The sequence below is a fragment of the Streptomyces sp. R-74717 genome (genome assembly GCF_047305335.1).
Lineage (GTDB): Bacteria > Actinomycetota > Actinomycetes > Streptomycetales > Streptomycetaceae > Streptomyces > Streptomyces atratus.
This window is the reverse complement of the sequence record NZ_CP102361.1, coordinates 7,560,172-7,616,825: the sequence shown is the minus strand read 5'-3', so window position 1 is coordinate 7,616,825 and position 56,654 is coordinate 7,560,172. Positions and strand designations below refer to the sequence as shown.

Genomic DNA, 56,654 nt, shown 5'->3' with positions numbered 1-56,654 from the left:
GACGGGTCGGGGGGAGGGGTCCTGGGACGAGGCCCTCGCGGTCAGTCCAGGACTTGTGCGAGGTAGGCCCGGAGCAGGAGGCGGGTCTCGCCGACGATGGCCCGGTCGCCCGACGGGTCGGTGCGGAAGGCGAGTTGGAGGAGGGCGTCGGCGGCCTCGACACAGACCAGGACGGTCCGGCGCAGCTCCTCGTCGGGGGCGCGGCCGAGGTGCCCGGAGAGCAGCTCGGTGAGCCGGCCGGCGACCCGGTGGTTGGCGTCACCGGCCGGGTCGTCGTCGGGGGCCGGAGCGCCGAAGTCGACGAGTGCGAAGCCGGCCATGGAGCGCTTCATGGCCAGGTATTCGTCCAGGACGGCATCGATGGCGCTGCGCCAGTCGGCGGCCGGGATGGCGGCGAGGCGGGCGGTGATGCGTTCGGCGTAGCTGTCCAGGTTGCGCCGGGCGAGCGCATCGGTCAGCGCGCGCTTGTTGGAGAAGAACCGGTAGACGGAGCCGATGGGGACCTCGGCACGGACGGCGACGGCACGGGTGGACAGCTGCTCGTATCCGGTCTCGTCGAGGAGTTCGGCACAGGCGTCGAGTATCCGGGCGAGGCGTTCGGCGCTGCGCTGCTGCACGGGGGCGCGGCGGAGGTTCGTGTTCGCATGGGGCACGGGATCCATGATGCCGTGGGTCTCCTCTGCGGGTGGCAGGTCGGTGCCGGTGCGGCCGTCATGCGATGAGCAGGGACAGCCCACCGATGGTGTACGTGATCATCAGGACCAGCAGCGGGAGTTGCCCCGCCACGGCGCGGCCGGGCGGGAAGAGGCGCACGGACCTGTCGTGGGCTGCGATGACGCCGAGTACGTGGCCGAGGACGATCGCGGCGACCTGGAGCGTGGCGACGCCGCCCGGGCCGAGGGGCGGCTCGGGCGGGACGGGATTGTCAGTGCCGGATGCCACCATGACTGTGCGTGGTCCTTCGGTGACGAAGAGCGTGAAGTAGTGGGCGATGAGATAGCCGAGGGCGATCGGGACGAGTGAGTGCGCGAAGACGGTGAGGGGGCGGCGGAGTTGACCGGAGATCAGCCGGGTGGCGCCGGCGCAGAGGGCATAGAGGGTGGCGACGAGGGCGACGGCGCCCAGGAGCCCGAGCGTGGCCGCGGCGGTGCGGCCCAGGGGTGAGGTCTGGACGGTGACGATCCAGGAGGGGGCGTCGGAGAAGCCGTCGTAGGCGGTGGAGCCGAGCATGACGCAGACGGTGGCGACGAGTCCGGGGGTCTGCGGGGTGGCGTCGAGGCCGTTGAAAGGGGAGCGGAGTACGAGGCGGCGGTCGGCGGGTCGACGGCCGAGCGGGGAGAGCCGGGCGAGCAGCCCCGAGTAGACCTCGAAGGCGTCCGCGTGGTCGAACCATCCGGCGCCGTGGCGGGCGGCGCCTGCGAGGTGGACGGCGGCGTAGAGGGAGAGGAAGAGGAGGAGGGCGGTGGTCGATGCGGGGTCGGGGGCGACGAGTTCGAGCCAGGTGAAGGCCAGGAGCCCGACCGCGGCGGGCCGGAGACCGAGGCGTACGGGAAGGGGGCGGCCTGCGGCGGGATCACGGCCGAGCACGCGGCAGCCGAGGAGGTGGACGGTACGGAGTGGGTTGAGCAGTCGCCAGACGGGGCCGAGGAGGAGTGAGGCGGGGACGAGCCCGACCCAGAGGAGTACATAGACGGCGCCGGGGGCCGGGTTGCGGTCCGGGTCGTCCGGACCGAGGAGGAGGTGGAGCGTGACGAACAGGGCGGCGGCCAGCCCGAGTACGCGCACGGCGATACGGGTGGGGCGTGCGTCGGCGAGGCGCTGGACGGCGGCCGGGAGCGGGCGGCCCGCCCGGTCGCCGCGGAATCGGGAGGAGGACCAGAGCAGGCCGAGCGCGAGAAAGGAGACGAAGAGCGCGGCGAAGGCCCCGGCGAAGGCGTAGAAGGGGGACAGCGGAAGGTCGTGCTGGGCGCCGATGCCATGGGCGAGGACGCTCACCGTACGACGAGCTGGGTCAGGAGCAGGTCGGACTCATGTGTCTCGACTTCGAAGAGCCCGGTGCGGTCGGCGGTGAACGTGAGGGTGACGGTCTTTCCTGCGGGCAGCCGGGCCTCCTTGTCGTAGCCGTGGACGTGGAGGGTGTCGGCTTGGTCGCTGCGGACCCGGAGTTCGATGATCCGGCCCTTCTTGATCTCGGTGCGGCCGGGGGCGGGGCTGACCTTGCCGTGGGAGACGACGATCTCGAGTGCCGTGTCGGGCCGGGGCGTTTCCGGTTGGTGCGGCGCGGGGGCGGTGGGCTGTGCGGAGGCAGTGGTGAGGGAGGTGGTGGCCTGGATCGGGGTGGAGTTCACGGCCCAGGCGGTGTGGTCGTCGGCGTAGAGGCGGGCGGTGAGGCCGGTGCCGCCGCCGGAGCTGCGGACGAGGGAGTCGGGGAGGTGGTACCAGGAGCCGTAGACCCGGGCGAGGGGGTGGCCGTCGAGGAAGAGGCGGGCGTGGCCGCGCCCGAGGAGAGCGGCACCGCCCACGCTGTCCGGGGTGAACCGGAAGTTCCGCACGGAGAGACGGACGTTCCAGCCGTCCTCGGAGTCCCGCCGGACGGCGACCGTCACCTGAGGAGCGCCCTTGGCGTCGACCTGGCGCAGCCGGTGGCCGGAGCCGTCGTCGGCGGCGAGGAGCCGGCCGACGCTGCCCCCGGCCTGCTCATGGCTGGTGCCGGGTTTGTGGTGGGTGGTGGCCCGCCCCCCACAGGCGCTCGCACCGAACACGAGGGCGCCTGCGGTGAGCACGGTGACGGCTGCGACGCCCGGCCGGGCGGACCACCGTCGCCTGCGGAAATTCTTCACGATGCGTCTCCTTCCGGGGCGGGGGCCGGGGCGGCAGCTTCTGGGGCGGGGGCCGGGGCGGCAGGCGCGTGCACGCCCGCGTCCGGAGCAGGGCCCTCCCCCGACGTTCCCTGCTCGCCCGGAACTCCCCGTTCGCCGTGTCGGGCGGCGGCCACGACGGCCCACACCACCCAGATCACCCCGAGCAGTCCACGGACCCAGGCCGGGCTGAGCGGAATCCACGGGATCATGAACACGGCCTTGTCGACGGCGTCGAGCAGGGTGAGCGCACCCAGGACCACCGTGGTCCAGCCCAGCCAGGGCCGTTCGCCCCGCAGCACCAGCCCGATCCCGGTCCACCACACCCCGGTCAGCAACAGTGCCAGCGCGGGCACATGGGTGGAGGCCAACCCCGTCGTCGATCCGGCCACATCCAGCCCGAGGCCTATCGCGCCGAGCACCGTGACCGCGGTGGCGAGCCCGCTGCCGCGCAGTCTGCGCCACCACAGCACCCCGCCGACCAGCGCGAGCACCACCGCGATCGCCAGCGTCACCTGTACCTCGATGCGCTCGATGCCACGTGCTCCGTACCAGTCGCAGCCGGCCGGCAGCCGTCGTGCCTGCACGTTGTAGTCGGAGCAGACCAGCAGTTGGGCAAGTTTGACCGGTTCGCCGACGAGCCGGTCGGTGCGTCCCGACACGGCGCCGCGCTCCGAGCCGCAGGTGGGCAGGGTGCGCGGGGAGGACGGCCCGGTGTCCGACTGCCAGCAGTTGCCGTCGCCCTGGCCGTCCCAGAACACGTCGGTGCGGTTGGGCCGGGAGTTGCCCGCCTTGTCCGTGCCGAGGTGGTTGCCCGCGTACCGGTTGTGGTGGGAGGTGTCGGTCTGCTTGGACAGCGCGCTCTCACCACGGATGAAGGCGGGGACCGCGGTCAGGAAGAAGGCGGCGCGCTGGTGCCCGTAGATCCAGTTGTTCTCGTACAGGTTCCAGTTGCCGCCGGCGGTGATGATGCCGGAGCCCGGCGGCATGGAGATCTGCGGGCAGACGACCCCGTCCTCGTAGCCGCGGTCCACGGGCGGCTTGGCGCAGGTCCCGTCGGCGACATACGGGTAGTAGTCGGCGTTGTTGTCGTGGATCAGATTACGTTCGAAGCGGGCGTGGTTCTGCGGCAGTCCTGGGTGACCGGGGAAGGCGCTGTCCATCGAGGCGCCGCCCATGTTGTGGTCGAACTCGTTGTCGTGGACGTAGACGGAGTCGCCCGCGGTGCCGGAGTAGCCGACCATGTTGTGGTGGCTGCGGCAGCCGGTGATCTCGATCGAGTAACGCGGGACCTTGTAGCCGTACCCGTCGTTGATGTCGGACGCGCTGCCGGGGTAGATGCCGGAGTCGCCGTTTCCGTACGACTCGCAGTTCTTGTACAGCCCGTGGTCGCTCGCGAAGGTCAGAAAGCCGTACTCGTCGTTCCACCGGGTGAGGACGGAGTCGATGACGAATCCGTCCTGCGCGAGGACGTACAGGGAGTTGAACGTGGTGCGCTGGGCGGTGAAGTTCTTGAAGTAGATGCCGTCGGAGCCGTCCGCGCGGATCGCGTTGAGCTTCTGGTACTTGGCGTCGATGACGACGTCCGCGCGTTCGGCGCCCGTCCCCTCGATCTGGAGGTTCTTCTTGCCGAGGATCGCCACCAGGTTCTGGTTGTGCGGGCACTGCGTCTGCTGCGCGTAGGACAGGATCTGGTAGCCGAGCTTGGAGTTGGGCGCCTTCAGGCGAGTGCACTCCCCCACCGGTTTGGGCAGTGAGGGCTCCTCCTCGTACAGGCCGGGCAGGATCGCGATGTTCATGCCGGGCCTGCCGACCGCGTCGACGGCCTGCTGCAGATGGCGGTAGCCGGACTTCAGGCACCGGTCGAACAGCCGCAGGTTCCGGGCCCGCAGCCCGTCGGGGAAGCCGGATATGCGGCGCTCGAAGTCCGCCCGGTCGCTCTTGCAGACCAGCAGATCCGGTTCGCCTGTGCGGTACACGGGGACGCTGCCGGTTCCGTCGGGCAGGGTGACCGGACGTTCCTCGTGCGCCTGGGCGGCCGGAGCCGCGAGGAGGGCGGCGGCGAGCGCCGCCAGGACCACCAGAAGTCTTCGTGTCCACGACATGTGCGGGAGAGTAGAGCATTGTTCAACTTTTGGAACCCCCTGCGCACCACGAATGCCGTTGACTCGCCCCGATCCGATTCCTACGGTTGTCCATAGGATTCCTTCGGCACCGGGAGCGCACATGAGCGGCATCGAGCAGGCGAGGAAGACCGCGGAAGGGCTTGAGCATTCCGCCGGTTTCGGCAATCAACACAGCTCGGAGGCAGTGCCGGGAGCGCTGCCGCACGGCCGCAACTCGCCTCAGCGCGCGCCCCTCGGGCTCTACGCGGAGCAACTGAGCGGCTCGGCCTTCACCGAACCGCGGGTGCACAACCGCCGTTCCTGGCTCTACCGGATCCGCCCGTCGGCCGCTCATCCCCCGTTCGTCCGTATCGGCAACGGCACAGTGCACACGGCCCCGTTCACCGAATCCGTGCCCGACCCCAACCGGCTGCGCTGGGATCCACTCCCCGAGCCCGCGGCCGGGACGGACTTCCTGGCCGGTCTGTGGACCCTCGGCGGCAACGGCGACGCGACGCAGCGCACCGGCATGGCCGTGCACCTCTACCACGCCGACTCGTCCATGACCGACCGGGTGTTCAGCGACTCGGACGGCGAACTGCTGATCGTCCCGGAGCGGGGCGGCCTGCTGCTCCGTACCGAACTGGGCCTGCTGCGCGCCGAACCGGGGCACATCGCACTGATCCCGCGCGGTATCCGTTTTCGCGTGGAGCTGCTGGATGCCACCGCCCGCGGCTATGTCTGCGAGAACTACGGTCAGCCGTTCGCCCTTCCCGACCTCGGCCCGATCGGCGCCAACGGCCTGGCGAACGCCCGGGACTTCCTCGCCCCCGTCGCCGCGTACGAGGACGACGACCGCCCGGTGGAGGTGGTCAACAAGTTCTGCGGGAACCTCTGGTCCGCGACCTATGACCACTCGCCGCTCGATGCGGTCGCCTGGCACGGCAACCACACTCCGTACGTCTACGACCTGCACCGTTTCAATGTCATCGGCTCGATCAGCTACGACCACCCCGACCCGTCGATCTTCACGGTGCTGACCTCTGCGTCCGACACGCCCGGTCTGGCCGGCGTCGACTTCGTCGTCTTCGCGCCGCGCTGGCTGGTCGGCGAGGACACCTTCCGGCCGCCGTACTTCCACCGCAATGTGATGAGCGAGTACATGGGCCTGATCGAGGGCGCGTACGACGCGAAGACGGCCGGCAAGGGCGGCTTCGTCCCGGGCGGCGGCTCGCTGCACAACATGATGTCGGCGCACGGCCCGGACCGGGAGACCTTCGACCGGGCGAGCGAGGCGGAGCTGAAGCCGCAGAAGATCGACGACGGTCTCGCCTTCATGTTCGAGACCCGCTGGCCGGTGACGGCGACCGGGCAGGCGGCGACCGCCGACCATCTTCAGCGTGGCTACGACGACGTGTGGCAGGGTCTGAGCCGCAACTTCAGGCCGTAGGCAACGACGCCGCTTCTCGGCCCCCGCGTCGTCGCGTCCGCTGTGTCGCAGTACGGAGAGACCAGGTGACCCAGGTGCCTCAGATGCCCAAGATGCCCCAGGGGCATGCATTCGCCCCCGATTCGCTGGTCCTGAACCGCAAACTGCCGCTGTGGTACCAGGTCTCGCAGTCGTTGCGCGCCTCGATACTGGGCCGCACCAAGGACGCATCGGCGCGGCTGCCGACCGAGGAACAGCTCGCCGCGCACTACGGCGTCAGCGTCCTGACGATGCGCCAGGCACTCAAGGAACTGGAGACGGAAGGGCTGATCAGCAGGCACCGGCGGCGCGGCACGTTCATCGAGCCGCGCGCCCGCCGGGTGTCACCGGTCCGGCTGCTGGGCTCGATCGATGCGATCGTGGCCCAGCAGTCGGGCGAGCGGACCGTGGTCCTCGGCCATGGTCCGGTCGCCGTGCCGGGAGACCTCACCGAGTACTTCTGCGACTGTGCGGAGGTCGTCAGCTACCGCCGGCTGCGCCGCGACGGGGAGAGCGACGAGCCCACCAACTGGGCGGAGAACGCGGTGCATCCCGAGGTCGCGGCCCGGCTCGATGTGGCCGATCTCGAACGCTGGCCGATGACCAAGGTGCTGCGCGACCGGGTCGGTGTCCGGATCGCACGCATCACCGACACGGTCGAGGCGCGCCTCGCCGACCCGGCCACCGCCGGACTCCTCCAAGTGCCGCTGCTGAGCCCGATCCTGTTCTACACGGGCGTGACGTACGACGAGAGCGGCCGGGTGGTGGATGTGGCGCAGATCCGCTACCGGGGCGACCGGTTCTCCTTCTCGGTGACGGTGGAGGCGCACTGACGGCCCGCCCTCCGACGCCGTTACGATGCCGGAGGCGGCGTGGCGACGGGGAGGACGACACGGTGGCAGCACGGGCGGCGGCCGGAGCCGGCGGGGACGACGACATCCCGCTGCTCGACGACCTCATGCCATGGTCCGTACGGCCCCTGCGGACCGGGCGCCCCTGGGTGACCGCCCCGGATGCCGGTTCGCTCAAGGCCCGTTGGGAGCGGCTGGTCCGGGCGGAAGGCGCCGAACGCGAACGGCTGTTCCGGCCCACCCGTTCCCGTACCCCGCAGACCCCGGTGGCGGCACTTCCCGGACAGGCCACCTCCACCGGCCGGTTCGCCCGCGAGACCGGACCGTGCCCCGAGCCGGTACGGATCCTGCACGGCCCGTTCGACGAACAGTGGCTGCTCCCGGATCACCGGCTGATCGATGCCGCCCGCCCCGAGCTGTGGCGGGTCGCCGACGGGCACCAGCTCTTCGTCGTCGAGCACGGTTGCGTACCGCAGGACACCGGTGCCGCCCTCTCCGTGACGGCGCTGTTGCCGGACGGTCACTCCCCGGCCGGCCGGCCGGGCCGCATCCGGCCGCTGTACCGGCGCCCCGGCGGTCTCGAACCCAATCTGGCCCCCGGACTGCTCGCGCTGCTGCGGGCCCGCCACGGGGATGCGGTCACCGATCGGTCCGTGCTGGCGTGGACACTCGCGGCGGCCCGCCCTTCCCCGGCCGGGTGCGTGGTGCCGCTGCCCGCCGACACGGAGCGCTGGTCGGCGGGGGTGTCACTGGGGCAGGAGTTGCTGCGGTTGCAGCTGCGCGGCGCCCGGGGTGGGGAGCGCCCGCGGCTGCCCGGTGGGCGGCGCCCGTATGTGCGGGCCGCGGTTCCGCCCGTACCGACCGCCTTGGAGTACGACCCCGACGACGAGACGCTGACGCTGGACACGGGCCGTATCTCGCCCGTGCCGGCCGGGGCGTGGGAGTTCCGGGTGGGCGGGGTCCGGATGCTGGAGCTGTGGTTCGAGCGCCGTACGGCGGCGGCCGGAGCGCAGGACATGGACGGCCTGGAAGCGGTCAGGCCACGGGCCTGGCCCCAGGAGTGGACCTCGGAGTTGCTGGAACTGATCACCGTGCTCGCCCTGCTCGACGGACTCCGGCCACGGCAGGCGGGCCTGGCCGGCGGCCCACAGATCAGGGGCGACGACCTCCGCGCGGCGGGCGTCCTGCCGGTCCCGGCCACGGCCCGGCGGCCCGCATCGGTGCTCGACCATCAGGAGGAGGGCCCGGACGGGCAGTTCGCGCTGCTGTGACCGGGCGCCGTGGGCCCATTCGCTACCGGTCGAAGGAGTCCAGCACCCGGCGCAGCGCCCGGTCGAAGACCCCGTCCAGATCGATCGGCCCGGGGTCCTCGGCGAATCCCGCAGCCATCCGCGGATACTTCCCGGTCGCGATCCGGCTGATCAGATAGTCGGTGCGCGCGGCGTGCTCCTGCTCCTCGGACCAGGGCAGCGACCGGCTGCGCTCCGCCGTGGCGATCTCGTTGGCCACATAGGTGGTGACCACACCGTTGACCATGGCGATGAGTTCCATCTTCTCGCCGAACCGCGCGTCCACGCCGTCCAGGCAGCTGAGCGAGTACTCCAGATACCGCAGGGAGTTCGGGCTGAAGCCGTACACGGGTGACATGAGCCGGGGCATCCAGGTGTGGCGGTGCATCATCTCGCGGGCCTGATGGGCCAGTGCGATGAGATCGGCGCGCCAGTCGCCGGACGGTTCCGGGTACTCGTAATCGGCGCTGACCGCGTCGAGCATCAGCTCGTACAGGTCCTCCTTGCGCGGCACGTAGTTGTAGAGCGACATCGTGCCGCAGCCGAGCTCCGCCGCGACCTTCCGCATGGACACCGCGTCGAAACCCTCCGCATCGGCGATACGGACGGCGGCTGCCGCGATGTCGGCGCGGCTGAAAGCGGGCCTGGGGCCGCGGCCCGCACGCTCGGGGCGCGCCCAGATCACTTCGGGTACAGCGGGTCGCCCCACCATTGATCATCACCTCTCCCACCATCGTAGTTACGTACACCGTACGTAGTGCGGTACGGTAGGCCGCATGACAACTACGTACACTGTACTTAGTGAAGGTCTGGAGAAGCACTACGGCGACGTCCATGCGCTGCGGGGACTCGATCTCGCGGTCGCCGAAGGCACCGTCTGCGGAGTACTGGGGCCGAACGGCGCGGGCAAGACCACCGCCGTCCGGGTCCTCACCACGTTGACGGCCCCGGACGGCGGAAGCGCCCGGGTGGCGGGCCACGATGTGGTGCGCGAGGCGGGCGCGGTGCGCGCGGCGATCGGCGTCACCGGGCAGAACGCCTCGGTCGACGGCGAGCTGTCCGGCCGGCAGAATCTGCGGCTCTTCGCCAAGCTGCTCCGGTTCCGCGGCGAGGCCGCGCGCGCCCGCGCCGACGAACTCCTGGAACGCTTCGAGCTGATGGAGGCCGCCGACCGCCCGGCCCGCACCTACTCGGGCGGCATGCGCCGCCGCCTCGACCTCGCCGCCAGTCTGCTGACCCGCCCGCGGGTGCTCTTCCTCGACGAGCCGACCACCGGACTCGACCCGCACAGCCGCAACCAGATCTGGGCGGCGGTACGGGAACTGGCCGGCCGGGGCACGACCGTCCTGCTCACCACGCAGTATCTGGAGGAGGCCGATCAGCTGGCCGACGACATCGTGCTGATCGACCATGGCCGAGCCGCCCATCGCGGCACTCCCACCGAGCTGAAGGCCCGCATCGGCAGCTACGCCGAAGTGGTCGTCTCCCATGAATCGGCGCTGGTCCCGGCGGCAGGCGTCCTCGATCAGCTCACCGGCACCGAACCGGTACTCGACCACGAGCGCCGCACCGTGGGCGCCGTCGCGACCGACACCACGCTCACCCTCCCCCGCATCGTCCGCGAACTCGACACAGCGGGAGTACCGGTGATCGACGCGAGCCTGCGCCCGCCGACGCTCGACGAGGTCTTCCTCCGCCTGACCGACCGCGGCGACGGCCGCACCTCCCCGCCCCTGAAGGAGACGGCAGCATGAGCAGCACCGCACTGGCCCACGAGCAGACCGTCACGCCCGCCACAAGCGCCCCGATCGCCGATGCCCTGGCCATGCTGGGCCGCCATCTGCAGCGGATCAAAGCCGCGCCGGGCGTAATGATCCTGACCCAGACCATGCCGATCACGATGCTGCTGTTCTTCGGGTACGTGTTCGGCAGCGCCCTGGCCATGCCCGGCCAGGAGTACCGCGCGTTCCTGGTGCCGGGCCTGCTGGCGGCGACGGCGGCCAACGGCATCATGATCGGGATGTTCCATGCCTCGCAGGACTGCCACCGCGGGGTGATGGACCGGCTCCGTACGCTGCCGATGAGCCGGGCCGCCGTACCGTTCGGCCAGACCGCCGCCGATCTGCTGACCACGGTAATCGGCATGATTCCGCTGATCCTGGTCGGACTCGCGGTCGGCTGGCGGATCGAGGGCGGTCCGCTCGCCGCCCTGGGCGCCTTCGGACTGCTGCTGCTCCTCCGGTTCGCCACGTCCTGGCTGGGCTGCTGGCTGGGCCTGCTGATCCGCAACGAGGAGATCGCCGGTCAGCTGGGCAGCGCCACCTTCATCCTGCCGCTGTTGTCGAGTGCGTACATCCCGACCGACAATCTGCCGCACTGGCTGCGGACGATCGCGGAGTGGAACCCGATCAGCGCCATGGCCTCGGCCACCCGCGAACTGTTCGGCAACGCGTCCCCGGCCGCCGACGCGGCCTGGCCGGTCGCCCACCCGGTGGCCGGAACGCTCGCCTGGTCGGTGGTGCTCCTCGCGGTGTTCGTGCCACTGTCCGTACGGCGTTACGCGCGCGGCGGCGAGTGACCGCCACCGCGCGCCGCGCTCACCCGGGTAGCGTGGCGGGCCGGTCCAGGGTGCCGAGCAGGCTGATGAAGCTGGATTCCAGGAACGCGCGGAGCTCCGTCAGCGCGTCCGGATCGTCCAGCGGCCAGTTGGTCACGGCCTCCTCGGCGAACGCCATCCACGCCCGCGTGGCGATGGAGAGCCTGGGCGAGTCGGGCATCCCGAGCCGCCGCTGCCCCTCCTCCACCCGCCGGGCGAGGGTGCCCCTGGTCCCCTCCACAATGTCCTCCACCGCCGGGTGACTGCCGGCGGCACCGCGGACCAGGGCGAGATAGACCTTGCGGTGCTCCAGTACATACGTCACGAAACCGGTGATGAACGACCGCAGCCAGGGGACGGGCTCCAGCGAAGAGTCCGGCTCCGTGGCTGCGGCGAAGTTGTCGCACTCCTGCCGCACCACGACGCGGTAGAAGTCGCGCTTGGAGTCGAAGTAGTGGAACAGCAGCCCCCGCGAGATCCCGGCCCGGCGCGCCACCTCGTCGGTGGAGAGCTCGTCCAGTGACCGGTCGGCGAGCATGTCCAGCCCGATGGCAACCAGCTGGGCCCTTCGTTCGTCGGGACTGAGGCGCGCGGCTCGCTTTTCGGGCATGCGGACAGTCTAGAAGTACTTCGGAGCCGAATTATTTCGGCACCCGTTCCGCATCCCCGTTCCGGTCCGCGTACTGGGCCAGATGGTCCAGCATCGGCGGAATCACCGCGTCGGGCCCCTCGTCCGGCAGCCAGTGACCGGCCCCCTCGATCACCTCGAAGCGGTACGGTCCGTCCACCCGCTCCCCGGCCGACTCGGCCGCTTCGCGCCCGCGCTCATGCCGGTCGCGCAGGTCACACATGCACGCCGCCGGGGCCGATGGCCGTCGCGCCGACGCCCGGCGAACACACCGAAGCGCTGCTGCGAGCCCTGGGGATGGCGGGTGAGCAGACAGCAGCGCAGCGCCGGGACGGTGTGATCGCCTGCGCGGCCCCGAGCGGGGGGCCTGGGCGATGGACCCTGGCCGGGGAGCCCGGGCGGTGGACCGAAGCGCGGTCGCGACGGGCCGTCGAGTCAGTGGCGGCTGCCGAAGAGCGAGCGCCGCAGTCGCCGCAGCGGCGCGAAGAGCGAGACCCGCGCACTCTTGCTCCGGTGACTGTGGGCGGCATCGCGCGAGGTGAGCTCACGCATCAGCAGCGTCGCCTCCGCGGCCTCCCGCTGCGGGACGGCAGGGCCGCCGAGCACCGCGAGATGGCGGTCGAGGCGCGAACTCGTCGCACTGCTCCCGCATGTGATGGCAGGCACACGCGGCCTGCTGCGCACCGTTATCTGTTCCATGTCACTCCCCACCCGTACGAGGGCACCCGGCCCGGGCAGGTTAACCCTATCCCCCCGCGACGACACCCGTGTATCCCGGTCACAGGATTGAGCACACACATACGGAGGCTGACGACCAACCTCTGAATACGCCCGATTCCAGGGCGAGTTGGACAGAACGGAAGCGGTTCGGCCGCGATGAATCGACGGGGTGCCGGACGGAGACCCCCGCGGACGGGGTCTCCTACCCGTCAGACGGCTGAACGGGCCCGGCACATGTACTGGGTGGGGAGTCAGGCGGCCGAGTTGAGGCCGGGCAGGTAGCCGCCCGACTGTCCGGCTGCGGTGGGGTGGTACGACTCACCGATGTTGAGCCAGTTGAGGCTGTGCAGCCAGGCGCTTGCGGAGCAGATCTCGTGGCCGGTGAAGTTCCCCGTGACATCGGCGAAGGTGAAGCCGTGGTCGGCGGCGCGCTTGGCGGTCGCCGCGTTGAGGTAGTCGGCGGCACCGTTGATCGCGGTGCGCACCTTGTCGCTCAGGCCGACGACACAGCTGCCACCGATCTTGTAGAAGCGCGGGTAGCCGAGGACGACGACATGAGCGGACGGCGCCTTGGTCCGGATCGCCGAGTACACCGAGTCGAGATTGCCGGGCAGGGTGGTGTCGACATAGCTGCGGGCCGTGGCGATCCGGCTGAGACAGGTGGCCTCCGACTGGAGGACACAGGTGGTCATGACGTCGGAGAAACCCGCGTCATTGCCGCCGATGGAGATCGAGACGAGGTCGGTCGAGGCGCCGAGGGGGCCGAGCTGGTTGGCCTTGACATCACCCGTACGGGCGCCGGAGCAGGCGGTGAAGCCGAAGGACGAGGGCGAGTTGGCGGCGGCCCAGAGTGCGGGGTAGGCCTTGGTGCTGCGCTTGCAGTCACCGCTGGCACTGTCGTAACTGCCGGAACCGACACCCGAGGAGTACGAGTCGCCGAGGGCGACGTAGTCGACGGCCTGAACAGACTGTGCGGCGTTGGCGGTGGCCGCTCCGGTCAGAGCGAGTACGGCACCGAGCAGGAGCGAGGCCGAGAACGCCACGAGTCTGGACATCTTCATGGAACCTCCCTTGGACCGACCGGCAGGATCTCCGCCTGGTCTGCCGTGTCCGTGGTAGCAGTACCCACACCCCCACCGGAAGTGTCCATGCCAAGTTGGCCCGATGAGTTCTCCTGCGCGCCCCCCTGAGGTTGCGTCATGTCCGCGGTCCGCCCGCCGGAAGCGGGGAGGAAGGTGGCGAAACCTGGGTGCGCCGGGTGCCCCCTTGCCGGATCATGGGCGCCATGTCTGCCAACCCTGAGTCCGCTCTGCCGATCCGGCTCACCGTCGACGACAGCGATTCCCCGTCCGACGTCGTCGACGCGCTGTTTCTCGGCCGCTTCGCGACGGGCGAGCAGCCGTACTCGCACAGCTCCTCCCTCGACCGCGTCAAGGCCGGGGCCACCTTGCTGCCCCCGGCCGCCAAGGTGCTGCGCGCCGCCCGCGACGACGACCGCAGCGCCACGCTCGCCGAGGGCGACGGCTGGACGCTGCTCATCTCGCGCTGGAACCGCGGCGCCGATGTCACGGTCACCGCGACCAGCCCGGAGCTGGCGCAGAGAATCCTCGGCCAGGCGACGGACGGCGCCCAGGACGAACCGGAACCGCAGCCCGAGAATGTGACGATGGGCTTCTGGTACGTGTCCCCGCGCCGCGGCCCGTACCGCACCACCCGGCAGATCGCCGCCGGTACGTGGGACGAGGTCCGCAACAACTACACGGCACCGGTGGCCGATGCCATGGACCGGCTGATGAAGGTCACGCCCGACGACATCGCCGGCCGGCTGCTCCTGCTGCACGGCCCGCCCGGCACCGGCAAGACGTCCGCACTGCGCACGCTCGCGCGCTCGTGGCGGGACTGGTGCCAGGTCGACTGCGTGCTCGATCCGGAGCGGCTCTTCAACGATGTCGGCTATCTGATGGACATCGCGATCGGTGAGGACGACGGCACGGCGAAGGGCCGCTGGCGGCTGCTGCTCCTGGAGGACTGCGACGAGTTGATCCGCGGCGAGGCGAAGCACACGGCGGGCCAGGCACTGTCCCGGCTGCTGAACCTCACCGACGGGCTGCTGGGCCAGGGCCGCAATGTGCTGGTGGGCGTCACCACCAACGAGGACCTGGAGCGGCTCCACCCGGCCGTGGTCAGGCCCGGCCGCTGCCTCGCCAGGATCGAAGTGGGCTCACTGACCCGCAAGGAGGCGGCGGCCTGGCTGGGTACGGAGGAAGGGCTGGGCCGCGAGGGCGCCACGCTCGCCGAGCTGTACGCGCTGCGGCGCGGCAGCGGTCCCGCGTCGGTGCCGAAACAGGATTCCGGTGCGGACGCGGGCCTGTACCTATGAGCCCGGCAGGACCAAGCCTGTCCGGCGCTCGAGAACGCCCTTCGAGCCTGTCCGGCGCTTGAAGGGCAGGGTCCGGCGGCCCGGACGGCGCCGGACCCTGCCCCGCCCCGGCTCCCGACTCATCGCGCCGCGTACGCCGCCCGTACCGCGTCCTCGGCCAGGGACAGCGCCTCGGCCCGGGACAGGCCCAGTCGCCGGGCCTGCTCCGCGTATTCCTGCGCCGCAGCCGCCGCATGCCGGTCCGCCGCATCACCGGCAGCGGCGATGAACGTGCCATTGCGGCCGCGGGTCTCGATCACCCCGTCGGCCTCCAGCGCCCGGTACGCCTTGGCGACGGTGTTCGCGGCGAGGCCGAGCTCCTCGGCGAAGCCGCGTACGGTCGGAAGTCTGAAACCGACGGGCAGCGCGCCGGAGCGGGCCAGTTCGGAGATCTGTGTGCGCAGTTGCTCGTACGGGGCGGTACCGGAATCCGGATCAAGGGCGATCTTCAGGGTCACGCGCTGATTGTCCCCCACCGCCGGAAAATCAGCGGCGCCCGTGCGGGAGCACGCGTAGCGTCCGGCCCATGACTGTCCTCGTTCGCGACTTCCTGCCCGCCGACGCAGAGGCCTGGGTGCAGGTCCGGCGCGCCGCACTGCCCTACATGGTGACGACTCCCGAGCAGGTCGCCTTCGATCTGGCCTCCGCCCATCCCGACAAGCACTACCGGCTGCTGGTCGCCGAGGAGGACGGTGAGCTCATCGGGACCGCACAGGTCGGTCTCGTCCACGACAGCCCCGAACCCGGCCAGGCGTTCTGTAATCCGTACACACATCCGGACCGCACCGGGCACGGGGCAGGTGGGTTGCTGCTGAGCACGGCCGAGGAGTACCTCGCCCGGGAGGGCGCGCTCGCGCTCTACACCTGGGTGCTCGACACCCCGTCGAACCGCGCGTTCGCCGAGAAGCGCGGCTATGCGCCGAGCCGCTCGGCTCATTTCCTCCACCTCGATCTGGCGGGCGGCTCGCTGCCGCCCCGTCAGAAGCTTCCGGCGGACGTCGAGCTGCGTACCGCCGCGGACTTCGCGGACGATCCGCGCCCGCTCTTCGAGGCGGACGCCGAGACCACGGCCGACGAGCCGAGCGACACCCCGGCCGAACTGTCCGACTACGAGGACTGGCTGAATCGGACCTGGCGCCACCCCGGGCTCGACCACGAGTTGACTTCGGTCGTGGTGGTCGACGGGAAGGTGGTGGCGTTCAGCGCGGCGCAGACCGACGGCCTGACCCGCTACATGTCGGGAATGACCGGCACCCGCCGGGCGTACCGCAACCGGGGCCTGGCCAGGCTCGCGAAGAACGACTCGCTGCACCGGGCGCGCGCCGCCGGTTACACCGACGCGTACACCGGCAATGACGCGGACAACGGTCCGATGCTGGCGGTCAATCGATGGTTCGGCTACGAGATCTGTGCCACGGAGGTGCGGTATGTCCGCAAGCTCGGCTGAGACCGCGCTGGTCGTCGCCCTGGTGAAGGCCGGGCGGACCAAGATCCGCTACCCGGCGGATGTGATCCGCGACGACGGCACCCGGGTGACGGTGCGTGCGCCCTGGGCGGCGCCGGGGGTCCGTGACTTCGGCTTCGTACGGTTCGAGCCGGGCGATGTGTTCACCGAGCACTACTGGCGCGACCGCTGGTTCGCCGTGAAGGAGGTCCGTACCGGCGCGGGCGAACTCAAGGGCTGGTACTGCGACATCACCCGTCCCGCCGCGCTGCGGGACACGGAGCTTCTGGTCGAGGACCTGGATCTCGATCTGTGGGTGTCGGCGGACGGCTCGTCCGTACTCCGGCTGGACGAGGACGAGTTCGAGGAGAGCGGTCTCGCCGAACGCGATCCGGCGGCGGCCGATGCGGCCCGCCGGGCGCTGGACGAGCTGGAACACCTGGCCCGCGCGGAGGGCCTCGCGAAGCTGCTGGCCTGACCGGCGGAGGTACTCGTTCCGGGCTCCGGGCGGACCGCCGTACGGTCCACCCGGAGCCCCGTCCAGCGCGTCCGTCAGCCGTCGGCGCGATGGCCGCAGCGAATCAGGGGGTTCGGCATGCTGAACGGGACGTCCCCGAAGGAGGCCTCGACCTCCTTCATCGAGGAGGGCAGGTCGAAGGGCAGCACCCCCTCCGCCTCGGAGCGCCCGAACACGACGTCCAGCACCAGATCGTCGTACGCCCCGAAGCTGCCGGTCAGCAGGGCGGCGCCGGCCGAGAGTCCGGTGAGGACGGCGGGGCGGTCGAGGAAGACGTCGACGGCGGTGGGAACCGCCGCGCACAGCATCTCCAGCCGCTGGAGTTCCTCCGGCGGGAACTCCAGCGAGCCGGAGTGGAAGTGCCGCTCCAGCGGTGACTCCCGCTGCTCAAAGGGGGCCTGGAGCCGTACGACGGCGAGATCGGCCTCTTCCGGGCGGTCGACGACCCTGCCGTAACGGGCCGCCACGGCCGGGTCCACGTTCTCCACGTACACGGCGGGCGACGCCGGAATCCGGTTCAGCGTGTCCCGGCGGGGGGTGAGCCGGACCAGCGAGCGGCGCTGCACCCGCCGGCCCAGCTCGCGTGTCGCGGGGCTTCCGACGAGCGCCTCGGCGGCCTCGGGGTCCACATAGGGGTCCTCGAAGAGACCGAGACGGAACTTGTCCCGCAGGACGCGGCGGGCGGAGGCGTCGATACGGTCCTCGGTCACCGATCCGCCCAGGACCGCCTCGACCAGCAGGCCGGGCCGGGTCTCGCCGCCGAGCTGGTCGACTCCGGCGTCCAGCAGTGTCAGCAGCTGTTCGGTCAGGGAGAGGTGCTCCACTCCCCAGTTGCGCGGGGGCAGTTCCCCCAGCCCCGGGAGCTCCATGCCGGTGAGGACATTGAAGTCGCTGCACACGACACCGTCGAAGCCGAGGCGTTCGCGCAGCAGCCCGGTGATCGCCTCCCGGCTGAAGCTCGCGCCGACCTCCGGCAGTCCGCTGCCACTGGGTATCGAGTAGCAGGTCATCATCTGTGCGGTGCCGGCGTCGAGGGCCGCCTCGAAGGGCCGCAGGTGGTAGTCGAGGTTGCCGCCCGGGAACGCCTGCCACTTGCCGTGGGCGAAGTGCGAGTCCTCCCCGCCCGCCTGCGGGCCGTGCCCGGGGAAGTGTTTGGTCATGCAGGCGACCCCGGAGTCGAGTGAGTCGCCCTGCATACCGCGGACATAGGCGGTCAGCATCCGTCCGGCGCGGGCCGCGTCCTCGCCGAAGGTGCCGCTGATCCGGGCCCAGCGCGGTTCCGTGGCCAGATCGGCCATCGGGTGCAGGGCCAGCCGGATCCCGACGGCCCGCAGTTCACGGGCGACGGCTCGGGCGAACTCCTCGACCAGGGCGGGGTCGTCCGTCGCGGCGAGCCCGATCGGCTCGGGGCCCGGACTGAACCCGCCGCCGGTGTGGGCGGTGGCCGGGTTGGACACTACGCCGTGCCGGGGGTCGGAGGAGAGGGTGACGGGTATCCCGAGCCGGGTGGCCGCGGCGAGGTCCTGGACGTGGTTGTTCCAGCGGGCCATCTCCCCCGGTGAAGGCACCTGCATCATCGCGAAGTGGTTGATGTGGCGTTCGCCGATCAGCTCCGCACCGGAGCGGTACGGTCCGTGGTCGCCGGCGAGCATGCGCCCGTGGCACAGGAGACCGGCCTTCTCCTCCAGGGTCATCCGGGCCAGCAGATCGCCGACCCGTTCCTCCACCGGCAGCCTCGGGTCCTCGTACGGTTCCATGGTGCCGTTGTGGTTGAGGTCGCGGAACAGCGTTCCGTCGTGGTGGCGCGCGAGTCCGGGCATGAAGGGGTCTCCTGTCGGGCAGGGGCGGTCAGTCACGGACGAGCCTCGGGTGCCGGATCAGCGGGGTCAGTGCGGTGGCGAGCAGTGCGGCGACGGCACCACCGAGGAAGAGCGCGAAGTAGTTCTTGTCCGACGAGCCGCCGACCGGGTCGCTGCCCAGGGCGAGGAGCACGGGGGCGAGCACCGGGGCCAGGACCTGGGGCATCGCCTTGGCGATGTTGAACACCCCGAGGTAGCGGGCTGAGTCGCCGCCGTCCGGCATCACCCGTAGGACCAGGGCGAGGTCGACGGCGTAGAAGGCGCCCAGTCCGACCGCGGCCACGGCGGTGGCGAGATAGACGGGCCACACGGACGCGGAGAACATCTTGATCAACATGGCCGCGGTCATCAGCGTCCCGGAGGCGACGACCAGCACCCGATAGGCGCCCGTACGCGAGGCGACCTTGCCGAAGAAGGTGGCGGCGAGCACGTTTCCGGCCAGCGAGACCAGTCCGGTGGCCGACACCAGGGCGGCGGCCTGAGAGACGGACATGTCCAGCCGGGCCATCAGGAAGTACAGCCCGTAGGCGCCGATCAGCGCGTTGGCGAACTGGAGGAGGAAGCGCTGGCACCACACCACGGTGAAGGCGGGAGAGGTACGCGGGTCGAACAGCAGGCTGCCGAGAACGCTGCGCAGGTTCACCGCCTTCACGCCGCGGCCCGCGCCGCCGGGGATCGCGGGCTCGCGCAGCAGGTACCAGGCGAGTACGGCACCGAGGGCGCCGACCGTCGACGGGATCACGAACAGGGCGGTGGTGCTGCCGGGAATCAGTCCGACGAGGACGAGTCCGGGCACGACCCCGGCGAATCCTGCGGCGCCGAAGAGACCGGACATGGTGGCCTGTTGCCGGGGCGGCACCCGGTCCGCGATCACGGCGGACAGCGCGGCGAGCGCGGCGTTGTAGGCGGCCTGGGCGAGGAGCCAGCCGAGGACGAGCTGGGTGGTCGAGTGGGCGGTGGCCATCACGGCGGCGGCGGGCAGTCCCACCACGAGACCTCCGGCGATCCAGGGCCTGCGTCGGCCGAAGCGGCCCGTAGTGCGGTCCGAGAGGTGCCCGAAGACCGGGTTGAGCAGCAGGGCGGCGACGGAGCCCACCGCCATGACGGTGGCGAGTACCTGTTCCTTGCGGTCGGGAGCGATCTCCTGGACCTTGAGGCTGAGTGTGGCCACGAGGGGCGTCGCGAGCGCGAAGGTGATCAGCAGTTCGGTGGTGACCAGAGCGACGAGAAGACGACGGGGCGCGGTGGGCCGGATGTCCGCCGCGGGCGTACCCGTCGCGGGAGCCTTGGGCAGGGTTTCGGTCATGGTGTGTGTCCCTGGGGGCTGTTGCTCGATGGCGGGGCGTCAGAGCCCGGAAGGGGCGGCGGGGACGGGGGCGGGCACGGACTCCCGGGCGGGGGCGGCCTTGGCCCGGAACGAGGCGATCACCGCGGCGTCGACACCGCAGCCGTGCAGGAACTGTTCGGTGCCGCCGTGGCGGGTGCGGATGCCGTCCATGAAGGCGCGGATCGCCTCGGCGGGCGCCTCCAGCAGAGCGGGCGGGATCTGCCGGTCGCCGTGGGCCGTGTTGAGCGCGCCCAGGCCCGCGCTGGTGGCCAGGGCGGCGAAGACCCGGGGCAGGGCGTCGGCCGTACGCGCATAGTCGTCGGCGATCTCGTCCGCCGGGACGCCGGCCAGATCGAGCAGCAGGGCAATCAGCAGGCCGGTGCGGTCCTTGCCCGCTGAGCAGTGCACCAGGGTCGCGCCGGGGGCCGCGGCTGCCGTGACCGCGTCCGCGATCGCCCGGGGCGTGTCCTCGGCCAGGGTGAGGTAGAAGCGGCCGAGGTCGTCGGCGGTCCGCAGCGAGCGGGGATCGACCGCCGCCACTTCGGCGGTGGCGTCCAGCGGAGCCCACAGGACCCGGATGCCCGCCTCCTCGGCCGCGGCCCAGTCCGCGTCCGACCGCTCGGATTCGCCGCGCAGGTCCACGATCGTGCGGATGTCCCGTGCGCGCAGTTCCCGGACGGTGTCCTGATCTGCGGCGGGGAACGGCCGGGCGGAGCGGAAGAGGGCCCCGGGACATATCCGGTTACGGTGGGAATCGGCCGTCAGGGCGGGGTCGCGGAAGTTCAGCAGGGGCACGGGGACCTCACGGGTGATGCGGGGGTGGGTGGTGGTCTGGCGCGTCTCCGCCGTCGCCCGCGGGGGACGGCGGGAGGAGACATCTAGATGTGTAGATGTCTCAGGTGTGGCTGCCCGGCCCTGCGAGTGACCGGCACATGAACATCGATGAAATGACCGTGGCGCGACGGTCGGTGGGGACCGATCCCCGTCCCGGACGGCTCGCGGAGGTTCGTACTATCCAGGGGTGTCGAACCACCGAAGGACAAGTCCGCGCTACCTGCAGTTGGCCCGCCTCATCCAGGAACGCATTGACGCCGGAGAGTTTCCGGCCGGCTCCCGGCTGCCGAGCGAGCCCGAGATGTGTGCCGAGTTCGGCGTCAACCGCCTGACCGTCCGCGAGGCCGTCGCCGAGCTGGAGCGGGCCGCCGCCATCGAGATCCGCCGGGGCATCGGAACTTTCGTGCGCCCGCCCGTCGCCCGGGTGTCGATCGCGGTCGACCCCCGCAGCCAGCGCTTCGACATGGGCAGCACACACGCCTCACTGCCCGAGTCCACCGCCGGACAGGGCATGGACGTCCAGGAGACGATCACCGACGCCCTGCCCGCGGGTACCGCCACTGCCGACGAGGAGGCGGCCCGCCATCTGGGCCGGCCCACCGGCGTCCTCTCAAGGGTGCAGACCGTGTTCTCGATCGGCTCCGAGACCTGGGGCATCAGCAGCTACTGGATGCCCACCGCCCTGCTGCCCCGGGAACTCGCGGCTCCCGGACCGGTGGAGAACCTGGTCCGCGCCCTGGCCGACAGCGCCGGCATCACCCTGGAGTACGACTGGCGCGCCTTCAGCGCCGTCGGGGCCGACATCGGCGACGCCGACATCCTGGGCGTACCGGCCGGGAGCGCCCTGCTCGTCCGCGAAGGCGTCAGCTGCACCCCCGACGGCGAACCGGTGCTCTATGTCCGCCGGCGCATCCAGGGGGAGCGCGCCCGCTTTGTGCTGAATTTCCGTGAGTCCGGTCCGGCCCTACCGCCGAAACCGCACGACGGACACCCCTGAACATCGGAACGCAGTTCCCGTGATGACCAGTTGATCTACAGTGCTCAGGTCAGTTCCGCACCCGGTGACCTGAGAAGGAATCACGGATTATGCCCACTGAGACGTTCGAGTTTCAGGTGGAAGCGCGCCAGCTTCTGCAGATGATGATCCACTCGATCTACTCGAACAAGGACGTGTTCCTGCGCGAACTCGTCTCCAACGCCTCCGACGCGCTCGACAAGTTGCGGCTCGAAGCGCTCCGCGACGATTCGCTCGGCGCGGACGTGTCCGACCTCCACATCGACATCGAGACCGACAAGCAGGCCCGTACGCTGACCGTGCGGGACAACGGCATCGGGATGTCGCACGACGAAGTGGTCCAGCTCATCGGGACCATCGCGAACTCGGGCACAGCGAAGTTCCTGCGGGAGCTCAAGGAGGCCGAGGACAGCGCCGCGGCCGAAGGGCTGATCGGCCAGTTCGGTGTCGGGTTCTACGCCAGCTTCATGGTGGCCGACGAGGTCACGCTGCTCACCCGGCGCGCGGGCGAGAGCCAGGGCACCCGCTGGACGTCGACCGGCGAGGGCACGTACACGATCGAGACCGTCGACAGCGCCCCCCAGGGCACCTCGGTCACACTCCGGCTCAAGCCGGAGGACGCCGATGACCGGCTCTACGACTACACCTCTCCCTGGAAGATCAGGGAGATCGTCAAGCGGTATTCGGACTTCATCACCTGGCCCGTCAGGATGGCCCCGGAGTCCGCTGCCGACGATGCCGCGGACTCCGGGGCAGCGGCCGACGACGCCCCGCGCGAACCCGAGACCCTCAACTCGATGAAGGCCCTCTGGGCGCGCTCGCGCGAGGAGGTCACGGACGACGAGTACCACGAGCTGTACAAGCACATCAGCCACGACTGGATCGCCCCGCTCGAAACCATCCGGCTGCAGGCGGAGGGCACCTTCGAGTACCAGGCACTGCTCTTCATCCCGTCGCACGCGCCCCAGGACCTGTTCATGCAGGGGTACAAGCGCGGTATCCAGCTCTATGTGAAGCGCGTCTTCATCATGGACGACTGCGAAGCGCTGATGCCGCCGTACCTGCGCTTCGTCAAGGGCGTCGTCGACGCTTCTGACCTGTCGCTCAACGTGTCGCGCGAGATCCTCCAGCAGGACCGCCAGATCCAGTTGATGCACCGGCGCCTGGCGAAGAAGGTGCTGTCGACGGTCAAGGACATGATGTCCGCCGACCCGGAGCGCTACGCCACGTTCTGGCGGGAGTTCGGCCGTGTCCTGAAGGAGGGGCTGCTGAGCGACTTCGAGAACCGCGACGCCATCCTCGGTGTCGCCTCCTTCGCCACGACTCACGACAAGGACGAGCCGACCACTCTGCGGCAGTACGTGGAGCGGATGAAGGACGGTCAGGAGCACATCTACTACCTCACGGGCGAGTCCCGGCAGGCCATCGAGAACTCCCCGCACATGGAGGCGTTCCGGGCCAAGGGCGTCGAGGTGCTGCTGCTGACCGATCCCGTCGACGAGGTGTGGGTCGAGGCCGAGCCCGAGTTCGACGGCAAGAAGCTGCGGTCCGTCGCCAAGGGCGAGGTCGACCTCGGCACCGAGGCGGAGAAGAAGGAGGCCGCGACCGAGCGCGAGAACCGTCAGCAGGAGTACGCGGATCTGCTCGCCTGGATGACGGACCGGCTGAGCGAGACCGTCAAGGAGGTACGGCTCTCCTCGCGCCTCACCGTCTCGCCCGCCTGCATCGTCTCGGACACGCACGATGTGACGCCGGCCCTGGAGAACATGTACCGCGCCATGGGCCAGCCCGTCCCCCATGTGAAGCGCATCCTCGAACTCAACCCGGAGCACCCGCTGGTCAGCGGTCTCAACCGGGCACACGCCGAACGCGGCGAGGATGCCGGCACCGGCCTGGAGGAGACGGCCGAACTCCTCCACGACCTGGCGCTGCTGGCCGAGGGCGGCGAACTGGGCGACCCGTCGCGCTTCGTCAGACTGATGGCCGACCGCCTTGAGCGCACCCTGTGAGTGAAAGACGCAGGCCCTAGTCCCGGCGCCGCGCCCATACATCGGTGTGCGGCGCCGGGTCCTCCGGCGCCGGGTGGCCTTGCTGGATTCCGGCGACCAGCTCCACCTCGTACCCCGCCGCGTCCTCCAGATAGGCGGCGATGTGCCCGTCCCCGCCCGCGTGCGGGTACCGGTCCGGGAAGAGCGGCTGCCAGCCGTGCTCCGGGGCCCCGGCCACCAGTGCGTCGAGGGTGGCCCGGTCCCGGACGTGGAACGCCAGGTGGTTGAGCCCGGGGCGGCGGCGGTCGTGCGTCCCCCCGGTCAGGTCGGGTGACTGCTCGACGACCACATAGCTGTCGCCGCGCCGCCAGCTCCGCCCGTGTTCCCAGCGCTGGTACGGGACATGGCCCAGCTCGCCGAGCAGCCAGCCCCACCCCTGCTCGGCCGTCGGCAGATCGGGCACCCACAGTTCGATGTGGTGCACCCCGCCGGTGCGGGCCCCGCCCGCCGGCAGTGGGACGGCGCGGCGGATCGCGTGCGGCTGGTACGCCACGGTGTCGCCGTCCTCGTGCCAGTGGATCAGGAAGTGCTCCCCCGCGCGGTAGCCGTCGAGTCCCGCGCGGCAGTAGGCGACGATGTCGTCCGGCAGGGCGTCCAGCGGGAACCACGCCAGCTCGGAGCACTTGTCCGGTTCGCGGTTGTACGGCGGGCGGCCGGGGTCGTACTCCGCCTCGAAGAACCAGCCGGTCCTGGGACTGCCGCCGGGGCCCCGGTGCTGCATGACCAGGGCGACCCGCAGCTCGTCCGGGCCGAGTTCGACACCGATCTCCTCGGCGGCCTCGCGGATCATCGCCTCGCGGACGTCCTCACCGTCCTCGACATGTCCGGACGGGCCGTTGAACAGCCCGTCCGCGTAACCGGTATTGGCCCGGCGGGCGAGCAGGACGTCCGGGCCGCGGCGGAGGATCAGATGCACATCGACGACCTCGGTGTGCCGGTGCGGCGGTTCGGCGCGGGCCACCAGGGCGTAGCGTTCGTCGTCGACCTGCTTGCCCCACAGGGTCGGATCGTCGGAGAGCCGCTCGTGGTGGATGCGTTCGGTGAGCTCGCAGAGAAGTCCGGTCAGCCGCTCGGCGGAGAGGCCGACGCCACCCCAGACGCCTTCGATCAGGATCAGCCGGCCGCCGGGCCGCAGCAGGGTGAACCAGTGGCGCAGGGCTGCCACCGGATCGGGCAGCAGCCACACCACATGCCGGACCATGATCACATCGAACTGCTGCTTGCCGACCGGTGGTTGGGCCGCGTCTCCGAGAAACACCCCGGCACCCGTCCCGGCGAGCTTGGCCCGTGCCTGCTCCACCATGCGCGGCGACCGGTCGACGGCGGTGACCCGGTGCCCCTGCCCGGCGACGAGCAGCGCAAGGCTTCCGGTGCCGCATCCCAGGTCGAGCACCTCGGAGCGCTCACCGGGCAGCCAGCTCTCCAGCCGCTGCGCCCAGGCGTGCCGGACCGCCGGGTCGAGCAGCCCGTGGTCGGGCTCCTCGTCGAAGGAGTCGGCTGCGGAATCCCAGTCGATCGTCGTCATGGGCCGATCGTGCCATCCCGCACTGACGGAGTCGATCAGCCGGCCAGCCGCTTGCGGTAGTGGAAGCGGTCGTACGCGCCGTCCACACGGCGCTCCACCAGCTCGTACCCGTAGCGCGGGTAGAGCTTCCGGTTCTCCCACATCAGGGCGTTGGTGTAGAGCCGGATCTCAGGGAGGCCGAGGCTGCGGGCGTGCGCGTCCACGTGGGCGAGCAGCCGCCGGCCGACTCCCCGGCCGGCCACGTCCGGGTGGACGGCGACGGACTCCAGGAAGAGGTGGTCGTCGTGCGGTACGAGGACCAGGACGCCGACGACGTCCAAGGCCCCCGTAACGTGCACCCGGCCCGCGGCGACATCCGCCGCGTGGTCCGCCTCCATCGGTGCGGGTACGAGACCGATGCGTTCGATGTAGTGACGGTAGGCGGCGTCGGTGACGGCCCGCACGGCGGGGACGTCGGCCGGGGTGGCGAGGCGGATCTTCTCGGAAGCTTCGGCGGTCATGTACGCACCGTACGGCCGGCTGTTCCTAATCGCTGCTGAGCGGGTCCTCAAGGCGGTCATAACGATCGCCGTCACCGCGCTCAGTAAATCAGGTCGCGAGTCGCCCCGGCACCACGGCCTGCGGCCCGAACCTGGCCCGCAGCCGGTCCGCCACCGCCTCGATCCGGCGCGCCCGTTCGTCCACCGGGTCGAACGACAGCTGGTGCGCGGCCCGTTCGGCGTCCGTCAGCCCCTCCGCGCGCAGCGCGATCCCCCGCACCCGGGCCCGCTGCAGAGCGAACGAGTCATGGATCCGGTACGCGAGTTCGGTGAGCGCCGCGGAGTGGGCGGTGGGCTCCCGGAGCGTACGACTGCGGGTCAGCGTCGAGTATCCGGTCCGGTCGGCATAGCGCACGGAGACCGAGAGCCCCCGGCACACCTGCCCGTCCCCGCGCATCCTGGCCCCCAGCTCCTCGGTGAGCGACATGAGCGCGCGGCGCTGGCGTTCCCGGTCCAGCTCGTCGCGCGGGAAGGACCGTTCGGCGGCGATCGACCGGGCGGCGGCGCCCGGCACGACCGCCGTACGGTCGATGCCGCGCGCCCGCTCCCACAGTTCACGTCCGGTCCGTACGCCGGTGATCCGTTGCAGGGTGCCGAGCGGGGCAGCCGCGATCCGGCCGACGGAGTCGAGCCCGTACCCGCACAGGGTGCGGGCCGTCGCCGCCCCGACGCCGTCCAGCGCCGTGGCCGGCTTGGCCGCGAGGAACTCCGCTCCCCCGCCCCCGGGCACCACGAAGGTCATTCCGGGCGCGGCCTGCCGTGCCGCCATCCGGGCCAGCATCGGGTTCTCCGCGGCTCCGATCGCGCAGTCCACGCCGTGCAGGGCGAGCGCGCGGATCCGGATCACCGAGGCCAGCCCCTTCACATCCCGTCCGAAGTAGCGCAGCGCGCCGCGCACATCGGCGAGCGCCCCGTCGGGCGGGACCGCCTCGACCACCGGGGTGAACGCACCGAGAAGGGCGAGCAGTCCCTCGTAACCGGCGCTGTCCGGGGGGCCGCCGCCGACCTTGCGGAACCGCAGATACAGGATTCCCGGCGCATCGTGTGCAGTGCTCATCCCGCACTCCCCGGGCTCTGGTGCCACAACTTCCTTCCGGTGGCGACTCCTTCACCGGGCGGCTGGAGGTCGGACCAGGGGTTCATCTCGTACCCGGTGGCCATCTGGATGCGGCGGCCTTTGTCGGCGGGAGCGGGCTCGGGAGCCTCGGGGGCGCCCTCCTCGGACGAGGGTTCCTCCGCCAGCCGGGCCGCGACCGCGTCGAGTCCGCCGGTACGCCGCAGCTCGGCCAGTTCCGCCAGGTTCCAGGCGGCCGCGCCGACCACGCTCAGGCTCTGCGGTCCGCGCCGCTGCACCACTCCGCGTACCAGCAGCAGCCAGGAGTGGAAGACGGTGTGCGCGCATGCGGCATGGCTGTCGTCGAAGAAGGCCAGATCGACCAGGCCCGTACCGTCGTCCAGGGTGGTGAAGACGACCCGGCGGCCGGAGCGGACCGGCGGGGTCTGGGTGGCCGCCTTGGCGCCCGCGACCAGCACGGTCTGCCCGTGCCGCGCCTCGCGCAGCCGCTTGGCGGAGACCGCGCCGAGCTCCTTCAGGAACGCATGGTGATCACTCATCAGATGGCGGGAGACATCCATGCTCAGGACGCCGAGCTCGGCGCTGAGGCGTTCGGCCTCGTTGAGGTCGGGCAGCCCGATGGAGCCGGTCCGGTGCCCGCCGCCGAGCGGGAGCTGCGCACCGGCGCCGCCGGAACCCGCGCCCCGCTGGGCACGGTGCAGTTCGGACAGATGCAGCAGCAGATCACGCCGGTTGGCACCGAACGCGTCCAACGCGCCGACCTGGGCCAGCCGTTCAGCGGTCGGCTTTCCCGGCCTGGCCCGCTGCCAGAAGTCCAGCAGCGAGGCGTAGGGCTGCCCGGCCTCGATCCGGGCGACCTCGGCCTCACTGATGCCATGGACGTCCGAGAGCGCGAGCCGCACCCCCCAGACCGCCCTCCCCTTCTCACCACCAGACACCAGTTCGATTTGATGGGTGGCCGCCGACCGGTTCACATCCAGCCCCAGCACCGGCACCCCGCGCCGTCGCGCGTCCGCGAGCAGCAGCCGCTTCGGGTACATCCCCGGGTCATGGGTGAGCAGCCCGGCATAGAAGGCCGCCGGATGATGCGCCTTGAGCCACGCCGACTGGTACGTCGGTACGGCGAAGGCGACCGCGTGCGCCTTGCAGAAGCCGTAACTGCCGAACGCCTCGATGATCCCCCAGGCGCGGGCGATCACTTCGGCGCTGTACTTCTTCGCCGCCGCCTGCTGCGCGAACCACACCTTGATCCGGTCCTGCACCCCGGGGTCGGAGAGCCCGCGCCGCACCCGGTCGGCCTCGTCCCGGCCGCAGCCGGTCATGATGTCGACCATCTCGATGATCTGCTCATGGAAGACGACCACCCCGTACGTCTCGCGCAGCGGCCCCTCCAGGTCGGGGTGGGGGTAGCGGACGGGCGTCCGGCCGTGCCGGGCCTCGATGAACGGCCGCACCATGTCGGCGGCGACCGGCCCCGGCCTGAACAGCGAGATGTCGACCACCAGATCGTGGAAGGTGGCAGGCTGGAGCCTGCCGACCAGGTCGCGCTGGCCCGGCGACTCGATCTGGAAGCAGCCCAGCGTCTCGGCACTCCTGATCAGCCGGTACGTCTCCGGGTCGCCCTGCGGTACGGCGTCCAGGTCCACGTCCTGGCCCGAGGCCCTCTTGACCTCCGTGACCGCGTGCGCCATCGCCGACTGCATCCGTACGCCCAGCACATCGAGTTTGAGCAGCCCGAGATCCTCCACGTCCTCCTTGTCGAACTGCGCCATCGGGAAACCCTCCCCGCTGGTCGGCATGACAGGCACCCGGCGCAGCAGGGAGGCGTCCGAGAGGAGCACCCCGCACGGGTGCATGGCGATGCCGCGCGGCAGGGCGTCCAGCGCCTCCACCAGCTCCCAGAGCCGCCCGTACCGGTCCTTCTCCCGCGCCACTTCACGCAGTTCGGGCAGTTCCTCCATGGCCGCACGGGCGTCGCGGGCCCGGATGTGCGGGAAGGCCTTGGCGAGCCGGTCGGTCTCGGCCGGGTTCATGGAGAGCGCCGCGCCAACGTCCCGGATGGCGTGGCGCACCCGGTAGGTCTCGGGCATGGCGACGGTCGCGACCCGCTCGGTGCCGAAGCGGCCGATGATCGCGCGGTAGACGTCGAGCCGGCGGGCCGATTCGACGTCGATGTCGATGTCGGGCAGCACGAAGCGGCGCTTGGAGAGGAAGCGTTCCATCAGCAGCCCGTGTTCGACCGGGTCGGCGTGCGCGATCCCGAGGAGATGGTTGACCAGGGAGCCCGCGCCGGAGCCCCGGGCGGCAACCCGTACCTTCATCGCCCTTACATCATCAACGACTTGAGCGACCGTCAGGAAATAGGAGGCGAAACCGTGGTAGGCGATGATGTCCAGCTCCTGGTGCATCCGCTCCCAGTAGTCGCGCCTGCGGCCGTAGCCGCGCAGCACCATTCCGGCGGCGGCGCGGGAGGCCAGTACCCGCTGGGCGGTGCGCCGCCCCGCACCGACGAGATGCGGTTCGGGGAAGTGGACGGCGCCGAGGCCGAGGTCGCCCTCGGGGTCGACGACGCAGGCGTCGGCGGTGCGCCGGGTCTCTGCGAGCAGCCGCGCTCCGCCGTCCCGGCCGAGGCCGGCCGAGGAGGCGATCCGCTCGGCGGTCTCCGCCATCGCGCGGGCATCCTTCAGCCAGCGCTCATCGCTGTCGAGCGGGGCGCGGCGGGGGTCGACGGGGACCAGCCTGCGGGCCGCGTCGAGCACATCGGCGACCGGGCCCTGCCCGGGGTCGGCGTACCGGACGGCATTGGTCAGCACGGCCCGCACCCCCTGCTCGGCGGCGAAGCCGACGGTACGGGCGGCGAGCCGCAGCGATCCGGGTCCGGTGCCTTCGCGTCCGTGGTGGACGGCTTCGAGGCGCAGGTCGTCGCCGTAGATCTCCCGCCAGGGGGCGAGCAGTGCGGCGGCCCGGTCCGGGCGGCCGGCGGCCAGCGCCCTGCCGACGTCGGAGGCGGGGCCGAGCAGCACGGTGAGCCCTTCGGCAGGCAGCTCGGACCGGCCGACCAGAGGCTGTCCGGCACCGGCGGGCGCGGGGGCGTGGGCGGCGGTGACGAGACGGCACAACTCCGCCCAGCCCTGCGCACCGTCCCGGGCGAGGAAGGTGACCCGGGGTGCGGATTCATCGACAAAGGCACCGCCACGGACCGGGGTCCGCAGCCGATGCGTACGTCCGCCTTCCCTCGTATGCTCCGCCGCCGCAGGGTCCACCGCGAGCTCCACCCCGAAGAGCGGCCGCACCCCGGCCCTCTCGCAGGCCTTGGCGAAGCGGACCGTACCCGCGAGCGTGTCGCGATCGGTCAGCGCGAGAGCGTCCATCCCCCGCTCCGCGGCGCGCTCCGCCAGCCGCTCCGGGTGCGAGGCCCCGTACCGCAGGGAGAACCCGGAAACGGTATGCAGATGCGTGAACCCTGGCATCTGCACCTCCTGGACCGATCCGCACTCACCACCCCTCGCTCTCCACCATAGACCAAGTTTCGAACATTCGTACGATACCCGGGGTGCGGGACATGCACCCGGCCCCGGACCGGCGCTCCGGTCAGCCATTCGGCCCAGTCCCACCTGCACGAACGGCCGACGCCCCGGACCGTGGGGGCATGACTTTCGCTGACGAGGTGAAGAACGCCGTCACTCCACGGGCCGCGCTGCTTGTCATCGGTGTGCTCGGACTGCAGCTGCTGTTCATCGCGTCCTACGTCGGAGCGCTGCACAAGCCGAAACCGACGGACGTACCCTTCGGGGTCGTCGCGCCCCAGCAGATGTCCGCACAGCTGATCACCGAGCTGAAGAATCTCCCGGGCGGCCCGCTGGACCCCCGTGCGGTCGCCGACGCGGCCACGGCCCGCGAGCAGATCCTGAACCGCGAGATCGACGGCGCCCTGATCGTCAATCCCAGGAGCACGACCGACACCGTGCTGGTCGCCTCCGGCGGGGGTGCCGCGCTGGCCGACACCCTGACGAAGATCATCACGAAGGTCGATCTGACCCAGCAGCGCACGGTCCGGTCCGTGGACGTGGCCCCGGCCTCCGACCAGGACTTCGACGGGCTCTCATCCTTCTACCTGGTCGTGGGCTGGTGTGTGGGCGGCTACCTCTGCGCCTCGATCCTGGCGATCAGCGCCGGCTCCAAGCCCGCCAACCGACAGCGCGCGGTGATCCGGACCGGCGTCATGGCGCTGTACTCCATCGTGGGCGGGATCGGCGGCGCGATCATCATCGGCCCGATCCTCGGCGCCCTGCCCGGAAGCTTCTGGGGCCTGTCGGGGCTGGGGGCGCTGACCGTCTTCGCGGTCGGCATGCTCACCCTCGCCCTGCAGGCCCTCACCGGCATCGTCGGCATCGGCCTGGCCGTCCTGATCGTGGTGATCGCGGGCAACCCGAGCGCCGGCGGCGCCTTCCCACTGCCGATGCTCCCGGACTTCTGGCGAACGATCGGCCCCGCGCTGCCGCCCGGGGCGGGCACCTGGGTGGCACGCTCGATCGCGTACTTCAAGGGCAACGCGGTCACCGGACCACTGCTGGTGCTGTCCGCGTGGGCGGCGGCGGGCACACTCGTCACACTCCTGATGGCCATGCGCCGCACACCGGATGACGCCGCCGATGACACGGCGCCCGTGGGCTCTACGGCCGCCTGACCCAGCGGCGCGCCGGACGACAACTCGTCCGGATATCACCTGCACCACCACCGCCGGTGCACCAAAGCGCCTGCGCACAGCACTGTCACTGACATGCCATACGATGCGCACATCTGTTCACAACCCTTCCGTTTGAGGATGCCTACGTCATGTCTTTCGGTGCCACGTCCCGTTCCCTGCGCGGTATATCCGCCGTCGTAGCCCTGATCTCGGTCGGAGCGGTGGGATGCTCCGAAGCCCTCGACGATGCAAAGGCCGGTGCCAAGAAAGTGGTTCGCCAGCGATCGGTCTTCTCGCTCGCGACCGGCGACTGCTACAACCCGAACAACGAGGCGCCGAAGAGCGAGGAGCTCAGCGTCGAGGTCGTGCCGTGCAAGGAACCGCACAAGGGCCAGGTCGTCGGTGACTTCAAGATCGACGGGCAGTCGGCGTACCCCGGTGAGGACAAAACCGCACAGATCGCCGACAAACGATGCCCGGTCGAGGCGCAGAAGTTCACCCCCGACGCCTGGGCCCTGCCCAAGGGCGTCGACGTCTACTACTACTCCCCCACCAAGGAGAGCTGGGCGACGGGCGATCGGGCCGTGAGCTGCACGTACACCAAGGAAGCGGGCACGTTCTCCGGTTCGTTGAAGAGCAAGCCCCTGAACGCCGACCAGCTCGCGTACCTGAAGGGTTCGAACGCCGTCTACGAGGCCCTGTGGACGAACCAGCCCGAAGCAGAGCATGTCGAGGACGACTTCGCCGGTTACAAAAAGCAGGCCAAAGCCGTTGCCGCCGCGCTCGGCTCCCACCTCACGGCCCTGAAGAGCATTCAGCAGCCGGAGACCGTCAAGCTCCGTGCACGACTGGAGGAGACCGCCGGTGCGTGGGAAAAGGCCGCTTCGGCCGGTGACACCGACGCCTTCTACCTTGCCTACGACCGGGCTTTCTCCGGTATCAACCCAGGCAAGACGGTCGCCGCGCGCAAGGAGCTGAAGCTCGCCACCACCGTCCCGGCCGACGAAGCCGAGGTCTGGGCCGGCTGACCCGGTCGGATCATGTCGACCGGCCGGGCCCCTGCCGGACGGCGGGGACACCGCCGGATCCGGCACGTCGGCCTGCGTAGGGCCTTCGGTCCCGGCATCCTGGCTTCGGCCATGTGCCGGGACCGAAGAACAGCCCCGGAGTCTGAGTAGAGACCGCCTGGGTCCAGCTGTCCTCCGCGCCGCGCTCAGGAGGAGCAAGCCACCTGCGCCCAGACCGTTTTGGTGTACGCGTCGCGGACGGTGCAGCCCCAACGGTCCGCGTACGCCTCGACGAGCAGCAGACCACGGCCCGATGCCGCGTCGGCGGACGCGGGTACCGCTGCCGGGATGGGCGGCAGGCGCTCCGGGCGGGTGTCGGTCACCTCGATACGAACGGCGTGGGGCAGAAGGAGGAGCGTCAGCCGGAAGTCGCGCCCGGGGAGGCGCCCGTGGGTAATGGCGTTGGCGGCCAGCTCGGCGGTGACGAGGGCGACGGCCTGAGCAGTCTCGGAGTCGTACGGACTGCCGCACCACTCGGTGAGCTGCTGCACGGCGAGGGTACGCGCCAGCCTGGCGCCACGTGGGGTGCTGCTGAGGCGAAGGCTGAACTCGGGTGGTGGGCCGAGTGGTTCATGGGTGCTTTCCTGTTGCTTCACGACACCATCGTGGAACTCGGCAGAAGTCGCTGACCAGGTGCGATGACCGTACGGGGTATCGGTGGTACGGGCCGGGCGGAGTTGCGCCGTCCTGAGTTGTACGGGTCTTGTACGGGTGCCGTACGGGGCAGGGACCGTGTCCCTGGAAACGTCGATTGCGTTGAACCTTGCCCAGTCGTAGTGAAGTTGAGGAGCACTACGGGTGGCTGCGGGCGGGGCGTGAACGGTGGCGGAAAGGGCGTGAGGGCAATGCGGAATACACGGAACGGCCGCGCGACGAAGACGAAGGAAGACAGCGAGCTTCCGGGGGTATGGGTGGCCTACGGCAAGCTTCTCCAGCACCTGCGTAAGAGGGCCGAGTTGAACCAGCAGGCGCTCGGAGAAGCCATCGGCTACTCCCTGGAACAGGTCGCCTCGGTCGAGCAGGGGCGACGGCCCGCGAAGGAGGCGTTCACCGTCGCGGCAGACAGGGTGCTGGCTGCGGGCGGGTTGCTGGAAGTGCTACAGGCCGATGTGGACCGGGCGAAGCTCCCGCAGTTCTTCCGCAACTTCGCCCTCATCGAGGCGGAGGTGCTGAGCCGCTTCTCGTACGACCCGCTGCTGGTGCCGGGCCTTCTGCAGACGGAGGCGTACGCACGGGCCGTGTTCGGCGGCCACTGCCCGCCGTTCAGCGAGGAGATCATCGACCAGCACACGGAAGCGCGCCTGAGCAGGCAGAAACTTCTGACGCGGGATCCGCTGGCGGAGCTGTCGTTCATCATCGGGGAGGAGGCGTTGCGTAACCCGGTGGGCGGCGCCGAGGTCATGCGGGGACAGTGGCAACGCCTGCTGGAGGTGGGCTCGTTGCGGTCGGTGGAGGTTCAGGTGATGCCGGCTGGGCTGGGATTCCACCCGGGTCTGGACGGGCCGTTCGTCCTGGTGGAGACGAAGGAGCTACGCCGCCTCGGGTACATCGAGTCCCAGGAGGTCGGGTGCGTCGTCAGTGATCCGGCTGAGGTCAGCGCCTTCGGGTTGCGATATGGCAAGCTGCGATCGCAGGCCCTGAACGTCGAGGCGTCTGCGCGGCTCATCGAACAGCTGGTGGGAGAGACATGAGCGTGGAGCAGGTAACCGGGAACGTTAGCGAGCTGCGCTGGTTCAAGAGCAGCTACAGCGGATCGGGCGGCGGCGACTGCGTGGAAGTGGCCGCCGGCCCCGGTGCGGTGTATGTACGGGACTCGAAGGTCGCGGGCGACGGACCGGTGCTGCGGGTAGGCCGGAGCGAGTGGGCGGCGTTCGTGACGCTCGCGCGGGGGTAGCGCCGACGAGGCTTCCTGATCAGAAACGACGGGCCGGCCCGCATCACGTGAGGTGATGCGGACGAGCCCCTTTGTCATGCTCCGGGCGCTTCGCCGCCACCGTACGAGATCGCGCCCCCTGAACGCCCCCACGGTTTCCCAACACACCGTGCCGGTAAGTGCTCTGATGGTCCATCATCGAATCGGGCGGGAAAAGTCGGGCACGCGGTGCCCGCACCATACGGAGGAGGCGCGGAGTGCGTAATCGGGTGCGCGCAACGGACGGGCGGCATCTGGTGGTGGAGCGTCTGGGCGATCCCCGCGGCAGACCTGTCTTCCTGCTGCACGGAATGCCCGGCAGCAGGCTCGGTCCGGCTCCGCGCGGCATGGTGCTGTACCAGCGCAAGACACAGCTGATCGCCTATGACCGGCCGGGCTACGGCGACTCCGACCGGCTGCCGGGACGCTGTGTCGCCGATGTCGTTCAGGATGTACGGGCCATCGCGGACCACCTTGAGCTGGAGCGGTTCGCCGTGGTGGGCCGATCCGGTGGCGCCCCGCACGCCCTGGCCTGCGCCGCGCTGATGCCCGAGCGGGTCACCCGTACCGCCGCACTGGTCGGGCTGGCCCCCTGGGGCGCCGACGGCCTGGACTGGTTCGACGGGATGGCCGCCTCCAATGTGCTGGCGTACTCCACCGCGGCGGCCGATCCGGACGGGCTCGCGGAATCGTTCATCTCCCGGTCCGCGGTGATCAGGAAGAACCCGGTCAGGCTCATCGACGATCTGCGCCGGGAGCTGACCGACTCCGACCGGATGGTGGTCAACGACGCCGGGGTCCGCACCATGCTGCTGCGCAACTACCGTGAGGGGCTGCGCACTTCGGCATGGGGCTGGATCGACGACGCGATCGCGTTCAGCCGCCCGTGGGGGTTCGACCCCGCGGACATCCCGGGTCCGGTGATGCTGTGGCACGGCGAGAAGGACGTGTTCTCGCCGGTGGGCCACTCCCGCTGGCTGGCCGAGCGCATCCCGAACTCCACCGTCGTGGTGGAACCGGCGGCCGCGCACTTCGACGCGCTGCACGTCCTGCCCACGATCCTCAACTGGCTGCTGGAGCCGGCCGTCTGCTGAGGAACAGACCCGGGAGGGACAGGAAGAAGCAGGGGAGACAGGGAGCGTCCGGTGGCGGCCGGACGCTCCCCTGGCTCATACCGCCGTCGGTTCCAGTTCGCGCTCGAACCGGCGCTCGTCCCGGGCGATCCGGGTCATCGGGTGGTCGTCGCCGAGCTGCCGCGCCAGCTCGTCGACCGTCTCCGCCCTCAGCCGCAGCGCCTCGTCCTTGCGCCCCATCGCATCGAGCGTGACCGCCATGTTCGACATCATGGCCAGGGTCTCCGGGTGGTGCGCCCCGAGGACGTGCCTGAGCTGTCCTGCCACCTTCCGTTCGGTCTCCAGCACGATCTCGAGATCGCCCCGTTCGGCCGTCGCATTGGCCAGATTCATCACACAGAACAGGGTGTTGGGGTGCTCGTGCCCGTACACCTCCCGCATCGACGCGACCACCCGGGTCAGCACCTGCTCCGACTCCTCCACCGCGCCGGCCCCCAGCAGGTAGACGCCGAGGTTGTTCAGGGCGGCCAGGGTGTACGGGTGCTTCTCCCCCGGCACCTTCATGTACTGGTCGACGACCTCCTGCGCGGTGTCCCTGGCCTCGGACGCCTCGCCCGCCGCGAACAGGTCGGCCGCCAGATTGAGGTCACAGGCCAGCCACTCCGGGTTGGCGGAGGTGTACTTGGCCCGGTACCGGGCACGGGTGGCCACCGTGAGCCTGCGGGCGTCCTCCAGTCTGCCCGCCCGGCGCAGCGACACCGCCAGGCTCTTCGCCGCGCTCAGCGTGCCGGGGAAGGACCGGCCGAGTGTGGCCTTGTAGCTGTCGTACGTGCGGCTGAGGATGCCGACCGCGTCCTCGTACCGCCCGACGTCACGCAGGTCGCGGGCCAGGTTCATGGCCGAGGAGAGGCTGTACGGGTGTTCCGCGCCGAGCACCTCGACCCGCCGGTCGAAGACGTCCTGGTCGATCTCCCTGGCCTTGGCGTACTGCCCGATGGACCGCAGGGTGAACGCCAGGTTGTTGGCCGCTGCCAGGGTCCTCGGATGCGAGTCGTGGAAGATCTGGTTGAACCCGTCGGTGGCCTCGGTCGCCAGCTCGATCGCCATGGTGTACTCGCCGAGCGTGCCGAGGTCCGTCGCCAGACTGCTGGTGCTCATGTACGTGTGCGGATGCTCCGGCCCCAGGACCTCCCGCTGCGTCGCCAGGGTGATCTCGTCGAGCTCCCTCGCCTCCACGTAACGGCCGCGGGAGCGGTAGATGTTGGCGAGGTGGAAGCAGAGGTAGAGGTACTGGATGTCCCGCTCCCCCAGCGTCTCCTTCCAGATCGCGCGCAACTCCTCGCCGAGCGCGCCCGCGGTCCTGAAGTCACCTCGCTTCCAGAGATAGCGGACCCGGTCGATCAACAGCCTGCGGGCCTCGGGCTCCTTGCAGTTGCGGGCGTCGGAGGGGACGAGGTGCGGCCAGAGGGTGGCGAACTGCGGCCAGGTCGAGGGGTTGTCGATCGGCTCGTCCTCATCGGGCCGGGCACCCGCCAGAATGCGGTGGACGGCATGCCGGGCGTCGCGCTGCTCCTCCTCGCTGAGCTGTGCCCGGATGACGGCCTGGACGAGACGGTGCACCTGGATGGAGTTGGAGACCTGGTCGACCTTGGCGAGGGCGAACCGGCCGATCTCCCGGATGACCCGGCCCAGCACGAGCTTCTCCTGGAGCGAGGCGTCGTACGGCTTCAGTGCCTCGATCATCTCCTTGCTGTACAGGAGGTTCCCCGAGATCGGCTCGGGGGCGAAGAAGGCGCAGAGCTGGAGCAGCCGCACCGCGGCGGGCGAGCGCTCCTTGAGCCGTTCGATGGAGATGTTCCAGGTCGCTGCGACCGGCTGCGGGTAGCCGGCCGGCTGGTTGAGCGCCAGGACCTCGGGGGCCTGCTGCGCCAGCTGTTCCAGATAGGTGTCGATCGGGGTGGCGGTCTCCGCGATCCAGGCCGCCGCCTGTTCGACGGCGAGCGGCAGGTCACCGACTGCGGTGGCCACCTGGGCGGCGTCCTCGTCGCTCAGCCCCGGGGCTCGGCGCTGGAGGTGTTCGATGGACTCCTCGCGCAGGAAGACGTCGACGGGCAGTGCGTCGCCGTGCTGGGACCAGGCCTGGTTCCGGGAGGTGACCAGGATGTGTCCGGAACCGCCCTGCGGGAAGTAGCGCCTGAGCCGTTCGGGGTCGTCGGCGTTGTCGAAGACCAGCAGCCAGCGGTCCGAGGGCACGCCTCGCCGCAGCAGGTCCACGGCTTCCTGGGAGGCGGCCGCCATGTCGTCGCCGCCCTGGGCACCGAGCCGGACGGCGAGCTCGGCGAGCCCGGCCACCACGTCGTCGGTCTGCTCGGACGATATCCACCACACCAGGTCGTAGTCGGCCATGAAGCGGTGCACGTACTCCAGGGCGACCTGGGTCTTGCCGACGCCGCCGAGTCCGTACAGGGTCTGCGGCTGCGGCAGCACGACGGCCATGCCGCCGCCGAGCTGGTCGCGCATCCGCTCCAGGACCAGGGAGCGGCCGGTGAAGCCGGGGTTGCGCGGCGGCGCGTTCCAGATCCTGGGGACGGTACCGGGGAAGCGGGGCCCGGGCGACACACCGTCGGTGAGTTGTACGGGCCGGTCCAGGGCGCGCAACAGGGCGGCGGTGGCATGCACCTCGTCGAGCCGGAAGAGATCGACGGGGTTGCGGTCGATGTAGGGCGCGGACAGCCGTACGTCACCGACCCTGAGCGGCAGCAGATGGCGCCGGCCACCGCCGGGGTCCTCCGCCACGGCACGATCCCAGAGGTTCACCGCACGCTGCGACTTGAGGTAGGCGCTGGAGAGCAGCACCACGGTACGGGCCGCGTTCTCCGCGGCGGCGGCCGCCGGTTCCGGGGTCTCCCGCTCGGCGGACACATCGCGCGGTACGACGCGGAACCCGGCCCGGGTGAGCACGGATTCGATCCAGTCGGCCCACATCCGGTTCTCCGCCACATAGCTGAGGAAGAGATCGGCGGGCAGCGCGGGCCTGCGCCGGGTGAACGCGTCACGGATGCGCAGCCGTACCTCTTCGCCGACCGGCGGCATCGAGGTGATCTGCTGGTCGGTGATGACGGAGGTGAGCCGTTCGAAGGCGGAGAGGAGCGAGTTGGTGAGACCGGCCTCGTCGCCGAAGGTCGCGAGGGTCTCCTCGTAGGCGTAGTAGGGGCGGTACGGAATCTCCACCGCGCCCCAGTAGGCGGTGAGTTCGTCTCCGGACAGATCGCGCGGCAGCCGGTCGAACTTCAGCCGGGCCAGCGCCCGTCCGGCATCGGCCTTCTCCTTCTCGCCCTCGTCGATGCGCATCGGGACGGGGAAGATGGAGATGGGGCGGCCGGTGTAGCGCTCGGAGATCTGCCGGGCGACGGAGGCGGCGCCGTCTATGGACTGGTCGCTGAGGGTGAAGCAGTCGACGAGGACGTCGGGCAGGTGGACGGTGCAGATGTCGGCGATGTCGCTGAGGCCGGTCCGGCTGTCGATGAGGACGTAGTCGTAGTTGGCCTTCATGTCGTCGCGCAGGGCGTCGAAGAAGTGGCCGCCGCCGAGCCGGTCGTAGAAGTTGTCCCAGTCGAAGGTGGAGACGGTCGCGGAGTATTCGCGGTTCTGCCGCCCGGCGGAGACGAAGTCGAGGGTGCCGCCGTGCGGGAACTCCCAGCCGAGCGCCTCGGGTGTGAGGGATACGGCGTGCGGCTGGATACGGGCGTAGTCGCGGTGCCAGTCGTCGGCGCGCTGGACGGGGCTGGTCGCGGCCCACGCGTACTCGGTGATCAGATCGATGACGCCGGTGGTGGCACCGAGTGTCGACGGGTCGAGGAACGGGTGGAAGAACCGGTGGAGCCCCGGTGCCTCCAGGTCCCAGTCGACAGCCAGTACCCGTTTTCCGTTGGCGGCGAGTATCCAGGCGGTGTTGGCCAGAGCCATGGTGCGCCCGGTGCCGCCCTTGTACGAGTAGAAAGTGACGATGCGCCCGTCACGACTGGCCGTCATCCGTGTCCTCCGCATCCGTCGCAGGGTCGTGTGAATCGGGGGTGTAGTACGTCTGCGCCATCGGCCCCATCAACCGTGTCCGTTCGGTGTGCCCGCCGCCGGTGGCGGGTGGGTAGACCGCCGCATGTCTCAGGTACTGCTGGGCCGCCACCTCGACCACCTGCGGCAGGATCTGCCCGAAGGCCTCCATGCTGGGTACGCCCTTGGCGGCGGCGCGGCAGTAGGCCCGCCCCTGGCGCATCTTGGTCGGCATGGTCTGTTCGAGCTTCTCGGTCAGTTCGGCCTCGGCCGCCCTGCTCTCGTGGTCCTCGCGGTTCCACGGCACGACCATCGTCACCCAGGGGCGGTTCTCGGCGTCGAAGGCGGCGAGCCGTCGGCGCCGGTCCTCGTCCTGCAGGGCCCACCGGTCGACGAGCAGGATCTCCGGTCTGCTGGGCGGCTGTTTGCCCTCCGGGTGCCCGGACTCCTCGTCGAAGGAGGAGATGGTGGCCTGGTAGTTGAGGGAGCGCACCAGGTCCTCGGCGACATAGGCCAGGGGACGGGCGGCGGCCGGGTGGTAGGGGTTCCAGTCCTGCGGGTTGTCGCCGTAGTAGTCGGCGTTGCGTCCCTCGGGCAGGTCGTGCCGGGTGGGAGCGGCGATGGTCACCTGCATGGGGCGGGGACCGCCGACTCCGCTGTTCGGCGGGCCGAAGGCGCTGGGGGCCAGCCGGTAGTCGACGGGGCGGCCGGTGCCGATCCGTATGGTGTCCGCGACGTTGACGATGCGCTTGGCGAGTTCGTACACCGCGCGCTCGTACTCCTCGGTGAAGAGCTTGAGTTTGATCAGTCCGTAGAGTCCGTCGCTGACGTAACGGTCCCCGAAGTCGCGGTGGTTGAACTGTAATCTCTCGGCGGGCCCCGGGAGTTGGCTCGGCGGTACCGGCACCCAGAGCGCCGGGACGATCGCCTCGGCCGGCTGGTTGGAGCGGGCCCGGTAGTGAATGGCGCGCTGGGCGAAGGCGTACCACTCCTTGCCGCACATCTCACTGGCGAAGTAGCGCGGCGAGAACAGCGGAACGAACACCCGGCAGGTGGCGAGCACCTCGCCGAGCCGCTCCGACCAGCCCTCGCCGGAGCGTATCTCGCGGTCGATGAACCCGGCGGGCGCGCCCGCGGGCAGATCGGTCATGGCCATCACATGGCCGCAGAGATCCTGGAAGAGCCGCTCGACCCACATGTCGGGGTCCGTTCCACCGCCGTACCCCGGTGTATGTGCATAACTCAAGAAGAAGTACGGCCGATGGTCCGCCGCTCGCTGCTGCGTTGTTGCGTGCACACGACCCCCGTCCTGTGTGAGCACCCGCACCCGAGGATTGAAGTGAATGCGAGCGAATTCATCATTCCGGAGCGGACGTTGCTCCACCCCCATGGCGTTCGGTCATTCAACGCCAGTTTTCAGTCATACGTTCCCAGGTTGAGTCGATCATTCCTTGATCGAATTCGGTCTGCGTCTGTTCCTCCCAGTTGTCCTGTGCGTACCGACGACCCCGGCTAAACCGGAATGCGAGCCTCAGATCTCTTTTCGCATCTGATCAAGCAGCCGTTTTCCACTGATGGTCAGCTCGGCGGCACCCTCCAGCGTATCGAGGGCCTGCGGTACACCCTCCAGATAGCTCGGCTCGAAAGCCCCCAACGCCATCCGCTCATAGGTGTCGGCCAGCAGCCGGGAAAACGGAACTGGTTCTTCCTGCCAGGGCATCCGATGTTCCCAGGAGCCGTCCGCCGCGTAAAGATCCGTGACATCGCAAAGCGCCCGCAATTCGGCCCGCCGGAAGCCCCGCAGCAGCGCGAACGCCAACTCCTCCGCGCTGCCGTCCGGGGAGATCCCCAGAGCCCCGTATCCGTGCCGCCCGACGGCGGGCTCCGCCGGGGCCAGACGGGTCAGCGGTGTGAGGGTGGTGAGACGGCCCGCCATCTCCCCGGTACGACCGGGCGCCTTCGCCTCGATCAGCGTCCACGCCTCGCCGGTCCTGGCCTCCAGGTCGGCGGCGGCCCGGTCGTCGAGGGCGTCCGCGGCGGGCACGGAGAAGCATGTGCGGTACGGGTCGAGGTCGTCGAGCACGAGGCCGGGCGTCGAACCGGGCGTCGCGAGCCGGCGCAGCGGCCGCCAGCCGGGACCGGCCGCCTCCGGCCGTACGACCCGCAGTTCGGCCGCGTCACTCCCTTCCTGCCGGACCAGGAAGCCGTCCTCGGTTGCCCGCACCAGCGCCGTGCCGTGCTCCCCCGCATCCGCGATCCGCAACTCGCCGAGACCGGGCAGGAAGATCCTGCCGCCCGAGAAGGTCACCCGTACGGGCAGGTCGAGGCCGCCCCGTACGGCGGCGGCCGCGAGATACACCGGCATCCGACGCGCCACCTGCATGGCCCCCGGCCGCTCCTGGGCCAGCTCCATCGCGTACAGCAGCCAGCTGCGGGTGTAGGGGTGGGCCAGCACCTCGTCCAGACCGCGGGCCCCTTCCTCGGACGCGTCGATGGTGGCGGCCAGTTCCCAGACGGCCGCCCACCGCTCGCCGCCGCGCCGTCCGATGTCGGCGTTCAGCCGGGCGAGCAGGGTGCGGGTGAGGTCCTGCTGGGCGGCGAGCAGCTCGACGGGCTCGACCACCGCGGGTGCGACAAGGGCCGCTGCGCTGCGTGCCTCGATGCCACGCACCAGGGCCTCCAGATCGGCGCAGTACACGGACGGGTTGTCGAATGCGCCGGACGGCCCCGTGGAGCGGTACCGGTGGGTGTAGAGGCCGCCTCCGCACGAACGTACGACCGGGCATCGCCGGCAGGTCTCGCTGACGCCGGCCAGTCCGAGCTGGCGGGCCCGCACCCCGGGATGGGCCGCGACCTCGTCGAAGGTGTGGGTGAAGACATCGAATCCGGTGGCCGCCGCGCCCTCGTAGGCGCTCTTGAGCGAGTCGACCTGCTCCAGCTGGCCGTCGGTCTCGACGACGACGAGGTCGGTGGGGGCGAGCCCCAGGGACTCGGTGAGGCTGGGGCCGCCGCTCAGCGTGGACAGCACCGAGGAGAAGAGCCGTACCGGAACCGGGCGCCCCTGCTCCTGCCAGCGGTCGAAGACCGCGAGGAGCCAGTCGGCGTAGGCGGTGGGTGAGCCGTCCGGGCGGGGCGGCGGCTCGTCCCAGGTGGCGTGCGGAAGCAGGAAGTCGATGAGCGGCGGGTCGAGCTCGGTGAGAGCGTCGAGGACCGCGCGTGGGTCGTTCTCGATGTCGACGGTGCACAGGAGCCCGAGGTTGAGATGGCGGTAGCGCTCCTGCTGGAGCAGCTCGACGGCCTTGAGGACCAGGGGGTGGCTGCTGCGTCCGTCGGCGTAGCGGCGGTGCCGGTCATTGGCGGCCCGGTCGCCGTCCAGGGAGATGCCGACCTTGACGTCGAACTCGTCGAAGAGGTCGAGATAGCGCGGGCTGAGCTGGAGTCCGTTGGTATGGATACGGAGGTCGAGCTCCGCGATGCCTTCGAAGGCGGAGGTGAGCTCTTCGCAGACGCGCCGCAATCGGGCGGGGCCCGCCAGTAGAGGCTCCCCTCCGTGCAGGATCACTGACACGGAGGGCAGTGCATGTGTCTTGGCATGCTCGGCCAAGCGTTGAGCAGTCCGGAAGATGGCATCATCAGAGATTGTTTTCGGCCGGGTTCGCCAGCTCTGATCTGCATGTTCATAGACATAGCAATGGTCACAGGCAAGATCGCACCTGCTGTGAACCTTGAGAACGACTTCGCGGAAAGGGACCAGGGGTCCTGTCATTCCACCAGTCTAGCCAGCCCGAAGGGGTGCTCGGGGCATTGGTTCGGAGTGCCGAGGCGTCGGTTCAGAGTGCCGAGGCGTCGGTTTCAGAGTGCCGAGTTGAAGGTCGATGCCTGGGTGGGGCGACCGGCTGACGCGGCATGCACACGACCGAGCTTCCGGGCCGCAGCAGTGCCGCGGACATCGATCTCGGCGAGCGGCACACGGTTCCTCTTCGCAACAGCGAAGGAGAGGGAGGATTCAGAGGTCTTCACGGCCGTCCTTGAGGGGGTTTGTTCCGATGGAATGGTTCCAGACAGGAATGCAGCAACGGTATCTGCACCATTGCAGTGTCTGGCGGCACGACTTTACTCTCATGACCTCCGTTGGCAACCGAGGGCGCCCACTTGGAACAAAAGCGTCATGTGGGACCGTCCCGGATCGAACGGAACCACCGATTCCACCATTGAGGTGACGACATAACCGCAGACGGGAGTGAACATGACGGCGATTCCCGGACCGCTGCAGAGCATGGTGTTCAGGAACGCCGACCTGCCGGCGCTGTTCCATCACACGGACGCGATCGCCATCGCAAGCCAGCGGGAGGCCGTGAACACCACCCGCGTCCAACTGATTCTACTGGTCATCGGCGCGATGCCGGCCGCGGTGCCCTGGCACCTGGAGATAGCTGACACGTTTCAACTCGCCGATGCCGTCGGCGCGTTGGCCTATGCGGGTGTCCTGATCACGATGTACCTCACCGCCCAGCGCAAAGCAAAGTCGCAATGGCAACTCAACCGCTCGGCAGCAGAGTTCATCAAGTCGATGTGCTGGCGTTACTCGGTGCACGGCTCGCCTTTCGACACCACCACCCAGCACCCCGAGGCGGTGTTCGCGAATCGTCTCGAAGAAGGCCTTCAGGAGCTCCGGAAGGTGGGGTGGACCGACCCTCGCGACCTGACGGCGGATTCGGGCGGGCTGATAACGGACTCCATGCGCGAGTTGCGGAACAAGGCATTCACCGTGCGCAAGGAGACGTATGTACGGGACCGGCTGATCGAGCAGCGCAGTTGGTACCGCAGACGTCAGGAGGTGTCCCGACGGGGCACGCTCGTCTGGTCGACCACCATTGCCGTACTGGCGGGTCTCGCCCTGGTGTTCGCGCTGCTGCGGACGTTCTCCGTCACCCAGTCGTTCGCCCTGACGGGGGTGCTGTCGGCTGCCGCGGCAGCCTGTCTGGCGTGGAGCGAGATGCGCCGCCACCACCCGCTGATCTCGGCCCACTCACTGGTGGAGCAGGATCTGGAGGCGATGCAGGTGGCGATGGAGACCACACTGACCGAGCGTCAGTGGCCGCGGGCGGTTTTCGAGACCGAGCGCATCGTCTCCCCGCAGCACACCGACTGGCTTGCCAGGCATCAGATGTGATGGATATTCAGTCCCGGCGGACGCGCGGTCGTATACGAGGACGGCGGCGGGAAACGGTCAGGTGCGCTCCACGCCCTCGCGCCAGATCACGGTGACCGGGCGGCCCAGGCTGCGGGCGTACGTCACGATGTCGCCCGTGCCGCCGAAGCCCCGGGCCGGCCTTCCGTCCCACACGGCGAGCAGCCGGTCGCAGTGGTCGGCGATGTACGCGCCAGCCGCGTAGTACGCCTCGTCGGTGGAGTGCGGGTAGTCCAGCCGGACTTCCCGGACCGCCCGGTCCTTGAGGGCCCGGTAGCGGGCGAGTTCGGCTGCGTCGGCGAAGCAGGATTCGTAGTCGCCGCTGGGGATGACCACGGTCAGATCCGCACCGCGGGCCAGGGCGAGGTCTGCGAAGAGCTGATCCGCCCCCACGGCCAGGCTGGAGAGGGCCTCCAAGGAGCCCTCGAAGCCGCAGAGCGCCGCCTGTAACCCGGCCAGCACATGGGCATGGGCCTCCCGCGGAATGCTGCGATGGCCGGTCACTCCGATGCGTTTCACGGACCTGGAACCCCCTGAGGTGTCTGCCGGGGGTTCCCGGAGGGCATCCCTCCGGAAGGCACAGCATCCGCCCCCGTTTGCTCCTGCATGACCGACCTGCCCCACATCCTCTCAAAAGCCGCGGGGTGAACGGGAGCCCCCGCCCAGGATTCGGGCGAGGGCTCCGTCTCGGCCGACCGCCTGTTCGAAGGCCGGACCGGGGTGCCTGGCGTCAGTAGACGCTGACCCCGTACGCGCTGAGCGCCTCGGTGACCGGCTGGAAGAACGTCGTACCGCCAAAGGAGCAGTTGCCGCTGCCGCCCGAGGTGAGACCGATCGCCTTGGAGCCGGAGTAGAGCGGACCGCCTGAGTCGCCGGGCTCCGCACAGACGTTGGTCTGGATCATGCCGTAGACGATGTCTCCACCGCCGTAGTTGACCGTGGCGTTGAGGCCTGTGACGGTGCCGCTGTGGATGCCGGTGGTGGAGCCCCGGCGGGTGACCGACATGCCGACCGTGGCGTTGGCCGCACTGGTGATGTCGACGCTGCCGACGGTGCCCGGGTGGGCGAGCGAGGTGTTGTCGTAGCGCACCAGGCCGTAGTCGTTGGTCGGGAAGCTGGATCCGACCGTCGGGCCGATGCTGGTCGAGTTGGAGGAGCTGGTGTACCAGGGCGGGTTGCCGTCGGTGCAGTGACCGGCGGTCAGGAAGTAGTAGGTGCTGCCGCTGCGGACGTTGAAGCCGAGGGAGCAGCGCCAGCCGGGGGCGTAGATCGCGTCGCCGCCGGAGAGCAGCTTGCTGAGCTTTCCGGGGGTGCGCTCGATCCGCAGGGCGCCGGCGTTGGCTCCGGCGGACTGCTTGATCTGCTTGATCTCGGCCTGCGAGACCGTGCTGTCCGCGGTGACCACAAGGGTGTTGGTCGCCGGGTCGATGCTCCAGGCGGTCCCCGCCACATCGACGCCGAGCACCGCGTCGCTCGCGGCGGAGAGCTGCTTGGCGCTGAACGTTGTGGTGGTGTCGGCCTGGGCGGAGGGGACGGCGAGTGCGGCGACGGCGACAAGGCCTGCGGCGATGGCGACAGCCCTGCTGCGTCTCGCGGTACCGCTGAGGGGGGTGGTGCGCTTGATCCTCACTTTTCATTCCTCCCGAGGGGAAGTCGGGGGTCCGCCTGTGGGGTGGCCGGACCCGTGAGGCGCAGTCGTTCGCACGGCATGCCCATAGCGCGGAATGCCGTGTTCCTGACAAGCGCTGTCCGGGAGTATTCAAGGCGTCAACTTCTGGCGCAAGAGGGCCTTCTGGCCTGAACTTGGCGGGCCGCACAGGCGTCCCCGGCAGCACATGGGCTGCCGGGGACGTCGTCCCGAGGGGATATGGCGGTGCGTCAGCCGTCGACGCGGTTCCGCTCCCCCGCCTCGACGGCGATGGGAAGGGTGTTGCCGGGCGGCGGGAAGGGACAGATGAAGTGGTCCGCGAAGGCGCAGGGCGGCAGCAGCGCACGGTTGAGGTCGACCGTCACGCTGCCGTCCTCGGACGGGGCCGCGGGCCGCAGGAACCGGAAGCGATAGCTGCTGTTTCCGCTGGTGGCATCTGCGAAGACCGCCCAGAGCGAGCCATCGGGCTCGACCGCGACCTGCAGGGTGTGCTCCGTGCCGTCGGCCTCGAAGGCGATCTCGCCGGCGAGTCCGAGGCCGCGCTCGACTCCGTCGGCGTTCTCGACCCGGACCGTACGGGCGCTCTCGTACGGGCGGAAGGTGCCCGGCAGCGCCCAACGGGCGTCGTACGAGGTGGCCTCGATGCCCCCGAAGGCGCGCCGCGCCACGGAGTCCGGGTCGAAGTCCCGCACCGCCCAGAGCCCTTCGCGGCTCAGCACGACGAGCCGCCGCTCGCCGTGTGCGACGCGGGACTCGCCGATCGGGCCGCGGTCGGCGGTGAGGCGGACCCGGCCGGTGAAGGGCTTGCCGTCGACGGTCAGACCGTCAGCGGCGGCGGCGCTGAGCACCAGCTCCTCGCCGTCCTCCCGCCACTGTCCGGGCACCCCTGGAATGTGACCCTCCGGGTAATCGGAGAGCCAGTGGGTGCCGGTGAGGGAGAGCGGTCCGTACGGTGCGGCAACCGTGGCGGTGCGCTCCTCGTGCCAGTGCTTCCAGTCCTGTGCCGCCTGCCCGGAATCGTGCGGCTGCTGTGCGTCCGTGCTCATGCGATCAACCCTTCCATACCGGCTCGGAGAGCCCGAGATGCGACCGCAGTGTGGGACCCGTGTACTCGGAGCGGAATGCACCGCGCTCCTGGAGGAGCGGGACGACCCGGTCGACGAAGTCGTCCAGGCCGCCCGGGGTGAGATGCGGTACGAGAATGAATCCGTCGGCGGCATCGGCGTCGACGAACTCCGTCAGCTGCGCCGCGACCGTCTGCGGGCTGCCGATGAAGGACTGCCGGCCGGTCGTCTCGATGACGGTCTGCCGGATGGACAGCCCCTTCTCCTTCGACAGCGCACGCCGGCGCGCCGCGACGGCGAGGGGGTCGCCGTGCTTGACCCGGCCCTGGACCAGCGAGGACTCGGGGTCCGGGTCGATCTCGGGAAGCGGTCCGTCGGGGTCGTACGAGGAGAGGTCACGGCCCCAGATCTGTTCCAGGGCCAGGAGCGCGTTCTGCGGGGAGAATTGCTGGAGGCGGATCTCGGCCGCCCTCTCCTGGGCCTCGGCATCGCTGTCGCCGAGTACGAAGGTGACCCCGGGCATGATCTTCAGCTCGTCGGCTTCCCGGCCGTACTTGGCCAGCCGCGCCTTGACGTCGGCGTAGAAGGTACGGCCGGCCTCCAGGGTGCCGTGCCGGGTGAAGATGACATCGGCGGCGGACGCGGCGAACTCGCGGCCCTCCGGGGAGTCCCCGGCCTGGATGACGATCGGATGGCCCTGCGGGGAGCGCGGGACGGTGAATTCGCCCTCGATGCCGAAGTGCTGCCCCTGGTGCGTGAAGGGGCGCGGGGTGCCGTCGGGTGTCCAGGTGTCCCACAGTTCGCGGGCGGTGGCGACGAACTCGGCGGCCCGGGCGTACCGATCGGCCCGGTCGAGATAGCCGCCGCGCCGGAAGTTCTCTCCGGTGAAGGCGTCCGAGGAGGTGACGACGTTCCAGGCGGCCCGGCCGTCGCTGAGGTGGTCGAGAGTGGCGAGGCGGCGGGCCAGTTCGTACGGCTCGTTGAAGGTGGTGTTGACGGTGGCGGCGAGGCCCAGCCGGTCCGTGACGGACGCCAGCGCGGCCAGCACAGTGAGGGATTCGGGGCGGCCGACCACGTCCAGGTCGTGGATCCGCCCGTTGTGCTCGCGCAGCCGCAGCCCTTCGGCGAGGAAGAAGAAGTCGAACTTGCCGCGTTCCGCCGTGCGGGCGAGGTGTTCGAAGGAGGAGAAGTCGATCTGGCTCCTGGAACGGGGGTCCGCCCAGACGGTCGTGTTGTTCACACCCGGAAAGTGGGCGGCGAGATGCATCTGCCTCGATGCGGTGCTCATGCTCGTCCCCCTTCGAGGGCGTACCGGTTGGCGGGGCGGGCCAGCCCCAGGTGCTCGCGCAGGGTGCCGCCGGGGTGGAAGGTGCGGAATTGGCTGCGGTGCTGGAGCAGGGCCACGGTGCCGTTGACGATCCGTTCGAGGTCACGCCCGGGGGTGATGGGCGTGAGGTGGAAGCCGTCCGCCGCTCCCCCGCGGTGCCACTGGTTGATCAGTTCGGCGAGGTCGACGGGTCCGCCCCGGTAGTAGGAGCCACCGGCGGCGAGCGGGGGCCCGCTCTCCAGTCCCGGTTCCGGGGCGGTTTCGGCGTCGCCGAGGTCGACGGTGAACGCGACCAGGACCCGGAGGGTGTCGGGGTCGCGTCCGTACGCCGCGGCGCGCCGGCGCAGATCGGTGCGGATCGCGGCGGCCTGTTCGGGGGCGATGGCACGGACGAGGACGACATCGGCGTGGCGGGCCGCGGTCTCGCGGGCCGGGCCGCCCGCTGCGTCGACGACGGTGACCGGGTGTCCCTGCGGGGGCCGGGGCACGATGGCCGGGCCGCGGACCGTGAAGGAGGCGCCCTCGAAGTCGACGTGGTGCAGCTTGTCGCGGTCGATGAAGCGTCCCGTGGCGACGTCCCGGATCTCGGCGTCGTCCTCCCAGCTGTCCCAGAGCCGGGCGCTCACGTCGGCGGCTTCACCGGCCTCGCGCCACAGATCGTCGGCGGGCGCAGCCGGACGCCGGCCGAACAGCCTGGCCTCGGCCTCGGTCGTCGACACATCGATATTCCAGCCCGCCCGGCCGCGGCTCACCCAGTCCAGGGTGGCCACGGCGGACGACACATGGAACGGCTCCGTGTGGGTGGTGGTGACGGTCGGCACCAGACCGATCCGGTCGGTGGCGGGCGCGACCCGGGAGAGCACGGCGAGTGCGTCGAGGCCGGGCCTGGCGAACGAGTCGCCGAGGGTGACGAAGTCCAGGGCGCCGCGCTCGGCGAGCCGGGCGAGGCCGATGTAGTGCTCGGGGGCGTAGTGGGGCGGACCACCGATCTCGGCGGCCAGGTGAAGAGGTGCGGTCGAAGGCATGGGTGTTACCTCTCGGGGCTCAGTTCTTGGGCTTGGGCAGGCCGGGCGGGTTGATCTCGGACTTCGCGACAGCCTCGTCAAAGAGCCCCCAGCGCTTCAGCACCTTGGCGTACGAACCGTCCTGCACGACGTGGTCGATGGCGGCCGCATACGCCTCGACCAGACCGCTGCCCTTCTTCGTGGTGGCGGCGATCTTGCCCTGGAGCCCGTCGCCCGCACCCGACAGCGTGCCGACGATCTCGGACTGGCCGGCCGATGCGACGTGGTAGTTGGCGGACGGGCTGGGGCCGAGGTAGGCGTCGATACGGCCGGACTGGAGGGCCAGGTAGTAGTCGGTGTCCTTCTGGAAGTACTTGATGTCCACCGGCTTGCGCCCGGCCTTGACGTTCTGCTCGCTCCAGTCGACGAGGATCTTCTCCTGGTTGGTCCCGGACGAGACGGCGATCGTCCTCCCCGCCACGTCCTTCGGCTCCTTCACCTTCCAGCCGGAGCCCTTCCTGGCCTCGAAGGCGATGTTGTCGAGCCGGTAGGTCGCGAAGTCGTACTTCTCCTTGCGCTCCTCGGTGACGGTGACGTTCGAAAGCACTCCGTCGAACTTGGAACTGTCGAGACCGATGAAGAGGTTCTCCCAGGAGACCTGCTCGAACTGCGGCTTCAGACCGAGCGTGTCGGCGATCAGGGTCGCCATGTCGGTCTCCGAGCCGATCCGGGTCTTGTCGTCGGTCGCGTAGAAGCCCAGCGGTGGCGAGGCATCGGCGCTCGCGCCCAGCCGCAGCGTGCCCCGCTTGCGGACGGCCTCGGGCACCTTCGCCGCGATGGCATCGACCTTCGTGCCTCTGATCCGGTGCTGGTCGGGACCGATATTGATACCGGTGCCCTGCTGCCCCTTCGGCTTCACCTCACTGGTGGCGGCGTCACCGGCACCGCAGGCCGTGAGCAGTCCTGCGGCGGTGAGGGTGGCGAGTGCGGCGGAAAGGGTGCGGCGGACGGACACGTGCGTACTCCTTGAAAAGAACACTGGAGGGAACATGGGTGGGGTCACAGAACCTTGGAGAGGAAGGCGCGGGTGCGCTCGTGCTCCGGACGGTCGAGTACGTCGCCGGGGGCGCCCTGCTCGACGATCCGTCCCTCGTCCATGAAGACGACGGTGTCGGCGACCTCGCGGGCGAAACCGATCTCGTGCGTGACGACGATCATCGTGGTGCCCTGGAGCGCCAAGTCCTTGATGACGTCGAGGACTTCGCCGACCAGCTCGGGGTCGAGCGCCGAGGTCGGCTCGTCGAAGAGCAGCAGCTTCGGTTCGAGGGCCAGCGCGCGGGCGATGGCGACCCGCTGCTGCTGCCCGCCGGAGAGCTGCTTGGGGTACGCCCTCGCCTTGTCGGCGAGCCCGACCCGGGCGAGGAGCTTCTCCGCTGCGGCGACGGCGTCCTTCTTCGGGCGGCCGAGGGCGGCGACCGGGGCCTCGATGATGTTCTCCAGCACGGTGAGGTGCGGGAAGAGATTGAAGTTCTGGAAGACGAAGCCGATCCGGGTGCGCTGTCGCAGGACCTCGCGCTCACGGAGCTCGTACAGCTTGTTTCCGTCCCTGCGGTAGCCGACGAGGGTGCCGTCGACGCTGATCCAGCCGTTGTCGACCTTCTCCAGGTGGTTGATGGTGCGCAGGAGTGTGGACTTGCCGGAGCCGGAAGGGCCGAGGACGACGGCCACCTCTCCGGTACGCACGGACAGGTCGATGCCGCGCAGCACTTCGAGGCTGCCGAAGCGCTTGTGGACGGAGCGGATCTCGACCATGGCGTCCGTGGATCCGGTGGTGTCGGTGGTGGTGCTGCTCATCGCGCGGCCCCCTTGGCGTAGTGACGTTCGACGTAGTGCTGGAGGACGGAGAGCACGGTGGTCAGGAGGATGTACCAGACCGTCGCGACCATCAGCAGGGGCACGACCCTGCCGTTGCGTCCGTAGACGACCTGGACCTGGTAGAAGAGTTCGCCGATCGCCATCACGGAGACGATCGAGGTGCCCTTGAAGAGCGAGATGATCTCGTTGGCGGCGGTCGGCAGGATGGAGCGCATCGCCTGCGGGAGCACGATCCGCCGCAGCTGCCGGTGCCGGGGAATCCCGAGCGCGGCGGCGGCCTCCAACTGGCCGCCGTCCACCGCCAGTACACCGCCGCGGACGATCTCCGCCGCATAGGCGGCCTGGTGCAGCGCCAGTCCTAGGACGGCCGCGCTCATCGCGCCGACCAGGTGCATCGTGTCGAAGGAGAAGAAGCCGGGCCCGAACGGGATGCCGAACTGCAACTCCTTGTAGAGATAGGCGAGGTTGAACCAGAAGAGCAGCTGGACGATGAGCGGGATGGAGCGGAACGCCCAGATGTACGCGTAGGCGACCGCGCTGAGGAACGGGCTGGCCGACAGCCGCATGAAGGCGAGGACGATGCCCAGCGCGAAACCGAGGACCGTGCCGTAGAAGGTCAGCTGGAGGGTGACCCAGACGGCCTTGAGGACGGTCTCGGCGGTGAAGAACTGGACGAAGACGTCCCACTCCCAGCCGGGATTGGTGAGCAGGCCGTGCAGGAACTGGGCGAGTACGACGGTGGTCGCGGCGACGGCGACCCAGCGCCAGGGGTGGCGTACGGGGACGACGGTGAGCGCGTCGTGGTCGGCGGCGGTGGACGCGACGACATGTGGTCCTGTCGCCTTGCCGATGGGTGGATCGCTGATGAGCGACATGAGGGGTCCTCGAACTGCAGGTGTACGGGGGTGGGGTGGGGCTTTGCGCGGAGCCGGGGTCAGGCGCCGAGGGGGCCGTCGCTACAGGCGAGGTCCCGGAGGAAGGTGAGCGCCGTGCGCGCGGTGGCGTCGTTCTGCCGGAAGGCCGGGCCGCCGGTGCGCGGCCGGGTGAACGCTCCGCCGGCGCGCGCGGTGGTGAACGGGCCGAGCGCGAAGCGGCGCGGGTGCGGACGGCCGTCGCGGCCCAGGATCCGGCCGTTGTCGGGGTCGACCGAAAGCAGTCCGGTGTCGGTGGCGGCGGCCCCGTCCTCGTACAGCTCCTGGAGCAGTGGGCTGCGGGTGCGTTCCAGCGAGGGGTCCGGCAGCCGGGCCTCGACCAGGGCGCGGGCCTCGATCCGCTGCCCGGGCACGGTGGCGCTGCCGGCCCGGAAGACGCCATGGTGTTCATCGGCCTCGACGGTCATTCCGGCGCCGAGGAAGCGGACGACACCGGCCCGGGAGAGCGCGAGGAGCTGGTGCAGCCGGGGGCCCGGCGGGCCGGAGGCGAGATAGCTGAAGAAGCCGTGCCACCAGCCGCCGATGTCACCGAGCCGGATCAACTGCCCGTAGGCGGACAGCAGTCCGAGGAAGACGGCGAGGTCCGGGCTGTGGGCGGGGTCGTGGCGGCGTTCCAGGTCGGCGGCGATGTAGCCCCGCAGCCCCTCCTGCAGTGCGTCGTACGAGGGGTAGCGCACCCCGTCCAGGGGGTGGTCGAGCGCTTCCAGGTCGAGCCGGTCGGCGGGGTCGGGGACGGCGGCCGATACGAGGGCGTGCAGCTCGGGGCCGGCCGGGTCCGCGGCGGCGTACTTCGCCTCGAAATCGGGCCAGTCGCCCGTCGTGCGCTCGGGGTGGGCGGTGAAGAGCCGGTGGTAGTGGGCGTAGCCGAGCTCCTTGTCGACATGTGGCCACACATCGCGCCGGAAGTCGACCGGCTCGTCCGTCTTCAGCAGCGCCTCGGTCCGGTCGGGGCCGAGGAAGCACGGCAGCGGCGGCCGTTCGCCCTGCCAGGCGTAGCCGATCTTGGAGTGGTACGGGACACCCCGGCGCGATCCGATGTGGAGCACGGGTTCCCTGCCGGACGGCACGTACTCACCGTTCTCGTACCGTCCGCCGCGGCCCTCGGTGAGCAGCACCATCAGATCGACGAAGGCGAGTCCGAAGCCCCGGACTATGACCGGTTCGCCCGCGGGCAGGCCGGTCAGATCGGTGTCCGCGGTGAAGTCGGGCGGCAGGTGGACGAGTCCGTGCCGGTCCGCGAAGTCCGCCAACTCGACTTGCTCCGGCTCCGGTTCGGCGTCGAGGTGGCCGATGGTGACGGCGACGAGATCGGCGGGGATCGGCTTGTCGCGCCCCTCCAGCCAGACGCGCTGACGGCCTTCGCGCGGCCCGGTGACGCGCACGGCCCTGCCGCTGTGCCAGTGGACCGTGATGCCCTTCGGGAGTGCGGCCACCGCCTGCTCGTACACCCAGCGCAGATAGACGCTCTGCAGTCGTCTGCTCGGGAAGTCGCTTCCCTCCAACGCCTTTATCTCGGCGAGGAGTTCGGGCTCGATTCCGGCCTCGTCCGGGAGCGCGAGACGTCCGTCCCGGATGTCCGCCGCCCAGGTATGGAGCGCGGGCCCCGGGCGTATCGGCCCTTCCTGCTGGACCGTTTCGTCGGTGAACATCGTGACGTCCTCGGCCATGGAGTTCATCCAGAGCAGCGGCGACTGGTCGCGCCGCCAGATCCGTCCGCCGCCCGGCGGGTACGGGTCGACGAGATGGATGTCCAGCGGGCGGCCCTCGTACAAGCCGGGGGCGTTGGCGGTGATGCGCTCGATGAGGCCGGTGCCGCGTGGCCCGGCGCCGATGACGACGAGCGTCGGTGACCGGCTCATCGGGCACCTGCCGTGCCGCGCGCGTAGTGCCGCTCGATGTAGTGCTGGCCGATGCCGAGCAGCGAGGTGACGACGGCGTACCAGATGGTGGCGACCAGCAGCAGCGGGATGACCTGGTAGGTGCGGTGGTACACGAGCTGCACCGAGTACAGCAGGTCCTGCACGGCGATGATGCTGACGATGGAGGTGCCCTTGAGGGTGCCGATCAGCATGTTCCCGGCGGGCGGGACGATGGAGCGCATCGCCTGCGGCAGCACGATCCGGCGGAGCCGGCGCCAGGGTCCGAGGCCGAGCGACTGGGCGGCCTCGATCTGTCCGCGTTCGACGGAGAGGATGCCGCCGCGGACGACTTCGGCGGCGTACGCGGCCTCGTGCAGGGTGAGCCCGATGACGGCGACCGTGACGGGGCCGAGAAGGTTCACTGTACGGACGCCGAGGATCTCCGGGTAGAGCGCGCCGATGTTGAACCAGAACAGCAGCTGGACCAGGATCGGGGTGGATCTGAAGAGCCAGACATATCCCCAACTGACCGCTTGCAGAACGCGGTTGCCGGAGAGTCTGAGGACGGCGAGCAGCGTGCCGAGGGCGAAGCCGAGCACCATGACCAGTGCCGTGAGCCAGAGGGTGAGGCCGAGGCCGCGCAGGACTGCGGTGGTGGTGAAGTAGTCGGCGACGACATCCCATTGGAAGGCTTCGTTGCGGATGACGGAGTTCAGCGCCAGGGCGAGGAGCGCCAGGGCGGCAACGGCCGCCGCCCACTGCCCTGTCCGGCGTACCGGGACGATCCGGAGCCGGTCGGCATCATTGCTCTTCGTGAGCGGGGCGGGGGGAGGCGGAGGGCGGGTATCTGTCTGCGCGGACATGCGAAGGCTCCGTGGATGCAGAGATCGAACACGGGGCGTGCCTTCAGCAGAAACACAACGTGGACCGGGCCCCTCAGCACCGATCCGCTTCCGAGGTAAGCGCTGTTCACTGCGTGCTGTCAAGCTTGTCCACACTGTGAGTCGTACGTCTCAGTTCAGTTGACGGACCACTGGATGCCTGTTCCACTTGGGCCATGCATTCGCAGCAGTGGCTGGTCAAGCGCTCCCACATCGACTTCGGTCGCGTGTGGTCCTCCTCCTGTTGAGCTGACCCCCTGCGTCTCCTCGCGTCTTTGCCTCGCGCCGTGTGCGGCGCCTGAGCACTGTTCCCTGCGTGCCTTCACGTACACAACACCGCTCCGCCCTCCCCTCGCTCCGCCGTTTCCCGCTCCGCCGATTTCCTTCGCCACGACCGTGGTGTCGCTGCGCGCTGCCATGCTGCCGCGCTTTCGCGGCTGTTCACGGCCGACGAACCAGGAGAACCACACCTCATGCCCCGAACCCGGCACTCCGCTGCCTTCGCGCTGATCACCGTCGCCGCTCTCGCCCTCACCGCGTGCGGGTCCGGCGATCCGGCGGCCGCACCGGCCGGCGCCGCCGGGACCGCGGCCGCCAAGGGAAGGATCCCGACGACGGATGTCGTGTCGTCGGTGCACAAGGACGAGGCCGCGGCGAAGCTGCTGCCCGCCGGTGTCCGTGCCTCCGGCACCTTCACCATCGCCTCCAGCATCGGCAATCCGCCCGGCGCCACCTACCTCGAGGACGGCAGGACGGTGGCCGGTACGGACATCGACATCGCGGACGCGGTGGCCAGGAAGCTCGGGCTGAAGCCGAAGCGCGAGGTGGCCTCCTTCGAGGCGATCCTGCCGGCGCTGGGCAGCGGGAAGTACGACGTGGGTACCGGGAACTTCGGGGTGACCGAGGAGCGCCGCAGGACGATCGACTTCGTCACGTACATCAATGACGGCCAGGGCTTCGCGGTCCG

Annotated in this window: 49 protein-coding genes (1 of these 49 running past the window's edge); 17 read left to right on the top strand and 32 right to left on the bottom strand. The window is 70.1% G+C overall.

Translation table 11 applies throughout. The features are described from left to right. Positions 1–41: 41 nt before the first annotated feature. Genes NRF20_RS34910 through NRF20_RS34895 form a run of 4 tightly spaced genes read right to left on the bottom strand, consistent with a single transcriptional unit; the run spans position 42 to position 4,963 of the window. Positions 42–662, bottom strand: a complete 621-nt coding sequence (locus NRF20_RS34910) for a TetR family transcriptional regulator (protein WP_398629155.1) — start codon at positions 660–662, stop codon at positions 42–44. Between the two features lie 49 nt (positions 663–711). Next, positions 712–1,995, bottom strand: coding sequence for a hypothetical protein (locus NRF20_RS34905; protein WP_398629156.1), 1,284 nt, complete (start codon positions 1,993–1,995; stop codon positions 712–714). Further along, on the bottom strand, positions 1,992–2,840 hold the full coding sequence (locus NRF20_RS34900) for a hypothetical protein (RefSeq protein WP_398629157.1): 849 nt from the start codon (positions 2,838–2,840) through the stop codon (positions 1,992–1,994). The genes NRF20_RS34905 and NRF20_RS34900 overlap by 4 nt, the downstream gene beginning before the upstream one ends. Next, positions 2,837–4,963, bottom strand: a complete 2,127-nt coding sequence (locus NRF20_RS34895; protein ID WP_398629158.1) for a right-handed parallel beta-helix repeat-containing protein — start codon at positions 4,961–4,963, stop codon at positions 2,837–2,839. The genes NRF20_RS34900 and NRF20_RS34895 overlap by 4 nt, the downstream gene beginning before the upstream one ends. 121 nt (positions 4,964–5,084) lie before the next feature. Here NRF20_RS34895 and hmgA point away from each other — a divergent pair, with 121 nt between their 5' ends. From hmgA to NRF20_RS34880, 3 genes are all read left to right on the top strand, one after another. Next, on the top strand, positions 5,085–6,413 hold the full coding sequence (gene hmgA, locus NRF20_RS34890) for a homogentisate 1,2-dioxygenase (RefSeq protein ID WP_413753899.1): 1,329 nt from the start codon (positions 5,085–5,087) through the stop codon (positions 6,411–6,413). An 83-nt stretch (positions 6,414–6,496) separates the two neighbouring features. Beyond that, entirely contained in the window at positions 6,497–7,264 is a 768-nt protein-coding gene (locus NRF20_RS34885; protein ID WP_413753898.1) for a GntR family transcriptional regulator, read from the top strand. Between the two features lie 62 nt (positions 7,265–7,326). Next, positions 7,327–8,553: a type ISP restriction/modification enzyme gene (locus NRF20_RS34880; protein ID WP_413753897.1), complete on the top strand. Its 1,227-nt coding sequence runs from the start codon at positions 7,327–7,329 to the stop codon at positions 8,551–8,553. Positions 8,554–8,575: 22 nt separating this feature from the next. On the opposite strand, the gene NRF20_RS34875 is transcribed toward NRF20_RS34880, so the two are convergent. After that, positions 8,576–9,283: a TetR/AcrR family transcriptional regulator gene (locus NRF20_RS34875; RefSeq protein ID WP_398629162.1), complete on the bottom strand. Its 708-nt coding sequence runs from the start codon at positions 9,281–9,283 to the stop codon at positions 8,576–8,578. A 64-nt stretch (positions 9,284–9,347) separates the two neighbouring features. Between NRF20_RS34875 and NRF20_RS34870 the strand changes: the two genes are divergently transcribed. Both NRF20_RS34870 and NRF20_RS34865 read left to right on the top strand, forming a co-directional pair. Then, positions 9,348–10,325, top strand: a complete 978-nt coding sequence (locus NRF20_RS34870; protein WP_398629163.1) for an ATP-binding cassette domain-containing protein — start codon at positions 9,348–9,350, stop codon at positions 10,323–10,325. A 71-nt stretch (positions 10,326–10,396) separates the two neighbouring features. Next, the gene (locus NRF20_RS34865; RefSeq protein ID WP_413754639.1) at positions 10,397–11,149 is read left to right on the top strand and encodes an ABC transporter permease; all 753 of its coding nucleotides are present in this window, start codon (positions 10,397–10,399) and stop codon (positions 11,147–11,149) included. A 19-nt stretch (positions 11,150–11,168) separates the two neighbouring features. Here NRF20_RS34865 and NRF20_RS34860 read toward each other — a convergent pair whose 3' ends face one another. From NRF20_RS34860 to NRF20_RS34845, 4 genes are all read right to left on the bottom strand, one after another. Beyond that, positions 11,169–11,777 carry a TetR/AcrR family transcriptional regulator gene (locus tag NRF20_RS34860; protein WP_398629164.1) on the bottom strand — a complete coding sequence of 203 codons (609 nt, stop codon included), beginning with the start codon at positions 11,775–11,777 and terminating at the stop codon, positions 11,169–11,171. A gap of 31 nt (positions 11,778–11,808) precedes the next feature. Further along, on the bottom strand, positions 11,809–12,018 hold the full coding sequence (locus tag NRF20_RS34855; RefSeq protein ID WP_413753896.1) for a hypothetical protein: 210 nt from the start codon (positions 12,016–12,018) through the stop codon (positions 11,809–11,811). 212 nt (positions 12,019–12,230) lie between these two features. Further along, entirely contained in the window at positions 12,231–12,494 is a 264-nt protein-coding gene (locus NRF20_RS34850; RefSeq protein ID WP_266362702.1) for a hypothetical protein, read from the bottom strand. 272 nt (positions 12,495–12,766) lie between these two features. Next, complete coding sequence (locus tag NRF20_RS34845; protein WP_398629166.1) at positions 12,767–13,576, bottom strand: SGNH/GDSL hydrolase family protein; 810 nt, start codon at positions 13,574–13,576, stop codon at positions 12,767–12,769. A gap of 224 nt (positions 13,577–13,800) precedes the next feature. Between NRF20_RS34845 and NRF20_RS34840 the strand changes: the two genes are divergently transcribed. Further along, positions 13,801–14,895 carry a DUF5925 domain-containing protein gene (locus NRF20_RS34840; RefSeq protein WP_382216538.1) on the top strand — a complete coding sequence of 365 codons (1,095 nt, stop codon included), beginning with the start codon at positions 13,801–13,803 and terminating at the stop codon, positions 14,893–14,895. A 119-nt stretch (positions 14,896–15,014) separates the two neighbouring features. On the opposite strand, the gene NRF20_RS34835 is transcribed toward NRF20_RS34840, so the two are convergent. Beyond that, positions 15,015–15,392 (bottom strand): GntR family transcriptional regulator, encoded by a 378-nt coding sequence (locus tag NRF20_RS34835; protein WP_266362696.1) that lies wholly within the window; start codon positions 15,390–15,392, stop codon positions 15,015–15,017. Positions 15,393–15,460: 68 nt separating this feature from the next. Here NRF20_RS34835 and NRF20_RS34830 point away from each other — a divergent pair, with 68 nt between their 5' ends. After that, a complete protein-coding gene (locus NRF20_RS34830) occupies positions 15,461–16,381 on the top strand; it encodes a GNAT family N-acetyltransferase (RefSeq protein WP_413753895.1) in 921 nt (306 codons plus the stop codon). Then, the gene (locus NRF20_RS34825; RefSeq protein ID WP_398629168.1) at positions 16,362–16,856 is read left to right on the top strand and encodes a DUF402 domain-containing protein; all 495 of its coding nucleotides are present in this window, start codon (positions 16,362–16,364) and stop codon (positions 16,854–16,856) included. Before NRF20_RS34830 ends, NRF20_RS34825 begins: the two co-directional genes overlap by 20 nt. 74 nt (positions 16,857–16,930) lie before the next feature. Here the strand turns inward: NRF20_RS34825 and NRF20_RS34820 are convergent, their stop codons facing one another. From NRF20_RS34820 to NRF20_RS34810, 3 genes are read right to left on the bottom strand one after another with little or no spacing between them, the layout of a single operon-like run. Further along, positions 16,931–18,715: a glycoside hydrolase family 3 protein gene (locus tag NRF20_RS34820; protein WP_398629169.1), complete on the bottom strand. Its 1,785-nt coding sequence runs from the start codon at positions 18,713–18,715 to the stop codon at positions 16,931–16,933. A 28-nt stretch (positions 18,716–18,743) separates the two neighbouring features. Next, entirely contained in the window at positions 18,744–20,060 is a 1,317-nt protein-coding gene (locus NRF20_RS34815; RefSeq protein ID WP_398629170.1) for an MFS transporter, read from the bottom strand. Positions 20,061–20,099: 39 nt separating this feature from the next. Beyond that, positions 20,100–20,876: a tyrosine-protein phosphatase gene (locus NRF20_RS34810; protein WP_413753894.1), complete on the bottom strand. Its 777-nt coding sequence runs from the start codon at positions 20,874–20,876 to the stop codon at positions 20,100–20,102. A 226-nt stretch (positions 20,877–21,102) separates the two neighbouring features. Between NRF20_RS34810 and NRF20_RS34805 the strand changes: the two genes are divergently transcribed. Both NRF20_RS34805 and htpG read left to right on the top strand, forming a co-directional pair. Continuing rightward, positions 21,103–21,912 (top strand): GntR family transcriptional regulator, encoded by an 810-nt coding sequence (locus NRF20_RS34805; RefSeq protein WP_398629172.1) that lies wholly within the window; start codon positions 21,103–21,105, stop codon positions 21,910–21,912. A gap of 89 nt (positions 21,913–22,001) precedes the next feature. Then, entirely contained in the window at positions 22,002–23,939 is a 1,938-nt protein-coding gene (gene htpG, locus NRF20_RS34800; RefSeq protein ID WP_413753893.1) for a molecular chaperone HtpG, read from the top strand. 16 nt (positions 23,940–23,955) lie between these two features. Here htpG and NRF20_RS34795 read toward each other — a convergent pair whose 3' ends face one another. The 4 genes from NRF20_RS34795 to NRF20_RS34780 form a co-directional block, all read right to left on the bottom strand. Then, on the bottom strand, positions 23,956–25,503 hold the full coding sequence (locus NRF20_RS34795; RefSeq protein ID WP_413753892.1) for a trifunctional class I SAM-dependent methyltransferase/NUDIX hydrolase/VOC family protein: 1,548 nt from the start codon (positions 25,501–25,503) through the stop codon (positions 23,956–23,958). 35 nt (positions 25,504–25,538) lie between these two features. Further along, the gene (locus NRF20_RS34790) at positions 25,539–26,003 is read right to left on the bottom strand and encodes a GNAT family N-acetyltransferase (protein WP_398629175.1); all 465 of its coding nucleotides are present in this window, start codon (positions 26,001–26,003) and stop codon (positions 25,539–25,541) included. Between the two features lie 88 nt (positions 26,004–26,091). Then, the gene (locus NRF20_RS34785) at positions 26,092–27,099 is read right to left on the bottom strand and encodes a DNA polymerase thumb domain-containing protein (RefSeq protein WP_398629176.1); all 1,008 of its coding nucleotides are present in this window, start codon (positions 27,097–27,099) and stop codon (positions 26,092–26,094) included. Further along, positions 27,096–30,587, bottom strand: coding sequence for a DNA polymerase III subunit alpha (locus NRF20_RS34780; protein ID WP_413753891.1), 3,492 nt, complete (start codon positions 30,585–30,587; stop codon positions 27,096–27,098). Before NRF20_RS34780 ends, NRF20_RS34785 begins: the two co-directional genes overlap by 4 nt. Positions 30,588–30,766: 179 nt before the next feature. Here NRF20_RS34780 and NRF20_RS34775 point away from each other — a divergent pair, with 179 nt between their 5' ends. Both NRF20_RS34775 and NRF20_RS34770 read left to right on the top strand, forming a co-directional pair. Then, the gene (locus NRF20_RS34775; protein WP_413753890.1) at positions 30,767–31,804 is read left to right on the top strand and encodes a DUF3533 domain-containing protein; all 1,038 of its coding nucleotides are present in this window, start codon (positions 30,767–30,769) and stop codon (positions 31,802–31,804) included. Between the two features lie 149 nt (positions 31,805–31,953). Continuing rightward, positions 31,954–32,832: a septum formation family protein gene (locus tag NRF20_RS34770; protein WP_398629179.1), complete on the top strand. Its 879-nt coding sequence runs from the start codon at positions 31,954–31,956 to the stop codon at positions 32,830–32,832. A gap of 185 nt (positions 32,833–33,017) precedes the next feature. On the opposite strand, the gene NRF20_RS34765 is transcribed toward NRF20_RS34770, so the two are convergent. Then, the gene (locus NRF20_RS34765; RefSeq protein WP_398629180.1) at positions 33,018–33,467 is read right to left on the bottom strand and encodes an ATP-binding protein; all 450 of its coding nucleotides are present in this window, start codon (positions 33,465–33,467) and stop codon (positions 33,018–33,020) included. A 249-nt stretch (positions 33,468–33,716) separates the two neighbouring features. Between NRF20_RS34765 and NRF20_RS34760 the strand changes: the two genes are divergently transcribed. The 3 genes from NRF20_RS34760 (at position 33,717) to NRF20_RS34750 (ending at position 35,877) form a co-directional block, all read left to right on the top strand. After that, positions 33,717–34,562 carry a helix-turn-helix domain-containing protein gene (locus tag NRF20_RS34760; protein WP_413753889.1) on the top strand — a complete coding sequence of 282 codons (846 nt, stop codon included), beginning with the start codon at positions 33,717–33,719 and terminating at the stop codon, positions 34,560–34,562. Next, entirely contained in the window at positions 34,559–34,765 is a 207-nt protein-coding gene (locus NRF20_RS34755) for a DUF397 domain-containing protein (protein WP_398629182.1), read from the top strand. Before NRF20_RS34760 ends, NRF20_RS34755 begins: the two co-directional genes overlap by 4 nt. Positions 34,766–35,001: 236 nt before the next feature. Continuing rightward, a complete protein-coding gene (locus NRF20_RS34750) occupies positions 35,002–35,877 on the top strand; it encodes an alpha/beta fold hydrolase (protein WP_398629183.1) in 876 nt (291 codons plus the stop codon). 75 nt (positions 35,878–35,952) lie between these two features. Here the strand turns inward: NRF20_RS34750 and fxsT are convergent, their stop codons facing one another. From fxsT to fxsA, 4 genes are all read right to left on the bottom strand, one after another. Continuing rightward, positions 35,953–39,888 (bottom strand): FxSxx-COOH system tetratricopeptide repeat protein, encoded by a 3,936-nt coding sequence (fxsT, locus tag NRF20_RS34745; protein WP_413753888.1) that lies wholly within the window; start codon positions 39,886–39,888, stop codon positions 35,953–35,955. Next, positions 39,872–41,227 (bottom strand): FxsC protein, encoded by a 1,356-nt coding sequence (gene fsxC, locus NRF20_RS34740; RefSeq protein WP_398629241.1) that lies wholly within the window; start codon positions 41,225–41,227, stop codon positions 39,872–39,874. The genes fxsT and fsxC overlap by 17 nt, the downstream gene beginning before the upstream one ends. Positions 41,228–41,437: 210 nt before the next feature. Beyond that, positions 41,438–43,672, bottom strand: a complete 2,235-nt coding sequence (gene fxsBH, locus NRF20_RS34735; protein ID WP_398629185.1) for a radical SAM/SPASM protein FxsBH, inactivated beta-hydroxylase extension form — start codon at positions 43,670–43,672, stop codon at positions 41,438–41,440. 86 nt (positions 43,673–43,758) lie between these two features. Continuing rightward, the gene (gene fxsA, locus NRF20_RS34730) at positions 43,759–43,926 is read right to left on the bottom strand and encodes an FxSxx-COOH cyclophane-containing RiPP peptide (protein WP_093893801.1); all 168 of its coding nucleotides are present in this window, start codon (positions 43,924–43,926) and stop codon (positions 43,759–43,761) included. Between the two features lie 226 nt (positions 43,927–44,152). Between fxsA and NRF20_RS34725 the strand changes: the two genes are divergently transcribed. Beyond that, the gene (locus tag NRF20_RS34725; protein ID WP_398629186.1) at positions 44,153–45,079 is read left to right on the top strand and encodes a DUF4231 domain-containing protein; all 927 of its coding nucleotides are present in this window, start codon (positions 44,153–44,155) and stop codon (positions 45,077–45,079) included. A 57-nt stretch (positions 45,080–45,136) separates the two neighbouring features. Here the strand turns inward: NRF20_RS34725 and NRF20_RS34720 are convergent, their stop codons facing one another. From NRF20_RS34720 to NRF20_RS34675, 10 genes are all read right to left on the bottom strand, one after another. After that, a complete protein-coding gene (locus NRF20_RS34720; protein WP_093893800.1) occupies positions 45,137–45,616 on the bottom strand; it encodes a hypothetical protein in 480 nt (159 codons plus the stop codon). Positions 45,617–45,827: 211 nt separating this feature from the next. After that, entirely contained in the window at positions 45,828–46,727 is a 900-nt protein-coding gene (locus NRF20_RS34715; protein ID WP_398629187.1) for a S1 family peptidase, read from the bottom strand. A gap of 248 nt (positions 46,728–46,975) precedes the next feature. Continuing rightward, positions 46,976–47,791, bottom strand: a complete 816-nt coding sequence (locus tag NRF20_RS34710) for a DUF1684 domain-containing protein (RefSeq protein ID WP_398629188.1) — start codon at positions 47,789–47,791, stop codon at positions 46,976–46,978. A 4-nt stretch (positions 47,792–47,795) separates the two neighbouring features. Then, positions 47,796–49,076: an NtaA/DmoA family FMN-dependent monooxygenase gene (locus tag NRF20_RS34705; protein WP_398629242.1), complete on the bottom strand. Its 1,281-nt coding sequence runs from the start codon at positions 49,074–49,076 to the stop codon at positions 47,796–47,798. A gap of 17 nt (positions 49,077–49,093) precedes the next feature. Next, complete coding sequence (locus NRF20_RS34700; protein WP_398629189.1) at positions 49,094–50,161, bottom strand: LLM class flavin-dependent oxidoreductase; 1,068 nt, start codon at positions 50,159–50,161, stop codon at positions 49,094–49,096. 19 nt (positions 50,162–50,180) lie between these two features. Continuing rightward, a complete protein-coding gene (locus NRF20_RS34695) occupies positions 50,181–51,155 on the bottom strand; it encodes an ABC transporter substrate-binding protein (protein ID WP_398629190.1) in 975 nt (324 codons plus the stop codon). Positions 51,156–51,199: 44 nt separating this feature from the next. After that, positions 51,200–51,952: an amino acid ABC transporter ATP-binding protein gene (locus tag NRF20_RS34690; protein ID WP_398629243.1), complete on the bottom strand. Its 753-nt coding sequence runs from the start codon at positions 51,950–51,952 to the stop codon at positions 51,200–51,202. 38 nt (positions 51,953–51,990) lie between these two features. Further along, positions 51,991–52,890, bottom strand: coding sequence for an amino acid ABC transporter permease (locus tag NRF20_RS34685; protein ID WP_398629191.1), 900 nt, complete (start codon positions 52,888–52,890; stop codon positions 51,991–51,993). A 59-nt stretch (positions 52,891–52,949) separates the two neighbouring features. After that, complete coding sequence (locus NRF20_RS34680) at positions 52,950–54,806, bottom strand: FAD/NAD(P)-binding protein (protein ID WP_398629192.1); 1,857 nt, start codon at positions 54,804–54,806, stop codon at positions 52,950–52,952. Then, positions 54,803–55,669, bottom strand: coding sequence for an amino acid ABC transporter permease (locus NRF20_RS34675; RefSeq protein WP_398629193.1), 867 nt, complete (start codon positions 55,667–55,669; stop codon positions 54,803–54,805). The genes NRF20_RS34680 and NRF20_RS34675 overlap by 4 nt, the downstream gene beginning before the upstream one ends. 491 nt (positions 55,670–56,160) lie before the next feature. Here NRF20_RS34675 and NRF20_RS34670 point away from each other — a divergent pair, with 491 nt between their 5' ends. Continuing rightward, a protein-coding gene (locus NRF20_RS34670; protein ID WP_398629194.1) for an ABC transporter substrate-binding protein crosses the window boundary here: on the top strand, positions 56,161–56,654 show its 5' portion. Its footprint extends 451 nt past the window's final position; only the first 494 of its 945 coding nucleotides appear in the window; it begins with the start codon at positions 56,161–56,163; the stop codon falls past the right edge of the window.

Excerpts from the sequence above, each read along its gene's own strand:
- NRF20_RS34815 (WP_398629170.1), bottom strand. The coding sequence starts at position 20,060 with ATGACCGAAACCCTGCCCAAGGCTCCCGCGACGGGTACGCCCGCGGCG.
- NRF20_RS34895 (WP_398629158.1), bottom strand. The coding sequence starts at position 4,963 with ATGTCGTGGACACGAAGACTTCTGGTGGTCCTGGCGGCGCTCGCCGCC.
- NRF20_RS34775 (WP_413753890.1), top strand. The coding sequence starts at position 30,767 with ATGACTTTCGCTGACGAGGTGAAGAACGCCGTCACTCCACGGGCCGCG.
- NRF20_RS34855 (WP_413753896.1), bottom strand. The coding sequence starts at position 12,018 with ATGTGTGACCTGCGCGACCGGCATGAGCGCGGGCGCGAAGCGGCCGAG.
- NRF20_RS34705 (WP_398629242.1), bottom strand. The coding sequence starts at position 49,076 with ATGCATCTCGCCGCCCACTTTCCGGGTGTGAACAACACGACCGTCTGG.
- NRF20_RS34675 (WP_398629193.1), bottom strand. The coding sequence starts at position 55,669 with ATGTCCGCGCAGACAGATACCCGCCCTCCGCCTCCCCCCGCCCCGCTC.
- fxsBH (WP_398629185.1), bottom strand. The coding sequence starts at position 43,672 with ATGACAGGACCCCTGGTCCCTTTCCGCGAAGTCGTTCTCAAGGTTCAC.
- NRF20_RS34850 (WP_266362702.1), bottom strand. The coding sequence starts at position 12,494 with ATGGAACAGATAACGGTGCGCAGCAGGCCGCGTGTGCCTGCCATCACA.
- NRF20_RS34785 (WP_398629176.1), bottom strand. The coding sequence starts at position 27,099 with ATGAGCACTGCACACGATGCGCCGGGAATCCTGTATCTGCGGTTCCGC.
- NRF20_RS34845 (WP_398629166.1), bottom strand. The coding sequence starts at position 13,576 with ATGAAGATGTCCAGACTCGTGGCGTTCTCGGCCTCGCTCCTGCTCGGT.
- NRF20_RS34710 (WP_398629188.1), bottom strand. The coding sequence starts at position 47,791 with ATGAGCACGGACGCACAGCAGCCGCACGATTCCGGGCAGGCGGCACAG.
- NRF20_RS34685 (WP_398629191.1), bottom strand. The coding sequence starts at position 52,890 with ATGTCGCTCATCAGCGATCCACCCATCGGCAAGGCGACAGGACCACAT.
- NRF20_RS34680 (WP_398629192.1), bottom strand. The coding sequence starts at position 54,806 with ATGAGCCGGTCACCGACGCTCGTCGTCATCGGCGCCGGGCCACGCGGC.
- NRF20_RS34840 (WP_382216538.1), top strand. The coding sequence starts at position 13,801 with ATGTCTGCCAACCCTGAGTCCGCTCTGCCGATCCGGCTCACCGTCGAC.
- hmgA (WP_413753899.1), top strand. The coding sequence starts at position 5,085 with ATGAGCGGCATCGAGCAGGCGAGGAAGACCGCGGAAGGGCTTGAGCAT.
- NRF20_RS34760 (WP_413753889.1), top strand. The coding sequence starts at position 33,717 with ATGCGGAATACACGGAACGGCCGCGCGACGAAGACGAAGGAAGACAGC.
- htpG (WP_413753893.1), top strand. The coding sequence starts at position 22,002 with ATGCCCACTGAGACGTTCGAGTTTCAGGTGGAAGCGCGCCAGCTTCTG.
- NRF20_RS34885 (WP_413753898.1), top strand. The coding sequence starts at position 6,497 with ATGCCCAAGATGCCCCAGGGGCATGCATTCGCCCCCGATTCGCTGGTC.
- NRF20_RS34870 (WP_398629163.1), top strand. The coding sequence starts at position 9,348 with ATGACAACTACGTACACTGTACTTAGTGAAGGTCTGGAGAAGCACTAC.
- NRF20_RS34780 (WP_413753891.1), bottom strand. The coding sequence starts at position 30,587 with ATGCCAGGGTTCACGCATCTGCATACCGTTTCCGGGTTCTCCCTGCGG.
- NRF20_RS34820 (WP_398629169.1), bottom strand. The coding sequence starts at position 18,715 with ATGCCCGGACTCGCGCGCCACCACGACGGAACGCTGTTCCGCGACCTC.
- NRF20_RS34700 (WP_398629189.1), bottom strand. The coding sequence starts at position 50,161 with ATGCCTTCGACCGCACCTCTTCACCTGGCCGCCGAGATCGGTGGTCCG.
- NRF20_RS34725 (WP_398629186.1), top strand. The coding sequence starts at position 44,153 with ATGACGGCGATTCCCGGACCGCTGCAGAGCATGGTGTTCAGGAACGCC.
- NRF20_RS34755 (WP_398629182.1), top strand. The coding sequence starts at position 34,559 with ATGAGCGTGGAGCAGGTAACCGGGAACGTTAGCGAGCTGCGCTGGTTC.
- NRF20_RS34690 (WP_398629243.1), bottom strand. The coding sequence starts at position 51,952 with ATGGTCGAGATCCGCTCCGTCCACAAGCGCTTCGGCAGCCTCGAAGTG.
- NRF20_RS34860 (WP_398629164.1), bottom strand. The coding sequence starts at position 11,777 with ATGCCCGAAAAGCGAGCCGCGCGCCTCAGTCCCGACGAACGAAGGGCC.
- NRF20_RS34790 (WP_398629175.1), bottom strand. The coding sequence starts at position 26,003 with ATGACCGCCGAAGCTTCCGAGAAGATCCGCCTCGCCACCCCGGCCGAC.
- NRF20_RS34875 (WP_398629162.1), bottom strand. The coding sequence starts at position 9,283 with ATGGTGGGGCGACCCGCTGTACCCGAAGTGATCTGGGCGCGCCCCGAG.
- NRF20_RS34770 (WP_398629179.1), top strand. The coding sequence starts at position 31,954 with ATGTCTTTCGGTGCCACGTCCCGTTCCCTGCGCGGTATATCCGCCGTC.
- NRF20_RS34825 (WP_398629168.1), top strand. The coding sequence starts at position 16,362 with ATGTCCGCAAGCTCGGCTGAGACCGCGCTGGTCGTCGCCCTGGTGAAG.
- fxsT (WP_413753888.1), bottom strand. The coding sequence starts at position 39,888 with ATGACGGCCAGTCGTGACGGGCGCATCGTCACTTTCTACTCGTACAAG.
- NRF20_RS34865 (WP_413754639.1), top strand. The coding sequence starts at position 10,397 with ATGCTGGGCCGCCATCTGCAGCGGATCAAAGCCGCGCCGGGCGTAATG.
- NRF20_RS34795 (WP_413753892.1), bottom strand. The coding sequence starts at position 25,503 with ATGACGACGATCGACTGGGATTCCGCAGCCGACTCCTTCGACGAGGAG.
- NRF20_RS34830 (WP_413753895.1), top strand. The coding sequence starts at position 15,461 with ATGACTGTCCTCGTTCGCGACTTCCTGCCCGCCGACGCAGAGGCCTGG.
- NRF20_RS34910 (WP_398629155.1), bottom strand. The coding sequence starts at position 662 with ATGGATCCCGTGCCCCATGCGAACACGAACCTCCGCCGCGCCCCCGTG.